Here is a 57,671-nt window from a genome sequence, read left to right on the forward strand (position 1 = left end):
CTCTTCGAAATCCTTAGAAAGGAGGTGATCCAGCCGCAGGTTCCCCTACGGCTACCTTGTTACGACTTCACCCCAGTCGCTGACCCTACCGTGGTCGGCTGCCTCCTTGCGGTTAGCGCACCGGCTTCGGGTAGAACCAACTCCCATGGTGTGACGGGCGGTGTGTACAAGGCCCGGGAACGTATTCACCGTAGCATGCTGATCTACGATTACTAGCGATTCCACCTTCATGCTCTCGAGTTGCAGAGAACAATCCGAACTGAGACAACTTTTGGAGATTAGCTCCGCCTCGCGACGTTGCTGCCCACTGTAGTTGCCATTGTAGCACGTGTGTAGCCCAGCCCATAAGGGCCATGAGGACTTGACGTCATCCCCGCCTTCCTCCGGCTTATCACCGGCAGTCCCTCTAGAGTGCCCAACTTAATGATGGCAACTAAAGGCAGGGGTTGCGCTCGTTGCGGGACTTAACCCAACATCTCACGACACGAGCTGACGACAGCCATGCAGCACCTGTATCCAATCCAGCCGAACTGAAGGAATCCATCTCTGGAAACCGCGATTGGTATGTCAAGGGCTGGTAAGGTTCTGCGCGTTGCTTCGAATTAAACCACATGCTCCACCGCTTGTGCGGGCCCCCGTCAATTCCTTTGAGTTTTAATCTTGCGACCGTACTCCCCAGGCGGTGAACTTAATACGTTAGCTCCGTCACCAAGATGCAAGCATCCTGACGACTAGTTCACATCGTTTACGGCGTGGACTACCAGGGTATCTAATCCTGTTTGCTCCCCACGCTTTCGCGCCTCAGCGTCAGTATCGAGCCAGATAGCCGCCTTCGCCACTGGTGTTCTTCCTAATATCTACGAATTTCACCTCTACACTAGGAATTCCGCTATCCTCTCTCGATCTCTAGACTGCAAGTTATAAAGGCAGTTCCCAGGTTGAGCCCAGGCCTTTCACCTCTATCTTTGCAATCCGCCTACACGCCCTTTACGCCCAGTAATTCCGAACAACGCTCGCACCCTTCGTATTACCGCGGCTGCTGGCACGAAGTTAGCCGGTGCTTCTTCTACTGCTACTGTCATCATCCTCACAGTTGAAAGAGTTTTACAACCCTAAGGCCTTCTTCACTCACGCGGCATGGCTGGATCAGGGTTGCCCCCATTGTCCAATATTCCCCACTGCTGCCTCCCGTAGGAGTCTGGGCCGTGTCTCAGTCCCAGTGTGGCTGATCATCCTCTCAGACCAGCTATAGATCGTAGGCTTGGTAGGCCATTACCCCACCAACTACCTAATCTAACGCGGGCTCATCATAGAGCAATAAATCTTTCCCCCGTAGGGCGTATGCGGTATTAGCAGTCGTTTCCAACTGTTATCCCCCACTCCATGGTAGATTCCCACGCGTTACTCACCCGTGCGCCACTGTCCAGTACCCGAAAGTACCTTCTCGTTCGACTTGCATGTGTTAAGCCTGCCGCCAGCGTTCGTTCTGAGCCAGGATCAAACTCTCAAGTTGACCTGACTTCTGTCAAAAAACAGAACTCAAATTTATTACTGACTAGGTTTTGTGTAACTTATTTCGAATAAGATACATGAAACTAGCTAGCTCGTTGCCACTAACAACAAACCGCCGTCCACGCATCCCTTCCAATTCATATCAACAATGTCAAACAACAAAGCTTCCAAACCAGGTCCGAAAGCACAACGATAGAGAGCTATAAGCTCTTTTTCGTTCTATATTTTCTTAAAATATACTGCCTGGAATTAAGCTGTGATGAAAATCACAAATCCAAGGCTGGCTATTATAAGTCGGTTAAAAATTAGATCAAGTTATTATTTGAACTTTTCTCTAACCGTCCAGCGCGTCTTTCAGTGTGTCACCGTTGTCTGCGCCGGTGAAGCTGGGTTATAAGGAGGTCGTTGGGTCTTGTCTATAGAAAAAAACAAAAAAAGGCGTTTTTTTTTACAGCTCTCACAAAAGTCCCAGTTTCTCTAGCTCTTCAAGCATTTCTTCCGGCATTTTTTCTGATTCGCCATCCCCAAACGATTCGTAATCAGAGGCATCTGACGGAGTATCCTCTGCCCTTAAATAGCGCCACCCTTGAAAAGGACGGTGTTTACGACTTCGTACCCGAACAAGCTTCGGATCAAGGATAAAGCGAGTCATGGATTTCCCCTCACTATCCTCAACCCGAATGATATCCTTAACAAGCTGCCTTGCTCTCACCTGGCCTTTAATCACCCAATAGATAGATCCGCCTGCGATGATTTCCTCACGTCTTTTTGGAAACATTCGCGTTTGGTGAAAAATTTCCCCGTACTGGGCCAAACGAAGCGCTTGAAATTCTTCCAGAGTATCCGGGCTTTCAGAACCAACAGATAATTTAATCAGGTGCAGAGGCATGGAAAACTTACTCGATCAACTATTTTACAACAAACAAGACCAACTCAGATGATCCCAAAAAGCAATAAGTCCCAAAAGTAATACCAAAAGTAATAAGTGACGCACTTACAATCTAAACACTAGCAGATACAAAAGTTACCTAGACTTACTCTGGATCTCTTTTTTCAGGCTTGCTTCTTGAATAAGACATAATTTCAGAAAATCCAAATAACAAGAGCATGACGCTAACAACAATTTGAATAGAGACAACAGCTTTAATTCCATCAGTCACTGGAATGATGTCGCCATAACCGACGGTACTGAGGGTAATGATAGAAAAGTACAAACTTTCTAGAAAAGATATTGCCCGGACTTCCCCCTGAATCGAAAAGTGAGTTACCGTGCTGTAGTGATCAATGATGCGGTAGAGAAAGCCGAAAACCATGACATTCATGGAATAGAAGGTCAGGAAAGCAAAGGCGGGCATTATGAGCATTTCAATACGGAGAAAAAATGCCTCGAACAAAAGTCCTGCCTCTAACAGAAAAGTCGCGACGTCTTTGCTCACGACGCTAACAACAAGTGTAATGCCCCCCATAGACGCAAAGAAAATAACGTCCCCCCAAAGAACCGGAATTGAGTTTTCTGGAATAAAGAAGGTCGCGATACCGATAAGACCTATGGGAAACAACCACTTAACAGATCTAACGGTTAACCCCTTGGCATTTTCGCGGTGCTCAACGACTACAGATTTTATGCTTTTCCGATTAATCCAGGTTCCGGCAAAGAAGCCCAGAATAGGCATAAAATAACCTATCCCCAACAGCTCCCCACTTACAAAGCTGAAGTTTGCCGTTACAAAGAAACTAAACAGGCATGTATAGAGAGCAATAAAGTTTGCAACTGATATAGAGAAGAAACGACTGCCCGGGAAAACGCTGTAGAGATAAACAACGTTAAAAACGACTGCAGAAAAATAGACGATAAACTGAACAAAATTTACAGAGCCTATGGCCAAGGCCACGAGGAGAAAAATAAATGCTGTAAAGCCTGCAGCCTTCCAGCTGCCGCTTTTGACAGTCGGCATTACCACCTCCCCCTTTTCACACTACGAATGAAAGCCCCAATCACCATCCCTTCTTTACAATCCATTCTTCGAGCAAAGGCATTCGGTCATAGCCCCAGAAAGGCTCATTATTAAAAATAAAATAAGGACTGCCAAAGACACCGACATCTTGAGCCTCATCAACAGCAGATCGCAGTTCATCTTTAATGCTTTGATCTTTTAACCCCACCTCAATTTCATCGACATTAAAGCCAAGCGCAGCGACAAGATCTGTAACGGTTCCGATATCTGAAATATCAAGCCCCATTTGATATCCGGCTTTAAAAACATTCTTGGCAAAGGTATGCGCCAAGGTTTTGTCTTGTTGCTTAAGCCAGTAAAACGCACGGCACGCAGCAAGAGACATAAAGGGTATTTTAGGCGGCATAATAAAGGGTAGCCTTTTTAACCGTGCCGTCCGTTCCAGATCATGTTGGGCATAGTCCTGTTTCAAAGGCACAGAAAGCAGCGGCCGTGCCCCGGTTTTCTTAAAAATAGCTCCAAGTAAAATAGGGTGCCACTGAAGCGTTAAATCGTGCCGTTCAGCAAGTTTATTGACATCCATTGCTGCGAAGTACGCATAGGGGCTGGAGAAATCAAAATAAAAATCCAGCGCCTTGTTCATGCGTCATCTTCCTGCAAAATTTGTCGACTGATAACCAGACGCTGTATATCTGATGTGCCTTCATAGATCTGACATACCCGAACATCACGGTAGATACGCTCGACCTCGTAATCACGAAGATACCCATATCCGCCGTGGATCTGGATCGCGTCTGAACACACACGCTCTGCCATTTCAGAGGCAAAGAGCTTGGCCATTGAAGCCTCTTTCAAACAGGGTTCACCATTATCGCGTAAGCGCGCAGCCTCTAACAACATTAACTCGGCGGCCTGTAAAGAAGTCGCCATATCAGCAAGGCGGAAAGCAACGGCCTGATGCTTGGCTATTTCCTTCCCAAAGGTTTTGCGCTCCTTAGCATAGCTTTTGGCTAACCTGTATGTACTACGTGCCATGCCAATGGATTGTGAAGCGATACCAAGTCGCCCTCCTTCCAAGTTGGAAAGTGCTATCTTATAGCCTTCCCCTTCAGCACCTAACAGGTTGTCTTTTGAAATTTTACAATCTTCAAAAACAAGATGTGCTGTGTCCGAAGCGTGCTGCCCCAGCTTGTCTTCGACATTCGCACAGGAGAACCCCGGTGTTTTTGTCGGCACAATAAAAGCAGAAATACCCTTTTTGCCCGCATCAGGATCAGTAACAGCAAAGACAATTGCAATATCGGCATTTTTACCCGTTGAGATAAATTGCTTTGATCCATTGAGGATATAGTGATCGCCGTCTCTTCTTGCTTTCATCTCCAAAGCAGATGCATCAGAACCAGCGCCCGGCTCTGTGAGACAAAAACACCCCAGTAACTCACCCGCAGCAAGAGGCTTTAGATAGGTCTCTTTTTGCGCTTCTGTGCCATAGTTCAGAATAGGGGAACAAACCAGTGAGTTCTGAACAGACATAATGGTCGAGCAAGAACCATCGCCAGCTGCAATTTCAATCAAGGCCAACACATAGGAAATATGATCGGTCCCTGCCCCGCCATATTCCGGCGGTACCAGCATCCCCATAAATCCGAGTTCCCCGAGTGCATCAATTGCATTCCGGGGGAAAATTGCTTCTTTGTCCCACTCTGCCGCAAAGGGTGCGAGCTGCTCACGCGCAAATGATTGAGCCGTCTCGCGAATTAAAGTTTGCTCTTCGCTAAAGCGTGATGACATAGAAACACCTCTCTACCAGGGAATTATCGTCCCGTCATAATTAAAAAATTGTCCGGTTTGCTCATGCGTTACCTTGCCAATGAGTTTACGTAATCCGGATACCGACTTTGAAATCGTTAGCGGCGCTTGTTCTCCGCCCATATCTGTTTGAACATGACCTGGGTGGACACAAATGACGGTGACCCCCTGTTCCTCGAGGTCCACAGCCAAACTCTTGGTCACAACATTCAAGGCTGACTTGGAAGAACGGTAAACATAAGCGCCACCGCTTGCGTTCTCTGCAACTGATCCCATTTTACTGGAAACATTAACAATCAGCTTCCGATCACTGCCAGCGACATGTTCAATAAAATTCTCAACCATGCGCAAGGGGGCCATCGTATTAACCGCAAAAGTATGCGCCCAGTCCTCATAATCGATTTCGCCAAAGCCAAGCCGTGGACCGTAATAGCCGGCGTTGTTGATCAGAATATCAATTTTCTCATCAAGCATGCCACGGGCAAGGCTTGCCACGCGAAGACCATCGGTTACATCCAGTTTATGGAGGTTAATATCCCCCTCAACACCATGAAGGCCTTTTGCTTTATCCGGTTGACGGCAGCAGGCATGAACCTTCCAGCCATCAACAGCAAATGATTGCGCAAAAGCAAGTCCGATACCCTTATTGGCACCTGTGATTAAGACACTTGGCACGTAGCCACCCCATAGTCAGTTATCCCGATGGACATATTTTGTCCTTCGCGCACCTTACGCCTTTCCTATTTCCAGTCAACACGCAGAAGCTTAATCAAACTGCGTAGTTAGTATGAATTTTGGAATTATCTATCATAACGCGACTTGTTGTTTCAAAGTAAATTTGAGAGGATTTCCCGGTAACCAGTTGTATTTAAATAAAACAAATGGTTATTTTTATACAAACATCAGATATAGAAAATCTGCACTTAAAGTCATCAGAGCAAGAATATTGCAGCTAACCCCAAAAAGGCAAAAAAGCCAATTACATCAGTAACTGTGGTCAAAAACACGCTGGAAGCAACAGCCGGATCGATTTCAAATTTTTCCAATCCCAAGGGGATAAGTGTCCCGCACAGCCCAGCAACAACCATGTTAATAATCATCGCCGCACCGATAACCAAAGCCAAAGCAGCCTGATCAAACCAGAGCCATGTAACAAAACCAGTCAGTACCGCAAAGAGAAACCCGTTGATAATCCCAATGATAAGCTCTTTCCCCACAAAACGGGCAGCATTCGCTTCGGAAAGATCTTTCATAGCCAATGATCGCACGGCAACAGTCAGAGTTTGCGTACCTGCATTCCCCCCCATAGAAGCCACAATTGGCATTAAAACAGCCAAGGCGACAACTTTTTCGATCGTGGCATCAAACAGACTAATGACAAGTGATGCCAGAACAGCCGTCAAGAGGTTGACCCCAAGCCAGGTAAAACGGGCTTTTGTTGTATCCGCCACATCTTCATAAAGATCGGGCTCGCTCACCCCACCCATTTTCATGAGGTCATCGCCGGCCTCTTCATCAATAACGTCAACAACGTCATCAACCGTAATGACACCAACCAAACGACCGCTTTCTTCGACAACGGGTGCCGAAATCAAGCCATATTGACGGAACATGTGCGCAACATCTTCTTGATCCCGCTCCAGAGGGATAATACGCATATCATCGTCCATCACTTCATCCAGACGGACATGACGACGCGATCTCATAACACGACTGGCTGGAATAAATCCCACAGGATGATGTCGGGGATCGACAACAAAGATATCATAGAAATCATCAGGCAAATTATCGCTGACACGCATGTAATCAATTGTCTCGCCAATGGTCCATACCGAAGGCACAGCAACGATTTCTCGTTGCATCAAACGCCCGGCTGAATCTTCTGGATAACTCAGACTTTCTTCTATAACACGGCGATAGGCTTGTGGTAGAGCAGCAAGGATATGCATCCGGTGATCTTCATCAAGATCCTGAACCAATTCGACCGCATCATCACTGTCCAGTTCCTGAACCAGTTTGGCGATGCCTTTCGGACCAAGCCATTCAACGATTTCTTCACGGATAGTTTCATCAAGATAGGGAAGAATTTCAGGGTCAAACCCGGCCCCAATCACCTCCATCAAGCGATAGCGCTCATCCCGGCCAAGGATCTCAAGCAGGTCGGCGGTATCAGCCTCGTGAAGACCTTCAACCAGATCTTCAACATCTGAGTCCCTGCTTTCTTCAAGCGCATCCTCAACCGCATGAATAAGGTCAGAAGAAAGGCCAAAGCTTTCATCTTCTGAGAGATTTTGAAGATCACTATTATTTTTTGTATCTTCCATCATCTCATCCCCTACCGCTTTTTGTTCTGATGCTGCTACTCTGGTGCTGCTTTTTACGTTTACTCTTCTGATTTCTAGTACAGGAGGAACGTTACCTTTTTATGCAACGCCCCCCTAAGTACTTATCAGACCCAATATTTTCAGGCGATTATTTTTGAATCCGCCTTTCTCTGTTCTGTGCATCAACTACAGCAATTGCGGTCATGTTAACAACCCCTCTTCCTGTGACAGAAGGTGTTAAAATATGCGCCGGTTGAGCAGCACCAACCAGGATCGGACCAACAGGTAAGCCATCTTCAACAGTTTTCATCAAATTGAAAGCAATGTTGGCTGCATCAAGATTGGGAAAAATCAAAAGGTTCGCGGGCCCGGTTAAATTCGAATTGGGGAATACCCGATCTCTCAGTTCTGTATCAAGTGCAGCATCAGCATGCATTTCACCGTCGACCTCCAGCTCAGGATCCATCTCTTCGATCAAACAAAGAGCTTTGCGCACACGGCAGGCTGATTCGCTATCCGAGCTACCAAAATTAGAGTGAGAAAGTAGTGCCACCCTAGGCTTAAGACCAAAACGGCTAACATGCTTTGCCGCAAGGATTGTGGTTTCAGCCAGCTGTTGAGACGTTGGTTCTTGCGTTACGTAAGTATCCGCCATGAAATAAGTGCCACTTGGCATTAACATCAGATTGATAGACGAGAAATCGGATACACCTTCTTGAAGCCCCAGAACACCACGTACGTGTTTAAGGTGACGATGATAACCGCCAGTCACCCCACAGATCATGGCATCCGCGTCTCCACGATAAACAGCAAGGGCAGCAATAACGGTATTACGTGTACGAACGATCACTTTCGCTGTTTCAGGAGAGATTCCCTTACGCTCCATCAGACTGTGATATGTCGTCCAGTAATCGTTATAGCGAGGATCATCCTGCGGGTTAATGATTTCAAAGTCTTTCCCAACTTTGAGTTTAATTCCCACCTTGTCCATGCGCATCTGTACAACATCCGGTCGCCCAACGACGATCGGCACGGCCATTTTCTCATCGATGGCCACCTGTACCGCTCGCAATACGCGCTCGTCCTCACCTTCGGCATAGATAACCCGTTTGGGATCTTTTTTAGCACGTTCAAAGAGAGGCTTCATCACCAAGCCAGAACGATAAACAAAGCGTTTCAGTTTTTCGCAATAGGCATCAAAATCTTCGATAGGGCGACTAGCCACACCCGTTTCCATTGCAGCCTTGGCAACGGCAGGTGCAATAATAGCAATAAGGCGCGGATCAAAGGGGCTGGGAATAATGTAATCCGGACCAAAGTTTTTGGCTTCGCCACCCATGGCCTTGATAACAATTTCATCCTGCTCTTCCATCGCAAGATCAGCAATCGCCTTCACACAGGCAACTTTCATCTCTTCGTTGATTGCAGTTGCCCCAACATCCAGAGCGCCGCGGAAGATATAAGGAAAACACAAAACGTTATTGACCTGGTTTGGATAGTCAGAGCGTCCGGTCGCCATGATGGCATCATCACGGATCGCTTTGACTTCTTCTGGCATGATTTCAGGTGTCGGATTTGCCAAGGCCATAATAATAGGATCTTTGGCCATTTGCTTGACGTACTCAGGCTTTAAAACCCCCGGCGCTGAAAGGCCCAAGAAAATATCAGCTCCCTCAATAACGTCAGACAGGGTTCTCGCATCAGTTTTCTGCGCAAAAACAGACTTCCAGCGGTCCATAAGTTTCTCGCGGCCTTCGTAGACGACGCCTTCAATATCTGTAACCCAGATATTTTTACGATCAATGCCCAAAGAAACCAAAAGATTGAGACAGGCGAGCGCCGCAGCACCAGCCCCGGAAGCCACCACTTTGACGTCTTTTTTCTTCTTTTTCACAAGGCGCAGCGCATTGTAGATAGCGGCAGCCACAATAATAGCCGTACCGTGCTGATCATCGTGAAAAACGGGAATGTTCATTTTTTCGCGAAGTGCGTCTTCAACAATAAAACATTCCGGCGCTTTGATATCTTCCAGGTTGATGCCGCCAAAAGTGGGCTCCAACGCTGAAATTACGTTAATCAGTTTATTCGGATCGGTCTCATCAATTTCGATGTCAAAAACATCAATACCTGCAAACTTTTTGAAAAGAACCGCTTTTCCTTCCATAACAGGCTTGGATGCAAGTGGGCCGATTGCCCCTAGCCCCAGAACAGCCGTACCATTGGATATCACCCCGACCAGATTACCGCGTGAGGTCACGGTAGAAGCTTCGGCGGGGTCATCGACAATGACTTCGCAAGCCGCAGCAACCCCTGGCGAATAGGCCAAGGCCAAATCGCGCTGGTTACCAAGTGGCTTGGTTGCGGAAATTTCAAGTTTTCCAGGTGTAGGATAGCGATGATAGAATAATGCAGCGTCGCGCAGGTCTTGCGTCATAAAGTTTATTGCTCCTTAGGGCAGTCGATGCCTTATATATAAGTTGGGAACGGCTCGTTCCTGCCAATGACGGTCTTGACAGTGTGACGCATAAGAGCGACACCCTGACGCGATTAAAACATAGCAATCCATGCGATGCCATAGATAGGATGAGTAAAACCGTGAAAAATTTCCCAACACTCCCAACGACACTCCCAAATGATGGGCCAGAGGGTAAAGTTGAGGATGGAACACAAGTCTCGCAAGGGGAGCTGGGAATCGAGTGGCGCATAACTGAAAATCACGTTACTTATCCGGATGCCCTGAACTTCATGGAAGACCGCGTTGGGAAGATTTTCAAGAAAGAATCTCCACAAACGATCTGGCTATTGGAACATCCTCCTCTCTATACCGCGGGAACATCGGCCGATAAGGAAGACCTGATCGATCCGGATCGCTTTCCGGTTTATGATGCTGGTCGTGGCGGTCAGTATACTTATCATGGTCCGGGACAGCGTGTTGCATATGTCATGTTAGACCTCAATCTATACAACAAAGACGTTCGCAAGTTTGTGTTTAATCTGGAAGAATGGATTATACGCACACTGGCAAAATTCAATCTAAAGGGCGAACGCCGCGAAGGTCGTGTCGGGATCTGGATTGATCGTGGAAATGGGCGTGAGGACAAGATCGCAGCGATTGGTGTTAGAGTTCGAAAATGGATTACCTTTCACGGCATTGCCATTAATCTTGATCCTGACCTGTCCCACTTTGAAGGCATTGTCCCCTGTGGAATAAATCAACACGGTGTGACGTCTCTCGTTGACCTTGGACTTTGCGTCTCAATGGAAGACCTGGATGTTGCCATGAAAGAATCTTTTTACGAGGTTTTCAAACCAAAAGATTTACCAAGCTAAGGAAGCTTGTAACTATCTGATCTGAATGAAGTCCAGTTCATTGACCAAAGCCGATGTATCATTAATTTCCTCCACCGAGATCACATTGGCATGCTCAGGCCCGTCATGGCATAACTTGGCAAGAATATCGACTTTTTCGGCCTCTCCTTTTACAACGGCTTCGACCTGTCCTGTCGACAAATTTCGAACCCATCCGACGAGCCCGAGATTTTTGGCCGTATCAACAGTCCATCCACGGTACCAGACACCCTGGACCCGTCCTGTTATAAGTAGGCGGACTTGTTTATCAGACATTTAATATTTCTCCGAAAATAAAAATTCCCATTTATCAGTCAAAACTATTACTTTAAAACTCATCACTCTTTATTGCTTTTCACCAAAAAATCTACAAAAGCTCGAACCCTCTGAGGTAAATGCTTTTTCACTGGTCTAACGATATAAAGTGGAAGTTCAGGCAGGATCAAATCAGTTTGTAAAACACAAAGCGCCCCCTCCTCAATCAGTGCCTCACACATCGTTTTAGGAAGAAAACCAACACCTTTTCCGTGGACGACAAGACTTTTAGCCAACTCGAAACTTTTGGTCCGAACAAAGGTTCCTTCTTTTGAAAGGCCGAGACTGGCAGCCATACCTGTTGGATCAAATAGATCCATCTTGTCCAAGGCTTTTGCCAAAGATTTCCCTGCCTTCTGCGGCAATAAATCAGACCTTGCAACAAAGACCATCTTCCCTGAGCCAAATTTCCTTGCGATGAGACCATCATTGCCCGGACTTTTGCCACGGAGAGCCAAATCAATATTTTCCGAAACCATGTCCAACAAGTCGTCATTAACATTAACATCGAATGACACCTCGGGGTGTTGTTTATGGAAATCACTCAATAATTCCACGAACCTGTCTTTGGGAAGATCTATAGGGATAGTCACACGAATAAGGCCTCTTAATACCTCTTGATCCTCAAATTCCTGCTCCAATGTCTTCAGGGTATCAATTGCCTCAAAGCACCGTTCATAATAACGCTGACCTTCGTGAGTTAATGATACTTGCCGCGTTGTTCGATTTAACAATGCAACGTTCAAGCTTTCTTCCAACGCTTGAATTCGGGCACTTATAGTCGAACGAGGTACTAAAAGCTGTTTACTGGCTTTGGTAAAGCTCTCGGTCCTTGCGACTTCGAGAAAAGTCTGAATTTGAATAAAAGAAACCATTGTCCATAAAAATTAGATAGTTTAAATAATATTATCCATCTAATTCAATCAAAATTGCTCCTGTATTGTCAATTCACAATTCTTGATAATTCTAACAGGTATAAAGACATGGATCGTCGCAAATTTTTGAGAACTAGCCTTCTTGCAATCCCCGCAACAGCTCTGCCGCTTTCACAAGCACAAACAAGCTCGCTTCCAAGTCAACAAAATAAAACAAACACTTATCCTGATTTAAAAGTTTCATGGTTGGGCAGCGCTATGCTTTTGATTCAATTCAACGGCTTTAATATTCTGACTGACCCCTGTTTAGGGGGCGGGGAAAATGCATTTATGATGGGGAACCCAAATGAAATGTTTGACCTTTCAAAAGGTCCAAATATCATACAACACAAAAGAATTAGTCCTGCACCTGAATTAGGGGAGACAGCGATCCACCAGATCATTTTGAGCCATGGTCACGAAGATCACTTTGATCAAAAAGCTCAAGAAGATTTAGATAAATCCATTCCCGTTATCCTACCACCTCATGATCTTAAAAAAGTAAAAAATGTGGGGTTCCGTGAACCTGAGACATTGGATTGGGGCGCCCATAAAACCATACAGTTACAAAATTCTTCAATTAAAATAACTGCTATGCCCGCCTATCATTCCGAAAATCCTGAGATTGCCAAGATCCTCGGAAAAGGAAATGGTTATTACTTCGAATTCTCTCAAGGAAACTGGCAACGTAATATATACTGGGCGGGTGATACCTTTGGCACAACAAAGGTAATAGAAGCCCTGAAAGCCTTCAAAAAGCCAGATCTCATGATTCCTCATATGGGTGGTGTCGGTACGACAGGACCTCTTGGAAAAATTAGTATGGAAGCAAAAGATCTCATTCCCTTTGTGGAGAAGATAGAGCCTAAAAAAATACTGCCAATTCACCATTCCACTTATGAGTTATATCTCGAAAAAATCAGCCAAGTCGCTCTTAAAAATGATGAGTATCTATTCAACCTCAATTTACTTTCAGAAGGAAGTGTTCTTTCAATTCCCTAGTTAGTCCCCTTATATAAAAACAAATACGTACTGATGCTACTTAAAAGAATAGATTAGTTCCATGAGGGGCGACTGTTGTAGTTAGCCCCCTTACTTCCTATCTTATGTAGCAGCTATGGGGAGTAGATTGATGTTAAACACAGGATTAGTTGAGAAACTGGAAACGCTGGGTTCGTTATCAAACTCATGGCGAACAGGAACGATTGAAATTAACGATATTGCACCTGGCGACTGTGTTCTTTCAACGAGTGAATTAACCCTGAATTATGCACTTGCACCCATTAGTAAAAGGTACAGATCAGGTAATCTCGCACATTATGGTACAGGAACAGGATGGATGGTACCCTCGGGCATTAACATTCAATGTGGTTATGAGACATCTTCACGGAGCTTACGTCTTATTCTCCCTCTGAAAACATTGCGTGATGTATTGCCAGAAAGTCAATCTATTCCTGATCTTCCTGTATGTTGTCTGGAAGATCCGACCATTCTCCAGTTGGTTTTAAATCTTTATGATTCCAGTCAAGAGGATGATGCCTATTCAGCCCTTTATCGAGATACCATGACACTCGCTTTGGCCTCTCACCTCTATTGAGCTTATGCTCGCATCGAAGATACAAAAACCCAACATCGCGATCCCCGCCTCAAGCGTGTTATTGAATATATCGAAGATAATTTAGACAAACAGATGACTCTTGATGAGCTTGCCAATGTTGCAACAATGAGCCGCTATCACTTTGCAAAAATGTTTAAAGACTTAACAGCTCTACCGCCACATCGTTTTCTTGCAGAGAGAAGAATTGAGAAGGCTAAATCTCTTTTAATGACATCAAAGGCCTCTACTGCAGAAATTGCATATCAAGTCGGGTATAACAGCCAGAGTAATTTCACTCAAACGTTTCGGCGTTTAACAGGTCTTACCCCTGCAAAATATAGGGGAGTTAAGGTCTAGATTAGACCTGAAACATCCAAATACCCCAAGATTTTGATAAACTATCCCAAGAACGGGTCTGTTATAATTTCCTGATCGTTTCTATTTTCATGTCATAGCCATACGTAAGAATAAGGCCATAAACATAGAACTTGTCAGGAAATCAACCATGATTACTTTCACATTAAATAATGAGAAAAGATCGGTGGACGCCGATCCGGATACGCCACTTCTGTGGGTTATTCGTGACGAAATCGGACTTACAGGAACAAAGTTTGGATGTGGTGCAGGACTGTGTGGCGCCTGTACAGTTCACCTGGATGGTGAGCCCGTAAGATCTTGCCAAACCTTGATTAGTGATGTTGCCGAACTCAATATTACGACGATTGAAGGCATTGACGGAAAAGCTGCCAAAGCCATTCAAACCGCTTGGGAGGAAATAGAAGTTCCTCAGTGCGGATATTGTCAATCAGGTCAAATTATGTCGGCAACTTCTTTACTCGCCCAAAACCCTAAACCAAGCGACGCAGAGATTGATGAAGCCATGGATGGCAATGTTTGTCGCTGCGCCACCTATGTACGCATTAGAAAAGCCATTCATCACGCTTCAGATTTGATGGAGGCTTAAGGATATGACGACAACAAAAGCATTAAATTCAAGCCGCCGTACATTCCTCAAAGGTGCAGGAGTAACCACCGGGTTGCTTGTTGGCTTTCATATTACAGGTAAAGGTGTTGTTGCGGCATCACCAAACCATGCATTTTCGCCAAACGCATTCGTGCGCATTGGTACAGATAATCTGGTTACCGTAATAGCAAAACACATCGAATTTGGACAAGGTAGCCATACAGGCCTCGCAACAATTCTGTCTGAAGAACTCGATGCCAGTTGGGAACAGATCCGCATTGAATCTGCCCCAGCGGATGCTCGTAAATATAACAACCTCTTTTGGGGTCCCTATCAGGGAACTGGTGGATCAACAGCCATCGCAAATTCATGGATGCAGCTTCGTGAAGCAGGCGCAAAAGCCCGTGCCTTACTGGTACAGGCCGCAAGCACAGAATGGGATGTTCCTGTAACAGAAATCACCGTTTCTGACGGCGTTGTAAGGCATGAGAGTTCATCAAAGGAACAAACTTTTGGTGAACTCTCAGAAAAAGCGTCTCAACAACAAGTCCCGGAAAAAGTTCAGCTAAAAACACCCGATCAATTCAAACTTATCGGGCGTAACGTCAATCGCAAAGATATTGCCCCTAAAACCAACGGTTCGGCTGTCTATACCTTGGATATAAGTCGCCCCGGGATGGTTGTCGCCGTTGTAAAACGTCCACCACGGTTTGGTGGCTTGGTTAAGTCCTTTGATGATAGTGACGCAAAAGACATCAAAGGTTATGTCGGGACTGTTACAACACCCCGTGGTGTTGCCGTAATGGCAAAAAACACGTGGGCGGCCATAAAAGCACGCGAAGCAATCACAGTTGATTGGGATGACAGCCAAGCTGAAATGCGGGGTTCAGAACAGATAATGGCTGAATACCGTGAGCTAGCCAAAACACCCGGATTACCTGCACGCAATGATGGGGATGCAACAACGGCTATTGCAGAGGCGAAACATACACTTGAAGTCAGTTATGATTTTCCTTATCTCGCTCATGCACCAATGGAAACGTTGGATTGTGTTATTGAGTTGACAGACCAAGGTGCTGAGGTTTGGACAGGGTCTCAAATCCCAACGGGTGATCAACAAACTGTTGCAACCATCCTTGGGTTAAAGCCCGAGCAAGTCATAATCCATACCCAACTTGCCGGCGGTAGCTTTGGACGCCGCGCGACGTCCGATGCCGATATGGTTTCAGAAGCCGCAATGATCGTCAAAGCAAGTAAAGGTAACGTACCTGTAAAGGTCGTGTGGACCCGCGAGGACGACATTCAAGGCGGCAGATATCGCCCAGCCTATCACCATAAACTCAAAGCCGGACTTGATGACCAAGGGAACATCACGGGATGGCAACATTCTATCGTCGGGCAATCCATCGTGGCTGGTACGGCTTTCGAAGCCTTTCTGGTTAAAGATGATATTGATGCAACATCTGTAGAAGGTGCTGCGAACCTCCCCTATGCCATACCAAATATATCTGTGGATCTGACCACAACGGATGTAAAGGTACCTGTTCTCTGGTGGCGTTCTGTAGGTTCTACACACACCGCCTATTCAACGGAAACCTTTATTGATCAACTGGCAAGCAAAGCAGGAAAAGATCCCGTTGATTTCCGCCGTTCCATGCTGAAGGACCACCCTCGCCATCTGGCAACACTTAATCTGGTGGCAGAAAAAGCAAATTGGGGCTCACCAATTACCGAGGGACGATATCGCGGTATTGCAGTTCACGAAAGTTTCAGTTCTGTGGTCGCACAAATCGCTGAAATCAGCTTTGACGAAGACGGCGTTTTAAAAGTTGAAAAGGTTTGGTGTGCTGTAGATTGCGGAACTGTTGTCAATCCGGATATTGTCAAAGCGCAGATGGAAGGCGGGATCGGCTTCGGTTTAGGTGCTGTTCTCCGCAATACTGTCACGCTGGATGAAGGTATCGTTGATCAATCAAATTTCCATGATTACGAGCCTCTTCGCCTGACAGACATGCCGGAAGTCGATGTTTACATCGTTCCAAGCGAAGCTGCACCAACTGGTGTTGGCGAACCCGGCGTCCCGTCAATTGGTCCCGCTGTAGCAAACGCAATCTTTGCCGCAAAAGGCCAAGTAGTCACCAAACTCCCGTTCAGCGAAGGTATGCCCGATTTGGTATAGTCCTTAAGCTAGACCGCAGAACCAAACAAGCCGGGGCAAGTAACATTGCCCCGGCTTGTTTTATTTGGATCAAATGGCCTGAAATGAAAGCAACCAATACCCAACCTGTGCGCTTTACGACGCTATTTCATAGGGCGTTTGCAGTGCGTTATTTGCAGACTTGGCAATTGATTCTGAATCCAAACCAAAGTGACGATAAAGATCGCCAATAGTCCCGGTTTGACCAAAGTGCTCAACACCAAGGGGAATTGTTCGATGTCCGCCAACAGCCCCAAGCCATGACAGTGTTGCCGGATGACCATCAATAACAGTCAAAATAACACAGTGCTTCGGCAAGCGAGAGAACAGCTGTTCAACATGACTTGTTGCCTGACGATTGCCCCGGCTGCGATCCCGTTGTGCCGCAGTCCATCCCGCGTTTAATCGGTCAGCTGACGTCACCGCAAGAACACCGACATCACGATTATGTTGAGAAAGCTTACCAGCGGCATCAATGGCTTCATTAGCAACGGCACCTTGATAAACAATCACCAGCTCACAGTTGGGGCCCGGTTTACGCATCCAGTAAGCCCCATCAATAACCCCCTGTTCAAAGTCAGCATTTGATCTTTGTCCTGGCTGTTCCAACGGGTTTGTCGTCAAACGAAGATAAACGGATCCCCCGGTTTCATCTCGAAGCCAGGTTCGTTCGTTCGGCTCACCTTCACCATCACGCTGCATATAGTCAAAAGCCCATCCCATGATAATTGCAAGCTCATCCACAAAAGCAGGTTCAAAAGCGGCCAAACCATCCTGAGACATGCCAATCAAAGGTGATCCAATAGATTGATGAGCTCCACCTTCCGGGGCCAGTGTGATACCAGATGGTGTGCCGACAATCATGAAACGCGCATCCTGATAACACGCATAGTTCAGGGCATCCAAACCTCTGGCAACGAACGGGTCATAAACAGTTCCGATTGGTAACAGACGCTTGCCATAAAGCGAATGTGACAAACCCGCAGCACCTAGAAGCAGAAACAAGTTCATTTCTGCTATACCAAGTTCGATATGCTGCCCTTCCGGGGTAAACTCCCACTTCGCTGTTGAAGGAATTTTCTCGTTAATAAAGGTATCGCTCTGTTCACTACGGGCAAAGAGTTTACGGCGATTCACCCAAGGCCCCAAATTGGTTGTTCCCGTCACGTCTGGTGATGTTGTTACGATACGCTGCGCAAGTTCTGAACTCCCCTTGGAAAGATCGTCAAGAATTTTACCAAAGCCCATCTGGGTCGATATTTCGCGGTCACTTGCTAACTCAATTTTGGGAACCTCGACAACCGCATCAGAATAGCGTCGCGTGCCTTTGGCAAAGAAAGGCGCTTGATCCAGAAAGCTCTGTAATCCCTTAACATCAGAAACCGCAGCGAATTTCTCCCACTCCTGTCCTTCGGGCACCCTCATATGAGTTTGCCACTCAGCCATTTGAGGCTTGTTCATCAATCCACCGTGATTGTCCTTATGCCCGGCAATCGGTGTCCCCCATCCTTTAATGGTATAGGCCAAGAAGCAAACGGGTCTGTCATGATCAATGGCATCGAATGTTTCTGCCATGGTCTGAACGCAGTTACCACCCAGATTTTCCATCAACTCGGCAAGCTCATCATCACTGCGCTTGTTAATCAGGGCAGTCACATCTCCTTGATCCCCCAAGGCATCCATCAGACGTTCGCGCCACACCTTACCGCCCATGTAGGTCAGGGCAGAATAAAGCTGGTTCGGACAGTTATCGATCCAGTCTTTTAGCTTCTCCCCGCCCGGTTCTTCAAATGCTGCACGTTGAATGTGGCCGTACTTTACCCGAACCACATCCCATCCAAAGGCATCGAAAATTTGCTCTATGCGTTGGAACAAGCCTTCGCGCACAATTCCGTCAAGGGACTGACGGTTATAATCAATAATCCACCAGGTATTACGCAGATCGTTTTTCCATCCCTCTTGCAGGGTTTCGTAAATATTGCCTTCATCCAATTCCGCATCCCCGACAAGGGCAACCATGCGCCCAAGCGCAAGATCCTGGCCCCATGATTTCGCCTGAATGTAATCCTGAACCAAAGACGCAAAGGATGTTATCGCAACACCCAAACCAACTGAGCCTGTTGAAAAATCAACATCATCGATGTCTTTTGTTCGGGAAGGATAAGACTGAACGCCCTTGTACCCTCTGAAATTTTGCATCTTTTCTAGGGTCTGGTTCCCCATCAGATATTGCATGGCATGAAAAATTGGCGACGCATGAGGTTTCACAGCAACACGATCTTCGGGTTTCAGAGCGGAGAAATAAAGCGCGGTCATGATAGACACCATTGATGCCGAAGAGGCCTGATGCCCGCCGACCTTGATACCATCTTCCTTGGCGCGCAGATGATTGGCATTGTGGATCATCCAATGCGAAAGCCACAGCAGTCTTTGCTCGATTGTTTTTAGATGATTAATTTTTATTTGGCTCTCTTTATTTGGCACAACGCTCTCCTCTCAAAACCCATATCTCAGGGAACAATAAAATACGCTCCTAAATGTTACTGACAGTAAAGTTATTAGGGGTAACTATTGTTCAATATTAGAAGATACCACCTAATAAAAAGCGATATCTTGCTATTTGTAGGTAATTTGATTTAGATGTTAGGTGAATTTAATATTTTTAAGGATTTTTTAGTGGCTTCACCTAATTTAGATGAGATAGATATTCGAATCTTACGCGAGCTGAGAAATGATGGGCGGATCACCGCAGCAGAACTCAGCCAACGTGTTGGCCTTAGCGTAACCCCGGTTATCAGGCGACTTAAACATCTTGAAAATACGGGTATCATCACGGGCTATGTCGCTTTAATCGACGAAGTTGCCCTTGGCTATGAAATGTCCGTGTTTGTCTCCGTCAAGCTAGACAAACAAATAGATGCAGCCATCGAAAACTTCGAAACAGAAATGTTAAAGTTTCCAGAGGTTGTCGATTGTTGGTTGATGACAGGGCACAGAGACTATCTATTACGTGTTGCCATCACTGGCTTGAAAGAGTTTGAAGCGTTAATGATTGAACGGCTCGTCAAAATCAACGGCGTCGCTTCCATCGAATCATCCATTCCGATACGTAGGGTAAAATCAGGTATTTCGAGAACGCCTTAATACCAGTTGTAATCGACTGTCCTAAAAAATTAATAGAGCTGATACTTTCCAGATATCAGCCCTATTAATCATTTTACTCAAGAATAAATAGGAAAACGAAGACAGATACTTGCGACCTGTTTTTTAGATTTTTGAATAACGGATTCTTCTTCCTCAGTACCAGCTGCTAAAATCATTTTGCTGATCATCTGACCCAATTCAGAAAACTCAGTTTCCTTCATGCCTCTTGTTGTTGCCGCACTCACACCGAGGCGTAAACCAACCCAATCAACCGGGCGCTTGCGATCAAAAGGGATCGGATTTTTGTTCGATGTAATATCTGCACGCTCCAAAAGTCTTTCAATCGCTTGCCCGGTCTTTTTCTGCGCACTGAGATCAAGAAGAACAATGTGCGTATCTGTTCCGCCAGAGACAAGATCAATCCCGTTTCCTAAAAGTGTCTCAGCCAAGGTATGGGCATTATTCTTTATCTGTCTCGTGTAGGCCTTGAACTCTGGCTGTAAAGCTTCACCGAGACAAACCGCTTTTGCTGCCAGAACCTGCGTATGAATAGATCCTTGCACGCCCGGAAAAACAGCAGCCTGCAGCTGCTTTTCATAGTCAACAGACTTGGAAAGGATAATTCCCCCGCGAGGACCACGCAGTGTTTTAGTGGTTGTGCAAGTTACAAGATCGGCATGGGGTATCGGGCTAGGATGAACACCCCCCGCAACCAAGCCAGCGAAATGCGCCATATCAACATGAAAAAGCGCCTCTACTTTTTGCGCAATCATCGCCATGCGCTCGAAATCAATCTCTCTTGGATAGGCAGACCCTCCGGTAATTAATAGTTGGGGGCGAATTTCCAACGCCAGATCTTCCAGCTTGTTATAGTCGATCTGCCCGGTTTCCCGCTCCACACCATAGTGATGCGCTTCGAACCATCGGCCTGACAGATTGGCACCCAGGCCATGACTTAAATGACCACCAGCAGCGAGATCAAGGCTCAAGACCCTGTCACCGGGCTTGAGAAGTGTGAAGAAAACAGCCAGATTGGCTTGGCTACCAGAATGAGGCTGAACATTTGCATAGGCACAGTTAAACAGCTCTTTAGCTCGATCAATTGCTGCTTGTTCAACAACATCGACATAACGCCCACCGCCATGAAAGCGCGCACCGGGATAACCTTCGAGTGTTTTGTTCGTCATCTCATGCCCCAAGGCATCAAGAACCGCGCGACTGACAATATTCTCAGATGCAATTAATTCTATCTGGTTTTGTTGACGGGCTTTTTCATTTTGCAAAGCCTCGGCAATTAACGAGTCAGTCGCTGAAACGGGGGCGTCAAAATATACTGACATCTGAAATATTCCTATAAAAGTATGCGCCAGCCCAAACAGAAAGGTTTAATCACTATATACAGATTTAAACGCGACCAACATTCAAGTTAGCTTTATTCAAGCTGGCGCAATTGAGTTGCTGTCTCTTGAGGACCCCGTAATGATCGCGCAAATTCTATAGACGTCGCAAATCAGTTTTGCTATATCTTAGGCCTAGAAAAACTGAGTCTTATTTTCATGACTATAGCTCCTCCTCGCCCACAAATCCCCCCCTTGAACTCTCTCCGCGCTTTTGAAGCTGCAGCGCGACTTGGTGGGTTTTCGTCGGCAGCAGAGGAACTTTGCGTAACGCCGGGTGCCGTGGCGCAACACGTTAAATCATTGGAAGCATGGGTCGGTGCCGATCTTTTCATTCGTCGATCTCAAGGCGTAGAACTCACTGAATTGGGGCAAAACGTTCTTGTGGATTTTAGCGCTGCTTTTGATCAGCTTGGTCTTGCTGTGCAAACCTTACGTTCACAAGCAACGCCCAAACACATCCGCATTGCTGCTCTTCCCAGTATTGCTCAACTCTGGCTTTCTCCCAAACTTCCTTTTATTCGGGAAGCGGCGCCAGAGCTTACAATCTCGGTCACTGCACTGGAAAAAGAGCCAAATCTTCAGCGTGAACCTTTTGATTTAAGTATTTTCTACCGAGAAAACGTGAACAGTGAACAAGATGCTTTTTCCACGACATACGAAGTCTGTAAGGATATCATCTTTCCAGTTTGCTCGCCGCAGGTTGCGAAACGACTGCAAAACCAAGAAGACTTGAATAAAGAACTGTGCCTTCACGACGCATCCTGGGCAAATGACTGGGCTAACTGGATTTCTTATGCCTTCACGGATAATTCTTTAAACACAGATGGCCCTGTTTTCTCCCTCTACGGCCTCGCCATAGAAGAAGCCCGTAATGGCGCAGGCATTATGATGGGGCATAAAGCACTTGTGGAAAATCACCTGAAAGATGGTAGTCTGGTCGCGCCTTACGACAAGGCATTAATGCTGGATCGTGCTCTGGTAATCGAGACGGCAAAATCAGCAAAAGACAATCCCCATCTTGATTTAATAATCAAAACATTGTTGGACCAATAAACCATCAATAGATAACAACAAGCCCCTGGTGACTTTGTTTTTAAAGATTCCAAGAAGTGTCACATTTATGCAATGGCACGTAAGTAATCGTAAAGCATTCAAAAATGATAAAGCCGACTCCCATCAAGGCTGTCGCGCGTTCAGGAGTGCAACATGATTGATAACAAAAACGAAGACCTTTCTTTTGATGAATTTGATGAAATCTCCAATCCCGGTCCAGAAGTGACCGAGTTTGAGCAGGTTGTAGAACGCGCCATGTCGCGCCGTAATTTTCTTGGCGGTGGTTTGGCCATCGGGGCATCTGCCTTTGTTTTGGGATCGACAGCTTTAACGCCTTTTAATGCAAAAGCTGCAAACAGTTTTGATTTTGAGCCCATCCCGGCAAACTCTTTGGATACCGTTACAGTTCCCAAAGGGTATTCATGGCAGGTTGTGACCCAATGGGGCGATGAACTATGGTCAAAATCGGTTCCATTCGATCATAAAACCCGTGGTACAGGGGAAAGTCAGGAGCTTGCCATTGGTGATAACAATGATGGCATGTCGCTCTTTACAGTTGGCGGGCACCATTTGCTGATCTCTAACAATGAATACACAAACCGCAGCATTATGTATGACAACCGTGAGAGCAAGTTACCGGAAACAGCCGATGACATTCGCAAAGGCAAAGCCGCTCATGGTGTTACTGTGGTAGAGGTAAAACAAGACGGCAAGAAATGGAATATTGTAAAAGATTCCAAATATAACCGCCGTATTACTGCTGATTCACCTATGGAAATTTCTGGCCCGGCACGTGGTCATGACCTGCTGAAAACATCTGCTGATCCTTCCGGTACGCAGTCGCTCGGCACATGGAATAACTGTGGAAATGGTCGTACTCCTTGGGGCACATATCTCGCTTGTGAAGAAAACTTCAATGGTTACTTCTCTAGCAGCGATGAAAACTACACGCCAAGTGATGAACTGAAACGCTATGGCGTCAAGAACGAAGACTGGGGTTATGCCTGGGCTACCGAAGACGAGCGTTTTGATATCAGCAAAAACCCGAATGAGCCAAACAGAGCTGGCTATGTAGTAGAAATAGATCCAAGTGATCCAACATCAACACCCAAAAAACGTACGGCACTGGGTCGTTTTAAACACGAAAATGCAGAAGTCGTCGTTAATAAAGACGGTCATGTTGTCGTGTACATGGGTGATGACGAGCGCGGTGAATTCATCTATCGCTTTGTATCCAAAGGCAAGTTTATTGAAGGTGGCAACAATGCAGATCTTCTGGATGAAGGTCAGCTTTACGTTGCCAAATTCAACGATGACCAAAGTGGTGAATGGCTGGAACTTTCCCCTGCCACAACGGACATGAAGTCTCAGGCTGAAGTTTGTATTCATGCCCGCATCGCTGCTTCAAAAGTTGGTGCTACGACGATGGATCGCCCAGAGTGGGTCGCATCACATCCGAAAAAGGCAGAGATTTACTGTGCTTTGACCAACAACAAAAATCGCGGAAAGAAACCAAATGCAGGCGGCGACGAAACACCTGTAACAGGCCCGAACCCGCGTGCAGCGAACCTCTATGGCCAGATTGTTCGATGGAGACCTGAGGGAGAAAACCATACTTCAGATGCTTTCTCTTGGGATCTATTTGTTATGGCTGGAAACCCCACCGTCCACAAAGATGCCTATGCAGGTTCCAAGAACATTGACGCACACAATATGTTCAACTCACCCGATGGTATCTCATTCGATAACAATGGTAAGCTCTGGATCCAGACCGATGGCAAATATTCCAACAAGGATGATTTTGCGGGTATGGGAAATAACCAGATGCTGATCGGAGATACCGAAACCGGTGAAATTCAACGCTTCCTTGTTGGTCCTAAAGAATGCGAAGTTACAGGCATTACCTGGAGCGAAGACCGCAAAACAGTTTTTGTGGGTATACAACACCCGGGAGAAAAAGGTGACAGCACATTCCCCGGTGGCGACGGGACGGCACCAAGATCTGCAATCATTGCAGTCACTAAAGATGACGGAGCGATTATCGGATAAACCCTTAAATAATCACTTATCGTCGTTAGCGGGGAAGATCTTCTTCCTCGCTAACTCTTTTTGGCAACACTAATCAACACTACTTTAGATTTTGTAAATAATTTATCGCTACCCTAGATTGCAATCAATAGGGATCAACGCGATGAGATTATTTATACCATCTGTTTCATTTGCCATATCTGTACTGTTGTCGTTCCATTCTCTGGCACAAAGTGAAACTTTGCTGATTGATGATATCCAAAACTCGCCCCCTCTTGCTGTCCAAGACATACTTCAAAACGAAATAAAACCGCTGGCGAGATCGTCTGACCTTATTAAGGCCATCAGACAACAAAATGTAGCAAATATTGGTCTAAACCAGAAACAAATCATAGCGTTAGATCAGAAGTGGCGTCAGGAAACTGAAAAACTGGACCATCCTTTCATAGACCAACTTCTCAACAACGCAGCGTCGAAACAGCTTCAACTTCTTAAGAATAATAAAAATGGCCTCATTACAGAAATTATTGTGACGGATAATAAAGGCCTGAACGTCGCTATTAGCGATATCACATCTGACTATTGGCAAGGTGATGAAGATAAATGGCAAAAAACGCTGCCTGTTGGTCCAGATGCCGTCTTCATAAGTGATCCCGATATCGATCAATCAACACAACAATTTCAAATACAGATCAGCGTAACAATTACTGACCCCGAAAATCATAAAGGTATCGGCAGCTTGACCGTCGGGATCGATCTGGATTTGCTTGAACTCTACCTTGAAGAAGGTGGAGAAGAAGCCCGGTTGAACAACATGGATATTCCCAATGAGTAAAGTTCAAACGAGTCTTCCTCCGGTGAGCAAAAGCGACATAACCCACCCCCAAACCTTTTGGAATGTAAGCCGTAAAGTTTGTTTTATAGCCATCGCCGGGACAACACTGTGTTTCGCCCTTCTCACCTTTATCAATTGGCAGGTTGAGAAAAAGCATATTTATCAAATTATTATAGATAACTCGGTCATCAAAACCGAATTACTCGCATCACAGATTGTTGGAGGTGTTAGATGGAAAAAACCAAACGCAATCTGGCGGCCTTTTAACCACTTGATACAAGGGAACAGTTCAGCAAAGTTCAACATTCACGTTTATGACGCCGAAGGGGAACTTTTGATCCAACATGACGAGCTTTCAAACCACACACAAATCATTGATATAAAATCATTTCTATCGAAAGATAAACTAGCAACCGAATACACTCACAACTTCGACAATACCTTAACCATCACGACCCCAATCAAAGATGGAAGAAACATCACCTATGGTGCCCTTGTAATGGTTTGGAGCCTTAAACAGGCAGAGAACTATCAACAGGAAAGTCTTCTTGTCGAACTTTATCTATTCCTTGCCTTTACTTTTATCGCAGTCCTTTTCCTATTCTTTATTATCAACAAAACAATCGGAAATATCTTAAACAAGCTTAGCCATGAAATGTTTCTGATAACCCAGAACAATCATAAACCGGGTAGTGATCTACTGGACCGGAAAGACGAATTTGGGTTAATGGCAAAGGCTTTGGAGATTTTTAAAAAAAACACTGACAATCTTAGGGAAATTGAAGAACGCCTCATCAAAAAAACACTTCAACTTGAAAGCACTTTGAAAAAAGAGCTGAAGCAAAACGCGCTTCAACGGGACTTCATATCCATGACATCCCATGAATTCAGAACACCACTGGCAATCATCGACAGTAGCATTCAACGCATAGAACGTCGCATTGATAATCTGGATAAAACCCACTTGGAAAAGCGTATCCACAAAATCAAAGTTGCGACCCAACGTATGCTTACGTTAATTGATAGCACTCTTAGTGCATCGAGAATTGAAGCTGGCGAAGTTGAGATTGAACTCGGTCCTGTTGATCTAGCCGGAATGGTTGCTCAATTGTGTATAAGCCACGAAGATATTTCTGACAAACACACGATTACCTATGATGTGGCGCAACTGCCCAGAAATATGATTGCTGACTACTCAAAGCTGGCACAGGTCTTCACAAACCTGTTGTCCAACGCTGTGAAATATTCACCTGATGCATCGGAAGTGATTGTGAATGGCTATCTGGAAAACAACCGGGCAACCATAACCATTCAAGACTTTGGGATCGGCATATCCCAAGATGATTGGGGCAACATATTTGAAAGATACTATAGATCCAGCAATACCACCGGGATTTCAGGAACAGGTATCGGACTCTGTTTGGTACTGACCTTACTTGAACTTCAAGGAGGGACTATTTCCGTAGAAAGCGAAGTTAATCTGGGGTCAACCTTTAAAGTTCAGTTACCCGTTAATTTGCCCGGTGATCAAGTGGCAGAAATTATCGATGCCCCCTTAAGCTCTCAGCAAGATGATCAGTCACTTGACGATATTATGAACGCACTTTGATTTAGGGAATTAAAGATGGCAACAATACTCTGCGTTGAAGATGAAGACGCCCTTCGCGAAGATCTTGTCGAAGAACTGGAAGACGAAGGTTATGATGTGTTATCCGCCAGAAATGGTGAAGAAGGCCTCAAAATAATATCAGAAAACAAGAACCTCGATTTGGTCCTTAGCGATATATCAATGCCGATCATGAACGGTTTTGAACTGTTGAAACAGGTCAGAGAAAACGAAGCAACCTTTGCCGATATCCCATTTGTCTTTCTAAGCGCCCTGTCTGACAGAGATCAAATTCTCGAAGGAAAAAAACTGGGCGTTGATGACTATGTTATTAAGCCCGTTGATTTTGATTTGTTATTCGCCACGCTCGCGACCCGTGTCAGGCAGATAAGCAAAATAAAGCAAAAACAAGAAAAAGAGATGGTTGCTCTTTATAAAGCTCTGTCGCCGGAAGAACAACGCGAACAAGCGGCCTCCCTCAAACCCTCGTCGCAACCTCAAGCACCACAACAAGAAAACAATAAACCCGTTAAGGCTCCATCGACCTCGTCGTCTCAACCACCTCAACTTCCTGAAACCGGAAAACTGGTTACAGGACGTTTTCAGCTACTCGGACTGGATAAGCTAAAAGAAAAGCTGAATAATAAGACAGATAAATACATGTCGTCGTTGCAAACTGTTATTCAGAAAGTCGTTTCAAAGAATTTATCCCCCGAAGATGTTTGCAAAATCGGCGACGACCACGAAATGATGATTTGTTTCGCCAAGTTATCAGAAGAAGAAGCTGCTTATAAAATTGAATCCATAAAAAGAGAAATCTGGATCAAGGTACTCGGCGAAGAAGATTATCAGGAAGAGTTAAGTATCAACTCTCAAGTATATGAAATTGAAGTGGAAGAAGAAGAGTATGCCAACGCCAAAGACCCTTGGGATTTAATTCAGGAACGGATAAACAAGGCCGCCGCCGCCGCAGCGGAGCGCGTGGATATTTTTATGAGCGAAATTTTAGAACGTGCGGAAGTTCGCTTTACAAAACTACAAAACACAGATGGAAAACCGTTACCAATATCAGTTGCTACTTTTGACCGTTTTGGTCAGGAAAAGCTAAATTCAATCAACCAGGTTATAAAAAAAGAAGATCCGCGTTGCCTTGTTATTGAAGGCAGCTATATCGGGCAAACAATCGCCTATATGATCGCCAATTTATCCGATATGGCAGCAGGCGTCGTTTTAAAGATAAGCTATCAACTCTGTATCAACAAAAAAGAGTTCGAGAACACGCTCGGGCTTTTGGAAAAACTGCCTACTGTTGCACGAGATCGCATGATCATAGCCATAACAGATATCCCGCCCAAATTGCACCTTTCCCAGTTAAGTGACTTAATGATGAGGGTCCGACCTTTTTGTAAAATGGGTATGACCGAGTTTCAATTAGAAATGCCATCAGACCAAAGCTTTGAAATGATTGGAGCCTCTATCTTGATGCTTGATTTCCATGAAGCAACGGCTTTCGTCAAATATTCAAAGCCTGCCTTCATAAAGGCCGTTAAAACATTAAGACTCAAAAAGAAAAAAATGCTCATTACCAATGTGCCTTCAAATCAAATAGAGATTTGCAAAAAGCTTGGTGCTAACTTCATTGATGTCAGGAGCGAGTAGCCTTGATGAATCGACCATGATTCTAAAAGTGGTTATTGCTTACGCTCCTGCGCAAACGCTCTTTCATTTTCAGTAAGATCAAATAAAACAATTAATTAGGCACTATTGCTTATTAAAATTTAATCAGGTTGCTCAACAGCACTTGACTAATTGTGTCATTTATTTTTAATAATAAGACGTCTGACGTCTGATAAATAAGAAATGATACAAAATGGTTGGAATAGATAAAAAGCGCCAAGTTCTTACGCAGGATGAAGCATTTGAATACGGTTCAATTGTTCCCCCTATTTATCAGACTTCAACATTCACCTTTGCAAATTATGATTCACTGGAAGACAGATATTCAGGCAAAAGCAATGCCGATATCTATTCCAGAACAGAAAACCCGACCTCGCGTATTCTGGAAGACAAACTTGCACAATTAGAGGGCGGAGAAGCTGCCGCAGTATTCGGCAGTGGTATGGCCGCCATTTCCAGTACAGTGCTCGCGTTGGTAAAATCAGGTGATAAAGTAATATCCGTACAACACGCCTATTCTGACGCCTACCGTCTTTTCGAAGTACTACTCAAACAGTTCAACATTTCTGTAGAATATGTTGATTGCTCTGATTTGGAAGCACTTGATATTGCCCTGTCTGGTGCCAAATTACTTTTTCTGGAAAGCCCTTCCAGCTTTACCTTTGAGACGCATGACATAAGGGCAGTTGCACAGCTAGCCAAGAAACATAAGACCATAACTCTTATCGACAACAGCTTTGCAACACCGCTTTACCAAAACCCGATCGAACACGGTATCGACCTCGTGGTTCATTCACTGTCAAAATACCTCTCGGGTCACAGTGATGTCGTTGCAGGTTGTACAATTGGTTCCGAGCAACTGATCAAAAAAATTCGAGATATAAGCCTATCCCTTCTGGGCGGCAAACTGTCCGCAATGGAATCATCCCTGATATTACGCGGGATGAGAACCTTAGAATTACGTCTTAAAGCTCATAGTGATGCAGCTGACTATATCTTAACGCACCTGGAAAAAGATCACCGCATCACACAGATCAACTTCCCCGGCTATTCTTCTACAATACATGACAGCCTGACAGGAACTGGTGGACTTTTTTCAATTCAGCTAGCTAAAGGTGCCAATATCAAAGCCTTTTGTGATGCAATGACCATATTCCGACTTGGGGTCAGTTGGGGCGGATATGAAAGCCTTATGCTCCCCGTAGAGGTCGCAGGGCGCATAGATTCAGGTCCCAATGCAATTAACGATTTCGGCGTACATAGAAATACCGTGCGCCTCTTTGTCGGGCTGGAAGGAAATGACCTGTTACTACAGGACATTCTTAGCGGCCTAGAGGCGGCTTTTTCTTCAGATCAACAGCAAATTTCTGATCTGGATAATGTGGCCGTAAACAACTAAAAAATAATCAAACTGGGAGGACATAATGAAGTTCAAACGATATCTATCAGGAAGTGTTGCAGCCTTGTGCCTGGCGGCAACATGTTTCGGAACCGCCGCTTCAGCAGAAGGAAAGAAAGCTGAAGTAATCCACTGGTGGACATCCGCAAGTGAAGCTGCTGCAATCAAGGTTTTTGCCGACCGCTTTAAAGATGCAGGTGGAGAATGGGTCGACAATGGTATCGCGGGCGATGCCGCCAAGCGTACCTTCACCAACAGATTGTTAGGAGGCAACCCACCACAGGTCGGGCAGTTCAACGTTACCCGTGAATTCGAAGAAATCGTCGACGCAGGTTTGCTCAATAACCTGAACGCCGAAGCCGAAGCTGGCAACTGGGCCGAAGTTCTTCCTGGCATTATCAACAACGTCATCAAACGTGACGGCAACTACTATGCTGTTCCCGTTAATATTCACGGGTCAAACTGGCTATGGTATAACAAAGCTGCTTTTGAAAAAGCTGGCGCAAAACCCCCTACTGACTGGGACAGCTTCTTTGCAGCCGTGGACAAGCTGAAAGCTGACGGTATTGTCCCTATAGCTGTGGGTGGTGAATCATGGCAGGAAAGACTGACTTTTAACGCCGTACTCTTGTCCGTTGCAGGTCGAGATTTTTACCTCAAACTCTTTAATAACCGTGATGCAGAGCTAATCAAGTCAGAAAAGATGGGCGAAGTCATCGACGTCTATACGCGCCTGCGTGACCTAGTAAGAGAAACCGACAAAGGATCTCCGGGACGTAGCTGGAACGAAACAACCAGCATGGTTATAACAGGCAAAGCTGCCATGCAAATCATGGGCGATTGGGCGAAAGGCGAGTTCATTTCAGCAGGTCAGAAAGCTGGTGTTGATTATGGCTGTATCCCCGCCGTTATCCCGCAGTCACCTTATATGATCTCTGGCGACGTATTTGTGTTCCCGAAAACGGGTGACGATGCAGATCGTGAAGCACAATCTTTGATGGTCAATGTCATGCTGGATAAAGAAACCCAGATTGCCTTCAATAATGTAAAAGGTTCAATCCCTGTTCGTTCAGATGTTGATCCTAGCAAGCTGGATCCCTGTGGAGCACAAGCGATCAAGTTGACATCAAGTGATGCAACACATGTTGGATCAACGGGTATGTATATCACGCCTGATCTCGCAGGCGCTATTCAAGATATTTATACTGAATACTGGAACGCTAGTGACATGACCAAAGAAGATATGGTTGCACGTCTTGTCGAAACTTTCGAAACAGTAAACTAACCGATAATCTGAACCCGGTATTATATGTGATTGAATAATAACAAGTTTGATTAACGAAATACCGGGTTCCTTTTATTCCCCCAACCAGGCGAGAAAATGAAATACCCTTTGATATCATCTCGGTTGGCTGCACGTTTGACGATTTTACCGTTTGTTGTCATTGCCTTGACAATTTTTGTCGGTTGCGTCCTCTGGTCTGTACAGCTTTCTTTTACCAGCTCAAAACTGCTCCCGAATTCTGATTTTGTTGGCTTGGATCAATATATCCGACTGTTCAATACAACGCGATGGATTGTTTCCCTGAAAAACATGGTGGTCTTTGGCGTTCTCTTTACGTCAGGTTCGCTAGTTTTAGGCTTTTTGCTCGCCGTTTTTATTGATCAGAAAGTAAGGGCTGAATCCTTTTTCAGGACAGTCTTTCTCTACCCCCATGCACTATCTTTTGTTGTAACAGGACTTGCCTGGCAATGGTTTTTAAATCCTGCACTGGGTTTACAGGAAATGGTGCGCGTTGCAGGTTGGGAAAGTTTTACCTTTGACTGGCTTGTTAATCGGGATTTTGCCATCTACACCGTGGTTTTTGCAGCTATTTGGCAGGCATCCGGTTTGGTAATGGCCTTAATGCTTGCTGGTCTACGAGGCGTTGACCCGGAAATCTGGAAAGCAACAAAAATAGACGGCGTTCCGACATGGCGCGTTTACTTGCACGTCATTGTCCCGATCCTCGGTCCCGTCATCTTTACCTCCGTCATTTTATTATCTCTGTCAGTTGTTAAGGGCTACGACATTGTTGTTGCTATGACAGGGGGCGGTCCCGGTATCGCAACAGAAGTACCGGCAAAATTCGTTCTAGATCACCTACTACAACGTGCCAATATTGGCCTCGCAATGGCTGGCGCAACAGTGATGTTGTTGACCGTTATTGCGGCCCTAGCCCCTTGGCTTTACCTGAAACACGTCAAAAAGGGAGCCAACGGGTAATTATGACAATGACACAAAGTTCTTCAACATCTTCGCTTAACAAGCCTAAAAAGATAATATCCAAAGAACGGATTGCGATTTACCTCTTTTTGATTATCTGTTCCCTTTTCTTTTTATTGCCGCTTTATATCGTACTGGTTACATCGCTGAAAACCATGCCCGAGATCCGTATGGGCAATATCATGAGCTGGCCGGAAACATGGAACACCGATGCCTGGGTCAAAGCCTGGTCCACAGCGTGTACTGGCCTGCAGTGCGAAGGGGTAAGTGTCGGCTTCTGGAATTCTATCAAAATTCTGATCCCCAGCCTCTTCGTCTCTATAATGTCCGGCGCGATCTGTGGGTACGTTCTGTCATACTGGCGCTTCAAAGGCGCAGAACTATTCTTTGGGATTATCCTGTTCGGGGCCTTTATCCCCTATCAGGCCCTCATCTATCCGATGATCAAGATATTTGCGACCTTTGGCCTCTATGGAACTTTACCGGGGATTATCCTCGTCCATACAATTTTTGGCCTGCCCATCATGACGTTGATATTCAGAAATTACTATTCGACATTGCCTTCAGAAATATTCAAGGCTGCCCGTGTTGATGGTGCTGGTTTCTTCGGTGTGTTCTTCCATGTCCTCTTGCCCATGTCCACACCGATACTGATTGTCGCCGTTATTCTGCAAGTAACAGGTATCTGGAATGACTTTCTCTTAGGTTTAATCTTTGGCGGACGCGAAAACATGCCCATGACCGTTCAACTGAACAATATTGTCAATTCGGCCCGCGGTGCCAAGGAATACAACGTCAACATGGCGGCAACATTCCTGACCGCGCTGGTTCCTCTGTTAGTGTACTTTTTTTCCGGTCGTTGGTTCGTTCGCGGAATTGCAGCTGGTGCTGTTAAAGGATAAGAGATGCAAAACAATACAAATACAGCACATGTAAGTGCAAAAGATCTCAGTGTCAGCTTTGGCAAGGTCGATGTTCTTAAAAAACTAAACCTGGAAATCAACAAGGGCGAATTCCTTGTTCTACTCGGTGCATCCGGTTGCGGAAAATCCACCTTGCTCAATATCTTTGCAGGTTTGCAGGAAGCCACTGATGGTGAAGTATGGATTGACGATCGAAACGTCACCTATATGGAACCAAAAGACCGTGGCATCGCTATGGTTTTTCAGTCTTACGCCCTCTACCCGAAGATGACTGTTCGCGGTAATTTATCTTTCGGTCTGAAAATGAACAAAACACCGAAAGATAAAATCAACGAACTTGTCGATTATGCCGCGAGAGTCCTGCAGATAGAAAACCTGTTGGACAGAAAACCCGGAGAACTTTCGGGTGGACAAAGACAAAGAGTTGCAATTGGCCGCGCACTGGTGCGAAAGGCCGATGTTTTTCTGTTTGATGAACCATTGTCAAATCTGGATGCAAAGCTGCGCTCAGAGCTTCGTGTAGAGCTAAAGCGCCTACACGAAGAACTTGGTGCAACCATGATCTATGTGACCCATGATCAGGTCGAAGCCTTAACCCTTGCGGATCGCATTGCCGTTATGAAGGCGGGCGTTATCCAGCAACTTGGAACGCCCGATGAAATCTACAAAGAGCCAGCAACACGCTATGTTGCCCAGTTTGTTGGAATGCCAAGCATGAACTTCGTTACGGGAAAAATAATAAACACTTCCGGTGGTACATATTTCGAAAATGGAGATATCAAAATTTCCATTGATGAGTATGTCTCCAAACAACCGCTGAGAGATGGTCAAACCGTTGAACTCGGGATTCGCCCGGAACATGTTGTGCTCGATGTAGAAGGGTTCAATACGTTTAATGTTGATATCATAGAAAAACTGGGATCAGAGCTCATTGTCTGGGGTAAAGTCGGATCGACGTCCTTAACTTTGCGCGCTGAACCGGAATCCTCTGTTGCCTCAAAAGAGATACGAAAGTTAAGCTTTAAGAGTTCCGGGTTGAACTTTTTCGATCCGGAAACAGGATTGCGTCTATAAAAATAGTTATAGTCTCGTATTATATCTGAATGAATAAGATAAAATTGGAATTTTTAATATGCTGGGTCTAGCCCCTATTTCCACAACAAATAAATCGGATGTGATTGCTGAGCAGTTGATAGATTTCATCAACCTCAACAAATACGAAGCAGGGGATCAACTACCCTCCGAGCGAGAGTTGATGGAAGCTTTAGGGGTTGGGCGCTCTTCTGTTCGTGAAGCGGTCAGAAAGCTCGAGGCCAAAAATATTATTCAGATCAAAAGAGGTGCCGGAACCTTTCTTTGCCGTCAGGTCAGTAAAGACGAAGTTCTGGTTCCTATTAACATCAAGCCAGATCGGGATAGTCTTATTTTTGCCCTTGATATACGTCGCGGACTAGAATCTGAAGCTGCAATGATTGCCGCAAGTAGAGGCACAGATGAAGCTATTGCCTATATTGAAGAATGCCTTGTAGCCATGGAACACGCTCATCAGATCCACGGTAGTGCAAGGGAAGAAGATGCTGTCTTTCACCGCTCTATTTATCTGGCAACTGGCAATCCGCTTTTTGAACAATTAATCTCAGGCATGCGCGGACCGTTTCAGAGCTTTTTCAGCAAGCCTTATGATCGACAGGACTTTGGACAACGGTCTTTTCCCCTACACCGGGAGCTTTATGAAGCTATTGCAAAACGCGATCCCGAGCTCAGTAGAATAACAACGCTAAAGCTCCTGGATTGTGTTGAAAGAGACATTCTCGAAATGGCCCCGGCATAGTTATATCGAAGTTCTATTGCCCCTCTTGTATGGTCAAAATCAAATATGCTTAAAGAATCACTAGCGACATGGGACACAAAATCTGCGGACGATATTCGGACGATCTATGCCCAGTATGCAGAAACACCAACTTTTGAAGAGGACCTGATGGATGCTCTACTGGACAAAGAACTTCAATGTGGCTCCACTTGGATTTTAAAAAACCATCTCGGTACAAAAGGAAATTTCTCTTCGCTTCATTCAAAAAGCTTACTTGACCACCTGGAACTATTTGATAAATGGGAAAGCCAGCTGCATATCCTGCAGTCCTTTGAGCATATTACCATTACTGCCGCGCAAAAATTCTCAGTTGAGAATTTCATTCGCCTCTGCCTCAAGAGTGAGCGAAAACTAATCCGCGCTTGGGGATATCACGGGTTTCACTTTTTAAGTAAACAGTTTCCAGAATACAAAATGGAAGCAAAGACTATCATGCAGCGCGCTCTATTAGATGAAGCTGCTTCAGTAAAGGCTCGTATTAGAAACTTGCTCAAGCAATAGTTTGGTAACTAGGCTTGAGGAAACTTCAATTGAAAGCAAGCGCCCCGCCCTTCTAAGGCAGCTTGATACTCGATAATACCGCCGTGTCGTTCCATAATTTCCCGGACGATTGGTAAGCCCAAACCACAACCTTCATCATCCCGTGTTTCTGAACGGTAAAAACGTTCGAAGATCTTATCGCGTTCTTCTTTGGAGACACCGGGACCATTATCTTCTACTTCAATAACAACATCTTCCGAAATCTGTTTCAACCGGACGGTGACTGTCGAATTTTCAGGACAATAATGCAGCGCGTTTTCAATTAGATTCTTCAAAGCTTCTTTGATCAACTCTTCATTCCCAACAACAGACACAATTTGCCCCTGTTGCTCAAAACCTAAATCAATCTGCTGAGAAACCGCTTCGGGAACATAAGCTCGCGTTACCTCTTCGCTTAATAACTTTAAATCCACCGCTTCAAACTGAAAACCCTCATCTTCCTGATGAGTTCTGGCTAAACTGAGAAGTTGGTTAATCAAACGCGATGTTTGTTTGGTACTTCGATTTAGGTGCTCCAGCCGTTTTGTAATATTAGCCGGATCTTTTTCATCTTGCGCCAACTCAGCTTGGGTTTGAATTGCCGCCAAGGGGGTTCTGAGTTGATGCGCCGCATTGGATGTAAAGCGTTGCATTGCTTCGATAGACGCGCCTAACCTTTTCATAAGGTCATTAATCGCATCAATCAGATGACGTACTTCTTGCGGAACTTCATGTTCAATTGGTCTCAGATCAGAAGGTGTTCGTCTGTTTAGTGCTGCTTCCAACCGGACAAGAGGCTTTAGCCCCCATCCAATACCAATCCACAAAACAATTCCTGCCACCAATATCAACACCAATTGCCGAACGATTGCTGCCGTCATCATCTCGTTGATTAGATTATTGCGCCCCTCCACAGTTTCAGCGACCATCACCGTAAAACGTGCCGACAAACGCCCTCCAGATATGTGACGGGAAATCACGCCAACCCGAATAGCATCACCGCGATAATCAGCATCAAAGAAAAGGGGCGCACCGTTTTTTGGAATCTCACTATCATCAACAACCGGCAGATCATCATAGCCTGTAATAAAGTCATTTCCCGGACCGACCACTTGATAGAAAACGCGATCCTGAGCAGCCGAAGTCAACATCTCAAGCGCGACATAAGGAACATCAACTTCTAACTGCTCTCCGACGACCACAACGCGCTCCGCAATTGCCAATGCAGAGCCCAGCAAGACACGATCATAGGCCTCATTGGCCGCTTTACTCGCACTGGATCGAACTTCAAAAAGCATCAGAGCAGAGATAATCGCAAGCGCGCCGAGCAACCATAATAATAGACGCCGACGAAGAGACTTACGCTGCCACCTCATTATTTTTCCAATAAATATCCAAGACCGCGAACAGTCTTGATACTTATGTTTGCTACTGCCAACCTCTTTCTCAAACGGCTAATATATAGCTCTACAGCGTTGGGGCTAATATCCTGATCAAAGTTAGCAAGACTGTCTGCGATTTGCTCCTTGCTGACAACCTGTCCTGCTCTACTGATCAAAAGCTCTAGGAGACAAAACTCACGACGCGGTAAATCCAATGGCTCCCCCATCAGCGAAACCCGTCGTGCTACACTGTCAAAGATCAATTCGCCAATAGCTATTTCGGGTGATTTCAACCCGCTTTGTCGTCGAAGAAGCGCACGTACTCTTGCCTCTAACTCAACCAAATCAAACGGTTTGGTCAGGTAATCATCAGCCCCGAGATCAAGGCCTTTCACTCTGTCATTTAAGGTATCGCGCGCGGTCAGGATCAAAACCTGAGCTTTGCCACCATTTTGCCGATAGCGTTTTAAAATCTCCAGTCCATCATAGCCTGGCAGGTTAAGGTCCATCACAACCAGATTAAATTCTTGCGTACGTAAAATGTTATCAGCTTCCGTGCCGTCACCGACGACATCCACAGCCATTTCCATACGGGTAAGCGCACTGGATATTCCATCAGCCAAAGCGGCATTATCTTCAACGACTAGTATTCTCATGAACAAAAGACTAACTTTGTTCCAAGGCTTTTGAAAAGCCCGAGAAGAAAGAAAATCAATTTTCCTTCAGGTGACAGGTTCCCGACAGCTTTGAACCATAATGTGAAGAAAAAACAAAAACAGTAAATGGCCCCAAAAAAACAATAACGGGCCAAAGAATAAAATCAGGGACTCGGATCATTAAGACACAATCGACAACACAGTCATTTCGGATTGGACTGTTACACAAACAGAGGCTTCAAGCGTTATATTTCATAAGCGTAGTTATAGCCTCACAGTTACTGGCAAATACAATCCAAGCCAAAGCTTTTGATTTTCCGGCAATTTCGGGCAAAGAAAACAACGTCATTACGATTTATAGCGTTACTGATGTTGATATCTTTCAGGGTACCATTGCTGACTTTCAGGAACTCTTTCCTGATATCTCTATCATCTATCATGATTTGCAATCGCTTGAGTTATATGAACGCATTCAGGAAGAAACACTGAACAATGATGTAACAGCAGATATCGCCATCAGCTCGGCCATGGATCTGCAGATGAAGCTCGCCAATGACGGTTTTGCACAGCGCGTGGAAATATCAACCGCGCAAGAAATGCCATCTTGGTCACAATGGCGAAACGAAGTTTTTGGCTTTACCTCTGAACCCGCAGTCACGATTTACAACAAGGAATATTTCAAAGACAAACAGTTACCCAAAACACGATTGGAACTGCAGCGCTTCCTCGCCGAAAGACCTTCTGACCTTTTTGGCCGTATTGCCACATATGACATCGAACGCAGTGGCGTTGGCTTTCTGTTTATGGGAGTTGATTCTGAAAGATACAAAGGTATTTGGAACCTGATAAAAAGCTTTGGTGCAAATGGTGTTAAACTATCTACCAGCTCTACGGCTATTATAAATAACGTCAACAGTGGCAAGTATGTTATCGGGTATAATGTTTTGGGATCATATGCCCTAGCAAGACTACAAAGTTCCCCGAACCTCGGCATACTATATCCGGAAGACTATACAACAGTCCTCTCGCGCCTTGCGATCATTCCCAAGGCTGCAAAATCAAAAGAAGCGGGTAAACTTTTTCTCGAGTATCTTCTCTCAGAACGAGGGCAACAATTACTCGCAACTAGCGCAAAGCTAAATGCTGTTCATCCCGCGATAAAAAGTAGTGGCCCAGAAGAAATTCTTGCGGCTCAAGCTCGTAGTAATTTGCAGCCAATTAAGGTTGGCCCCGGCTTGTTGGTTTACCTTGATCAGGTAAAGAGACGTAAAACCATAAACCAGTGGAACAAGTCCTTGCGGGGTGAATAATACACAACAAATAACATTAACAAAATTACTTAAGGTATTATTTTAATTTATAATTTAATTTTAAATAAATTATTTTTCTCAACGACAGGGTAGTGACAGCTTTTTCCCTTAGCCTACATATATTGAATGGTAGGCCGCAGCTAAAAAAATAATAAAAGCGGTTGGGGAGACAGTATATAAACAGCTCGGATAATTCTCTGATCTGATATTTTCTATAGGCCAGATGGTTTCTGTAGCAATGCCTCCCCTCGTCCGACTTTGTTCGGCGGTTTGTTATTCATCGAATTAACAATCATACTCGGAGGCCAATTCATGTTTGGCAAAACAACAAAACTATCTCGCCGTCTTGTGCTATCTATGGCAGCAGCCGCTGTTTCCGTGGGTATGGCCATGCCGCTTTCTTCAGCCTCAGCGGCGGATCTGGAAAAAATTCACTTCCTTATTCCCGGTGGTGCCGGTGGTGGCTGGGATGGCACTGCACGTGGTACAGGCGAAGCTTTGACAAAATCAGGTCTGCTTGGTTCCGCCTCTTTTGAGAACATGTCCGGTGGTGGTGGTGGTAAAGCCATTGCACACCTTATCGAAACGGCTGAACGTCAGGGCGATACCCTGATGGTAAACTCAACCCCGATCGTTATCCGTTCCCTAACAAAGGTTTTCCCACAGTCATTCCGTGACCTTGTCCCTGTCGCTGGCGTTATTGGTGACTACGCTGCTTTTGTCGTACCTGCTGATTCCAAATACAAATCCTTCTCCGAAGTTGTGGCTGATTTCAAAGCAGATCCAAAATCCGTGAAAATTGCAGGTGGCTCAGCACGGGGTAGCATGGATCACCTTGTCGCCGCACAAGCCTTTAAAGCGGCTGGTGGTGATCCGAAAGCTGTTAAATACATTCCATACGATGCAGGCGGTAAAGCCATGGCAGGCCTTTTGTCTGGCGAAACCGCATTGCTTTCAACCGGTCTTTCCGAAGCACTGGAACTGGAACGTAGTGGTCAGGTTCGTATTCTTGCTATGACTGGCGCAAACCGTATTGATGATGCGCCAAATATCCCAACCCTGACAGAACAGGGCATTGATGCGACGTTTGTAAATTGGCGCGGGTTCTTTGCGGCCCCGGGTACATCAAAAGAAAAAGTTGCAGCCTATAACGCAACCTTGGAAAAAATGTACGACACACCAGAATGGGAAACTGTTCGTTCACGTAATGGGTGGGTTGAAGTCTTCCAACCTGCTGACGTTTTCTACACTTTCCTTGAAGAACAGGAAGGCATTGTTGGAGACCTGATGAAAGAGCTTGGCTTCTTATAAGCCAAGTATCTTTCGATAGTATCTGCAATAGAATAAAGAAGGAATGGAGACAATGACCCTCAGCAAGGAAAAAGCGGGAGCCCTGTGTTTTCTTGTTCTCGCAATCGCTTATGGTATGGAAGCAAGGCATATTCCCTTGTTTCCGGGTGATGAATTAGAACCTTTTACTGCCCGAACCATGCCTATTGCCCTTTCCTGGCTCACAGGTATTGTCTCTTTCCTTCTTCTTGTTCTCCCTCAACGCGAAGAAACAGATGACATCCTCTCAGTCTTTCGGGGATTGAATTGGGGCAGAACCTCTATTCTGATCGGACTTATGGTTTTTTACGGCCTAACCCTTAGCCCGCTTGGCTTCTTGCTATCCACCGTCTTATTCCTAATCGGTGGAATCTATGCCTTGGGCGAAAGACGGTGGTCCGTTATTCTTCTTTCTTCAGTCCCCGCGACCGTTGGTTTCTGGTTCATTCTCGACAAGCTCCTGGGTATCTATCTCGCGCCCGGTGAGATCTTTGCTATGCTCGGAGCAAATTAATGCTTGATGGTATTCTTCAAGGGTTAAGCACGGCTGCTTCCCCCGTTAATCTTCTTATGGTTTTTGTCGGCTGTTTCGCAGGAACCTTTATCGGCATGTTACCCGGTCTTGGTCCCATTTCAGCCATTGCCCTTATGATCCCCATCACCTATGGCTTTGATCCCGCAACGGGCATGATCCTTATGGCTGGTGTTTATTACGGCGCCATTTTTGGCGGATCAACATCTGCCATTCTCATAAATGCACCGGGTGTTGCTGGTACTGTTGCAACTTCATTTGACGGTTATCCCCTCGCCAAACAAGGCCATGCTGGTAAAGCCTTGGCGATTGCTGCCTATAGTTCTTTCAGCGGTGGCACCATTGCCGCGATATTCCTTCTTTTTGCCGCCCCAGCGTTGGCTTCTGTATCCCTCAGTTTTCAATCAGCTGACTATTTTGCTCTTATGGTTCTTGGATTAACAGCAGTCTCCGCCTTTGCCGGAAAGGGAAAATTTCTGGTTGCCGTCTTGATGACCCTCTTTGGCTTAATGCTCTCAACCATTGGAACAGATCAAACAGCCGGACTTCAACGATTTACCTTTGGATCTCTGGATCTCATTGACGGCATCAGTTTCCTTCTGCTTGCCATGGCAACATTCGCGTTATCAGAAGCTCTGATGGTGGTGCTAAAACCAGAAAAAATATCTCAGGAAGCTGAAGAAGCCACTAAAGGCAAGCTCGGCAGCATGAAAGTAAGTAGAGAAGAAGTCAAAGACCTTGCACCTGTTGTCGGGCGTAGTTCTGTTCTCGGTTTCTTTATCGGTGTTCTTCCCGGTGCAGGGGCTACAATTGCCTCTTTCCTCGCCTATGGGATGGAACGTAGTTTCGCCAGTGCGAAAGAAAAACTTAAATTTGGTAAAGGTTCTTTGCGCGGTTTGGCTGCACCGGAAACAGCAAACAATGCTGCTTGCTCAGGATCTTTTGTTCCGCTTCTAACACTTGGAATTCCCGGTTCGGGCACAACAGCAGTGATGCTTGGTGCCCTTATCTCCTATGGAGTTCAGCCAGGTCCAAGGCTTTTTGTAGAACAACCAGCCGTATTCTGGTCGGTTATCATTTCCATGTATATAGGAAATATTATCCTGCTTGTTCTCAACCTGCCATTAATTCCCTACATTGCGCGGTTACTCGCTTTACCCAAACAAATTCTGACACCCTTGATACTGTTCTTCTCGTTGATCGGCGTGTATCTCGTCTCCTTTAATACCTTTGATATCCATATCATGGTTATCGTTGCTATTCTTGCGATTATCTTTCGGCTGATTAACTTCCCCCTCGCCCCCATGCTCCTTGGCTTTATTCTTGGCGGAATGATGGAAGATAATTTACGCCGCGCATTAGCAATCAGTGACGGGGAACTCTCCTTCTTATGGGAACGTCCAATTACCGCAAGTATCCTTGGTATTACAGTTGTCGTCTTACTTGCCCCACTGATACAGAACATCATCGATGTTCGCAGAAGAAAAGCCCTCAAAGTAAATGATGGTGAAGGATAGAATGTGTCTTCCCCAAAAACAGCACTTAAGCTGCTTCTGACTTTTCTATCCGGTTTGACGGGGGGCTGTGTGTTTTGGGCACTTGGTCTCCCGCTTCCCTGGATGCTGGGCTGTCTGACAGGCAGCCTTATCGCATCACTGTCTGGTGTCCCCGTCGGAGTTACCAAGCCTGTTCGCCTGATCATTATGGTTATTCTTGGGGTGATGCTGGGCGGGACTTTTTCTCCCGAAGTTCTCGCCCGTGCAGGCGAATGGATACCGACCCTGATTGCCGCGGTTCTCTATCTGGCCGTACTGACATTTATCGCACAGTTTTACTGTCGTAAATTTATGAAGATGGATCGCCTGACAGCAATCTTTGCGGGCTTCCCCGGCGGCTTGTCTGAAATGACACTACTCGGCGAAGAAGCTGGCGCTGACGTTCCTGCGCTTACTCTCGCCCACGCCTGCCGTGTGGCAACTATTCTCCTCGCAATCCCCCTATTCCTCACATATTGGTCCGGACTTGAAATAGTAGAAAGAGAAAGCACTGTCCCACTGTGGTCCCTTCTCGATATTATCATTTTGCTTATTATTGCTTCTGGCGGGTTGTTTTTAGGCAAGGTTGCCAAGTTCCCTGCCTATCAACTGACAGGTCCGCTTTTATTAAGTGCCATCGTTCATACAAGCGGATTGGTTCAGGGTGAACCACCTGAAATCGTTACCATCTTGTTGCAGTTGACACTTGGTTCCGCATTAGGCGCGCGCTTTGCTGGCTATTCTCTTGGGCAGGTCGGTAAATTAATGCTTTTGTCTGTCATCATGGCCTTCTTGATGCTCGCGGTTACCTTAGTTGTATCGGGGGCATTGTCCTACACCTTTGATCTTCAATTCGAAGCTCTGATCCTTGCCCTGTCACCCGGCGGATTTGCAGAAATGACATTAGCCGCCTTATCCATGGGGATAGATCCGGCCTTTGTCACAACGCATCACGCCTTACGCCTTTTGGTAATCGTCTTTATCGTCCCTGTCTTTTTAACCCGAATTATCAAGCGAAAAAACGAAAGCGAAAAAGGCTAATCAGACTACTAACGCCAACCAATTTTACACATGGTTGACGTCAATGCCTTTGCCATACTTCTTTTCAATTCTCGATTGAATGATTTCAAATCCCACAGACAGGAACCAGTAAATAAGAGCAGCAGAAATCAACATCTCCATGTATTTGAATTCTGCCCGACCATGGGTTCGGGATATATACATTAGCTCCCACGCGCCCAGAACAGAAACAAGAGAACTGTCTTTGAGCATCGCGATAAACTGATTACCAGTTGGGGGAATAATCAACCGGATAGCTTGGGGTAAAATCACAAGCCGCATTATCTGGTTGCCTTTAAGTCCCAATGCCCGAGCGGCTTCTGATTGCCCCGCCGGAATAGCCTGAATACCTGCGCGAAAGATCTCGGCCATATAGGCCCCATAACAAAGCGATAAGGCAATGATTGCTGATGGAATGGGATCAAGAATAACGCCGATTTGCGGCAGCCCCAAATAAACCAGAAGGATCTGTAATAGTAGCGGCGTTCCCCGGAAAAACGAGATGTAGAAAGTCGAAATCCCCAGTGCCATACCGTTTTTTGACAAGCGGGCCAAAGCGGCGATCAAAGCCAAAATGGTAGAGGCAAAAATGGCCACAGCACAGATAAATACAGTAAGCGCCGCCCCCATCAAGAAACCGCTTTTTAAACTTAAACCAAGTAAATGAGGTAATCGGGACCAGATAAACGCGTAAGACAGATCAAAGCTATAGAAGAAAAAGAGGAAAAGAGCGAACAACTCTCCCCATGTAACAAGAACCTGCGTCTTTTTAGGTAGCTTACTCACGAACAGAAAGTTAGCTAAAATTCCCACGGCAACTAACCCGCGGGTAACCTCAACATTTACTGAACTTATAAGGTCAGTAAGGTCGATGCTTAAAAGTGCAAGATAGATAACAACGAAATAGAGCGACCATCGTGCTAATGGCCGCTCTAAAAGATTCAAAGACATACTATTCACGAGGTCATACTCACTGCGTCAGATCACCACCATACCATTTTTCCGATATTTGAGAGAGCGTACCATTGGCACGTAAAGCATCAACAGCCTCTTTTATCTTGGCGTTTAATTCCGCATCCCCTTTATCCGTTGCAATCGCCAAAGGCTCCATAAACAAAGCTTCTGGTCCAACGATTTTAATAGGATAGCCTTTCTTTTTGGCCTCAAGAATGGTTGGCAAAGCAGTGAAAGCCGCATCGAGACGAACGCCATCTCCTAGACGAAGTTCGTCCAGCGCCAACAGATCAGTATCATAGGTACGAATATCTGCATCATCGATAACATAAGAAAATTCAGGCACATCCTCGGCATCAATAACCAAGCTTTTATTTAAATAGCTTTCGTAAGTTGTCGAAACGCCAACACCCACTTTTCGACCCGATGCATCTTTGGTACTTAAAATAGATGTATTTTTTTCATGAACAACCAGTGCAGCAGGCGTGAAGTAATAAATGGCTGGAAAGTCCAGAGCCTCTGCCCGTTTCTTTGTCGGGGTCATTGATCCCACGGACATATCCCAACGTCCAGCCCAGCGACCAGCAGTAATGACATCCCATCCCGGCGTAACAAACTCTGCTTTCACGCCCATGTATTCAGCAATTGCACGTCCAACATCGACGTCAAAGCCAACAAGTTCGTTATCTGCATTTAAAGAGGATTGAGGCGGGTACTCCGCATCGGTGGAAATTACCAGAGTCCCTTTATCCATGACCCGATCAAGCGTTTCACCAGCCAAAGCAGACGTTGCCGAAGCAAGTATAAGACCTGTAACTCCAGCAATCCCGGCAATACCAGACACTATTGTTTTTCTGAAAAATTTCATAATTTTCTCCCTGTTAGGAACGAGGGACTGCACAGGTTTTCCTGTTTCTTTTGCCCCGACACTCAGTTGCTTTTTCACAAACCGTTTTTTCAGTGAGTAAAACGATAACACAACTGAACACATGTTCAACTAGAAATTTTTCACACTAAAAATGCTCCCTTGAGAGAGCCATTTAAAACAAATTTAGTGATATATCAGGCGCTTTAGAGTTTGAAGGCCCCCGCCATCAAACCGTCAACCCACCCTTCGCATAACATCAACCCTTCTTCTGGGGCAAATATTTCAGGATTGAGACACCATTCAAGCCACAGGCCATCCAACATGCCCGAAAGACCAATTGCTGCCAGACGATAGTTAAAATCTGGCGCTTCGGGTAATTCACCCAGATTACGCAACATCAACTCAATTTGTCGGCGAAATCCGGCATTTGTCTTGTCATGAGAAAGGCGGACTTTTTCAGATTTGTCCGACATGTACCAAAATACAATCCAGATCCTCAGAAACTTTTGATCCAAAACAATCGAAGAAAAATAGGCTTTAAAAAAAGCACTCATTTTTTCACGGGGTGATCCGTCAGTCTCAGCAACGATATTGATAACATTCTGCAAAATATCCGTCGCAAGCTTTTCATAAGCATCCGCAATTAAATCATCCTTACTTGGATAGTGATGATTAATAAGGCCGACAGATATTCCTGCTTCTGCACTGATACTTCTCACAGACAAACCATCACTGCCCTTTTTCTCAAGGCAGCGTATCGTGGCATCAATCAAGTCTTTTTTCCGCGCATCAGGTGCCTGACGCCGAAATTTAGGTGTATCGTTCATATGATCCGCAGAAATTACGATAAAACAGCCCTTACCTAGATTTACTCCGTATAATTCCTTCTGACAACAAGTGCTTAACCAAGAGATATTTTTTCTTATTGAACGATCGTTCAATTGTGATATTCTTATACTATGTTGATGGTCATTCTTGGGTATCACAACATGCCATTTTAAGACTTCAGATCAGGTGATATCTATGCAACTCTCCCCCCTTACAGAACGCGTGACAGGCTCTGGTGCATCAGCTTGGGATTTACACAGCAAGGCTTTGCGAGAAAAATCAGAAGGTAAAGATGTCATCGTCATGAGTGTTGGTGATCCTGACTTTGCGACCCCTGAAAAAATCACCCGTGCGGCCAAAGATGCATTAGATGCTGGCGATACCCATTACACCGAACTAACTGGCAGGCAGAATTTAAGAGAAATCATTGCCAACCGACACGTCAATCAAACCAAACAAACAGTATCAGCAGATAATGTCATCGTATTGGCCGGGGCACAGTGTGCTCTGTTCACGTCATCACTTTGCATTGCAACTGCCGGGGACGAAGTTATTGCGCTGGAGCCTATGTATATTACCTATGAAGCCAGTATCCGGGTAACAGGCGCAACAATCGTCCCGGTCCCTCAATCGGCAGAAACAGGGTTCCGACCAGATATTAAGGCCATTGAAGCTGCAATTACGTCCAAAACAAAAGCAATATTCCTGACAACACCAAACAACCCCACTGGTGTTGTTCTGACATATGAAGAGCTGACACAAATTGCGCAACTCGCCAAGAAACATGATTTGTGGGTTATTTCAGACGAAGTTTATTCAGATCTAATCTTTTCCGGCGAACATATCTCTATCGCTTCCCTCCCCGGGATGTCAGAACGGACAGTTACGGTAAGCAGCCTGTCGAAGTCACACGCGATGACAGGCTGGCGATTGGGGTGGGCAATTGGTCCTGAACACCTTATTCGTGCAATGGAAAAAATTGCGCTGTGTATGCTATATGGCCTCCCCGGGTTTTCTCAAGAAGCAGCCAAGCTTGCTTTGACCGAACTTGCTGATGAACCCAGAAATATGAAAGCGATTTATCAGACACGCCGGGACTTAACTGTAAAATCATTGAGTACAGCATCAAATCTGATTATCCACAGCCCGCAAGCTGGTATGTTTTTACTGGTCGACGTCAGGCCAACAGGCCTGAGCAGTCATGATTTCGCAGAACAGCTCTACATGCAAACGGGTGTTTGTGTTCTGGACGCAGAACCTTTCGGTAGTAGTGCGAAGGGACATATCAGACTGTCCTTTACGCTGGACGAAGCACAAATCCAAGAAGGCTGTCGCAGAATTTGTACCTTCACAGAAACACTTCATCAGCAAAAAGCAATTGCATAATTATTTCTCTAACGAGAGCGAAATCAGATGACTACTCTTGGTGAATTTCTCATCGACCTTCTTGCAAGCTATGATGTAGATCGTGTTTTTGGTATCCCCGGCGTTCATACGATTGAACTTTACCGCGGGTTGGCTAACTCCTCTATCACACACTATACACCGCGCCACGAACAAGGTGCCGGTTTTATGGCAGACGGCTATGCACGGATCAGCGGTAAACCCGGGGTATGCTTTGTTATAACGGGTCCCGGGTTAACAAACATTGCAACTGCGATGGCACAGGCCTATGCTGATTCAATCCCAATGCTGGTCATTTCCGGTGTCAACAAGACGCAACATCTCGGACATGGTAATGGGAACCTTCATGAACTTCCCAATCAAAGTGCATTTGCGGAACAGGTATCTAGCTTTAGCTATTCCGTTACCCATCCTGATGATCTGCCGAAGGCAATGGCACGGGCATTTGCCGTCTTCTCCAGCAGTCGTCCAAGGCCTGTTCATATCGAGATTCCGATTGATTTGATGTCAGCATCTGCTGATCATTTAACCCTCCCCGCATCTCACCCAACTCCTTCACTCCCTTGTCCGGACGAAGCTACAATCAAACAAGTCGCTGCGCACTGCTCAAAAGCAACTTCGCCCCTTTTAATTATTGGTGGCGGCGTTAAAGGAGATGATCGCTCGACACAACAACTTGCAGAGCGTCTAGGTTGCCCTGTGATCATGACTGTAAATGCCCGCGGCCTTCTACCAGAAGATCATCCGTTGGCTATTCCTGCCAGCCCGTCTCTAAAATCAGTGCGTGCGCTTATTGAGGCATCCGACCTTGTCATAGCAATGGGAACAGAGCTGGGGCCAACTGACTTTGATATGTACGAAAATCAAGGTTTTGCCATTCCGGGTACTCTAGTTCGTGTTGATATCGATCCTCTTCAACTACAGCGAAATATAACACCAGACGTTTGCATGATCGGTGATGCAGACCTTACGATGCGAAAGCTTGTTAATGCGTTGCCAGAAGTCACCCCGGCAAGTTCCGTTAAAGAAGGCGCAAACCGAGCCAGAAAAACCAAAAAAGACGCGTTTGATGAGTTATCAACACCTATGCAACATCAAGTCCAGTTTCTTGACACCATAAAAGCTACCTTGCCCGGCGCAATCATCGTTGGAGACTCAACACAACCTGTCTATGCGGGCAACCTTTACTATTCGCCAGATAGCCCCAAAGGGTGGGTGAATTCAGCAACAGGTTTTGGAACATTAGGGTATGCACTTCCTGCTGCAATTGGCGCCCAGCTTGCCGCGCCCCAACGCCCTGTAATTTGCTTAACTGGCGATGGCGGGATTCAATTTACACTTGGTGAGCTTGGTTCGGCGATGGACGCAGGTGCAAACATTATCGTTATCGTCTGGAATAATGACGGTTATCAGGAAATTAAAAACTTCATGCTGGACAATAATATCACCCCAGAAGGTGTCACCCCCAGCTCTCCCGATTTTCCTTCAATAGCAAAGGCCTATGGTCTTTATACAGAACACTTGTCATCAAAAGAAGATTTGCCAAAGGTTCTAAAAAGAGTTCAAGCAGAGAAACGCCCTGCTCTTATCCAGATAGAAGAAGCTCTGTTTACTCCCGAATAGCAATGTTCCTCGTTATATCTTTGCTATTTTTACTCCAGAAAGGCCACAAATAAGGCCTTTCTTTTTTTACCCCCGTAAAACACTCACATTAAGATATAATTTTTTTACATCTTTCTTGACTTACATCAAAGGCAATTCCTCAGAATAGGCAGATGATTGTTTCCATTAGGATTTTTGTCAGTATGTAAGCAAAAGGAGATGCTTCGTGCCGAACCAAAAGGCATGGGCAAAGAGTATAACGGAAAAAAGCAGCAACAGGTCACAGGCACTTACTGTCACTTATGATGTTTCTGCTGTGTTTATTCACAAGCTCATTTTTATATCGCTTCTACTCGGGTTTTCTTTTCTGTTCGCTATGGCGACAGCAAAAGCAGCAACAAATAACTTTGAAAAATATATTTCAAAGGTACAACCTGCTGAAATTTTTAATGGCGCAACTGATTTCCGGCTTGTTACCGGGGATCCTTCCTATGCAGAAATTCTAAAAGGTAATGAAAAAGTCGGCTATGCCTATTTGAATACCGATTTTGTAAATGCCACGGGTTATTCCGGGAAACCCATCAATGTCATGGTTGGTCTGACACCGGAAGGCGTGGTCAGTGGGACAAAGCTAGTAAAGCACAGCGAACCCATCGTTCTTATTGGAATTCCTGAAGAAAAAATATCCAACTTCATGTCCAGCTATACAGGTATTGACGCCGTCAGTCGGACAGGACAAAGCAGGGATACGGGTGAAGTTGACATGATCAGTGGTGCGACTGTCACCATCATGGTCATCGAAGATTCTATCTTTAGATCAGCCATTAAATTTGCAAGATATCTTGGTATTGCTGGCGTAGAACAAAACCAAACATCTGGACCTACTGAAATAAGGCACGTCAACAAAGACATCACAGAGGTTACGGATTGGCAAACCCTTCTAGGGAATGGCGCTATCCGCCATCGTGTCATAACTCTTGCCGAAATCAACGAAGCCTTTGAAAATTCTGGTAACAAAAAAGCCGCTTCTCGTCCTGAAAAAGGGGCACCAGATGATATCTATATCGATCTTTATGTTGCACCGGTCAGTGTTCCTGCCATCGGCAAAACCCTTTTGGGTGATGCAGAATACGAACATTTACAGAAACAGCTAAAGCCTGATCAGGAAGCTATACTTATTTTCGCCAATGGCCGCTATTCCTTCAAAGGGTCCGGTTATGTACGTGGTGGCATCTTTGATCGCTTCCAACTCATTCAGGGGGAAAGCTCTGTTCGTTTCCGGGACAAATTTCACAAACGGATCGGCGACCTTGGGGCTGATGGAGCCCCCTACTTCAAGGAAATAGCTCTCTTCCGTATCCCCACGGATGTTGACTTCAATCCAGCAGATAATTTTCGCATTGAGCTACTTGCCAACCGTGAAATCGCAGCAATCAAAAAGATATTTCTGGCGTTCGAACTTAACTACGATCTGCCCGGCAAGTACGTTACTATAGAGAAATTAAAACCAACGCATACAGCAACAACAAAAGCATCAAATCTTTCTGTTAGCCAAGAAGCGTCAGAAGATATCCATCGCGTAGAGTTATGGAAACGCATGTGGAATCTCAAAAGACCTGATATTGCAGTTCTTAGTATTGCGATTGCTATACTAACGGTAATTTTCTTTTTTCAGGACTGGCTGGTTAAGCGCCCAAGGCTTTTAACATGGACCAGAAATCTGTTCCTTGTCTTTACCGTTCTCTTCATTGGTTTTTATGCTCAGGCACAGCTTTCTGTCGTCAATGTCCTCACCTTTGCAAATGCGTTGATGACCGATTTTAGCTGGAACTACTTCCTCATGGAACCCATGATCTTCCTGTTATGGCTGTCTGTTGCTGGCGCACTACTCTTTTGGGGCCGTGGAGCCTATTGTGGGTGGTTATGTCCCTTTGGTGCCTTACAAGAACTCCTGAACCAAGCTGCCAAATTCTGCAAAATTCCACAGTTTGAGCTTCCGTGGGGACTGCACGAACGCCTATGGCCTTTGAAATATATCATCTTCCTTGGTTTGTTTGGCCTCTCTCTTTACTCCCTGCAAGACGCTGAGCATTGGGCAGAAGTAGAACCCTTCAAAACCTCTATTATCCTGAAGTTTGTGCGCGATTGGCCCTGGGTTCTTTATGCCGTTGCTCTGTTAGCCGCCGGGCTGTTTGTTGAACGTTTTTATTGCCGATACATTTGCCCCTTAGGTGCCGCCTTGGCCATTCCAGGTCGCATGCGCATGTTTGAATGGCTCAAACGTCATCCCAAAGACTGTGGTAGCCCCTGCCAGACCTGTGCCAAGGAATGTATGGTTCAAGCGATCCATCCAACAGGTGAAATCAATCCAAACGAATGTCTCTACTGCCTGCATTGTCAGGTTGTTTACCATGACGAGCATCGCTGCCCACCCATGGTACAAAAGCGCAAGCGTAGAGAACGCCTACAGGATCTTCAAAGCAAAAGCGCTGCTGCCGTTAAAGCGAGCTGCTCTGCAACAGAAATTCCAGATTTCATAGGTGATGATAAAAACAATCCCGGACCTTCTGCAAAAGCCAGAGGGAAAGGTGCTAGCCCGGAGAAAGTAACCCCGAGCTAGCAAAACCGTCGCCCCAAGGGCGACAGCACGCCCAGCCTGTTGAATGGTGAGACACGCGACAGGTTGGGCACTTAAAGAGGAGCATATAAATGTCAAAAGATAAAGGTCTGTCCAGACGTGATCTGCTTGGGGGTTCAGCGAAACTAGCGACTATCGCCGGTGTCGGTGCTGCCTCTGGTATCGCCGGGTTAGGTGGTGTTTCAACAGCATCTGCTGCTGGTGCAAATAATCCGGCAGCCGTTGAACCCGGACAATTGGACGAATATTACGGTTTCTGGTCTTCAGGACAAGCAGGTGAACTGCGTATTCTAGGTCTTCCTTCTATGCGCGAACTTATGCGTGTACCCGTGTTTAACAGGTGTTCTGCAACAGGTTGGGGGCAAACCAACGAAAGTAAGAAAATTCTTACTGAAAATCTTCTGCCACAAACCAAAAAGTTTCTGGAAACACGCGGTGGAGATTATATGAACGGTGATTTGCATCACCCACATATGTCCTTTACCGACGGTGCCTATGACGGTCGTTATCTCTTCATGAATGACAAAGCGAACACGCGTGTCGCTCGTGTTCGCTGTGATATCATGAAAGTCGATAAAATTATCGAAATTCCGAACGCATCAGATATTCACGGTCTGCGCCCACAACGATATCCTCGTACGGGCTACATTTTTGCCAATGGCGAACACCGCGTTCCTTTACCAAACGATGGTTCTGTTCTTGATGATCCAAGTAAATATTACGCCGTGTTCTCTGCTATTGACGGCGATACGATGGAAGTTAAATGGCAAGTTAAAGTCAGTGGTAACCTGGATAATGTTGATGCAGATTATCAGGGTAAATACGCGATATCTTCCTCTTACAATTCAGAAGAAGGTGTCAACCTTGCCGAGATGACATCATCAGAGCAGGATCATGTCGTTGTTTTCAATATCAAGCGTATTGAAGAAGCTGTTGCAAAAGGTGAATACGAAGTATTTGACGGGGATGTTCCTGTCGTTGACGGAACCAAAGGCTCTCCACTTACCACATACATTCCAATTTCTAATAGCCCACATGGTGTCAATGCTGCACCGGATAAGCGTCACATTGTTGTAAATGGTAAGCTTTCCCCAACGGCTTCTGTTATTGACGTTGAACGGTTGGATGATGTGTTTGATGGTAAGATCAAGCCTCGCGATGCTATCGTCGCAGAACCACAACTTGGTCTCGGTCCTCTTCATACTGCTTTTGATGGGCGCGGCAATGCTTACACCACTCTCTTCCTGGATAGTCAGGTTGTTAAATGGGATATAGAAAAAGCCATTCGTGCCTACAAAGGCGAAGATATTGATCCGATTATTCAGAAAATCGATGTTCACTATCAACCTGGTCATAACCATACATCTATGGGAGAAACCTCTGAGGCTGATGGTAAATGGCTGATCTCTATGAACAAGTTCTCTAAAGATCGCTACATCAACGTAGGCCCTCTGAAACCAGAGAACGAACAGTTGATTGATATCTCTGGCGATGAAATGAAAATCGTTCATGACGGTCCAACTTTTGCCGAACCACATGATTGCATTATCGTTCATCGCTCAACCGTAAACCCTGTTCACATTTATGATCGTAATGACCCAACCTTTGCCGATACCGTTGAAATGGCAAAAGCCGATGGTATCGATCTGGAAGATTGTCAGGATGTAGTCAGAGATGGCAACAAGGTTCGGGTTTACATGAACTCTGTTGCACCAGAATTCAGTCTGGAAAAATTCACGGTCAAACAAGGGGATGAAGTCACGGTTGTGATTACAAACCTTGATGACGTTGAAGATCTAACCCATGGCTTCACTCTTGCGAACTACGGTGTTTGCTTCGAAGTCAGCCCCCAACAAACAGCTTCCGTAACTTTCATAGCGGACCGTCCGGGTGTTCACTGGTTCTACTGTCAGTGGTTCTGTCACGCACTTCATATGGAAATGCGTGGACGTATGTTGGTTGAACCAGCTTAGGGAAAGTTGAATAGATCGATGGCTTGGTTTTCAAAAAAACTAGTAATGAAACAATATGTTTTGGCGTTTCTGTTAAGCATCGTCGCTTTGATGACGGTCTTTGAGAGCCAAGCCGTCGTTTTACAGGTAACACCTGATACGCTAGCAACCTCACTAATCAAAGCACAGGACGGCGATGTCCTTGTAATGACCAAAGGTCTTTATACTGGCCCGATTGTACTTAAAAAGTCGCTGACACTAAAAGGCGAACAAGGTGCTGTCATTGATGGCAATCGTATAGGTAATACGATTGAAGTCCTCGCCCCTGACAGTGTTGTCTCTGGCTTGAAAATCATCAACTCCGGCCAAGATCTTTCCCAACAGAACAGTGGCGTTTTTGTCAATAAAACGGCTCATAATACCGTTATCGAAAATAACATTCTTCAAGACAATCTGATTGGGGTTTATCTCTGGGGTCCCAAGAATGCTGTTGTCAGAAACAATCACATTGAAGGATTACAAGTCCTGCAAGTCAATGATCGAGGCAACGGTGTTCAACTATGGAATACCCCGGGATCAATTGTTGAAAACAACACCATTCTTTTTGGCCGTGACGGTATCTTCACGACCACAAGCAAAAAGAACATCTTCAGAAACAATATTTTTGAAAAGACACGCTTTGCCATTCATTACATGTATACAAACAACAGCGAAGTCAGTGGCAATATTTCCCGCGGCAACGACGTTGGATACGCTTTGATGTTTTCAAAGAAGCTGAAAATAACCAACAACCAGTCAATCAATGACAAGGAGCACGGTTTTGCCCTCAACTACGCAAACTCATCCCTTTTCAAGGGGAACCGGGTCGAGAACGGCGGTGTGAAATGCGTTTTCATTTACAATTCTAACAAAAATCGTTTTGTGCAAAATCATTTTGAAGGATGCCAAATCGGTATTCATTTTACCGCAGGATCTGAAAAGAACACCGTTAGTGAAAATGCCTTTATCAGCAATCAACATCAAGTCAAATACGTGGGCACACGTCATCTGGATTGGTCGGAAAATAATCGAGGTAATTATTGGAGCGATAATCCAGCCTTCGATTTGAACGGTGATAATATTGCCGATAGTGTCTATCGCCCCAATGACGTTCTGGATCAGGTAATATGGGCTTACCCTTCAGCCAAACTGTTGATTAATTCACCCGCTATGGAAATTTTGCGCTGGTCACAATCCCAGTTCCCATCACTACAACCCGGTGGTGTCTTTGACAGTGCTCCTTTGATGACGCCTCCCCTGATTGACCAGATCTCATTAAATTCTGATCCGTTAAATTTTGACCCATTGAATTCTGGCCCATTGAATTCTGACATGGAGACAAATCCATGATTAAAAATAGTATTATTTTAGAAAACGTAAGTAAACACTACCCGTCCCACAAAGCAGTGACAGACGTGAATTTCTCAGTGCCCGAAGGTTGCCTGATGGCACTGGTTGGGCATAACGGCGCAGGCAAAACAACGCTGATGAAACTAATCCTCGGGTTGGTACAACCGACAACCGGGTCTCTCTCAATACTGGGGCATGACCCCAAAGATAAGGCTTCTTTCCATTACCGTAATGCCATTGGTTTTTTACCCGAGAATGTTGCATTTGATGCAAACATGACGGGTAAAGAATTAATCGCGTTTTATGCAAGCCTGAAAAGAGAAACAAAATCCCGCAGCCTAGAACTCATGGATATGGTTGGCCTCTCTGCTGCTCTTGATCGACGTTATAAAACCTATTCAAAAGGCATGAAGCAGCGTTTGGGGTTGGCACAGGCACTTCTTGGCAAACCACGCCTGCTATTGCTTGATGAGCCAACATCCGGGCTTGATCCTGCTGCACGACAACACTTTTACGATATCATACGCGATCTCAGAAAAGACGGCGTCACCATTTTACTCTGTTCGCATGTATTGACCGAACTCGAAGCCCAGACGGATGCCGTGACCGTGATGAATTCCGGCAGGGTTGTTGCTTCCGGTTCCTTGGAAGATTTGCGCGCACAGGCAGGATTACCTCTTAGCCTTCGCATTACTGTCCAAGAGGGTATGACCGAAAAAATCGCCCAGCCCCTGCAAAATCAAAATGCAACCATAACCTATATGAACGGCAGACATCTCGAGATTGAATGCGCCCCAAGCTCAAAAATGACAATGCTTCGACATCTGGGAGAGCTTGGTTCTCTTGTTGAGGACATCGAGCTCCAAAATACTTCACTAGATCAACTCTACGCTGTCTTTAGTGACCAGAGAGGACAATAATATGAAGACAATCTGGATCATTGCCCTAAAAGAACTAAAAGATGCCCTGCGTAATCGTTGGATCATCGCGGCATCTTGCTTACTCGCGGTTCTCGCTCTCAGTTTAGCGTTTGTGGGAACTGCTCCTGTAGGCGGCGCAAAGATCAGCACGATGCAAGTAACTGTCGTAAGCCTTTCCAGTCTCTCTGTCTTTCTTGTCCCACTAATATCATTAATGCTTTCTTATGACAGTATCGTTGGCGAGGTCGAGCGTGGCTCTATGTTGTTGCTCCTCACCTACCCGATTAACAGATGGCAGATCATCTTGGGAAAATTCCTTGGCCACACCCTCATTCTGTCTATCGCCACACTTCTCGGCTATGGCGCTGCAGGTTTTTTAATTGGATTTAGTTCCAATGGTGCGGACCTTCAGGACTGGATGGTATTTGGTAGCTTGATAGCATCAACAGTATTACTAGGCAGTGCCTTTTTATCTATCGGATATCTCTTGAGTGTTTGCGTCAAGGAACGGGCAACAGCCATTGGTCTGGCCGTCGCAGTCTGGCTACTGTTCGTCTTGTTGTTTGATATGGCTGTATTAGGGGCTTTAGTCGTTGATCAAGGCGAGAACCTGAAATCTGATTTTGTCAATTTCCTGTTGCTTTTTAACCCAGCTGATTCTTTTAGGCTTCTAAATTTGACTGGTTTTGACAGTACAGCCGCACTTTCAGGCATGTCATCCATTGCCGGACGAGCCGTACTTCCTGCCCAATATGCCATCATTGCTCTACTTGGCTGGATCACTCTACCTCTTCTACTTTCCGGATGCCTCTTTTCAAGGAGAGAGATATGAAAAAGCTCTGTGCTTCACTCTTCTTATCTAGCACCATCCTCTTAAACGGTTGCTTTGGCTCAGATGACACCCCAAAACCAGATCCGGCAACGCTGACATCAGAGGATCAAAGTTATTTTTGCGGTATGACTGCCGCAGGGCACCCCGGCCCAAAAGCACAAATCCATATCCTCGGACAAACAGTCCCCATCTGGTTTGCCGCCACAAGAGACGCCGTTGGCTACATGAAGCTTCCGGATGAAAACAATGAAATTACAGCCGTTTACGTTACCGATATGGGAAAAGCCAACTGGCAATCACCAGAAGCAGGTCCCTGGATCGATATAAATGAAGCAACACTGGTGATTGAAAGTAAACGACGTGGTGGTATGGGAGCACCGGCAGTGGTGCCTTTCCGAGAACAAGCTTCCGCCGAAAGCTTTATTGCTCAATATGGCGGCACAGTAGTGTCTCTTGATGATATCCCCATTGATTACGTACTGGGAATGGTAGAAATCCCGGATAATCCAGCGTTATCTATAGTCGAATAAAGAACGGTAAAGAGCCATGGCCATGAATAAAACCAGACGACGCTTTCTACAAATTATAGGAACAGCTTCTCTTTTAACACCGACATTATTAAAACAATCCTTTGCGCAGGGTAATGCAAAAGAAATACCTCTTCATAAATGGCAGGGTATTGCCCTTGGTGGGCATACTGAAATTCTTCTGCCCAAAGAAAATGGGTCAGCAGAACTCGCGAACAAAATACGTAAGGAAATAAAGCGTTTAGAAAATATCTTTAGCCTCTATATCCCCGGTTCTGAAATTAACCGCTTAAACACAC

At 45.5% G+C, this 57,671-nt stretch carries 50 protein-coding genes and 1 rRNA gene (1 of these 51 running past the window's edge); 33 read left to right on the plus strand and 18 right to left on the minus strand.

What is annotated here, in order from left to right; all coding sequences use genetic code 11:
• Window positions 1–17 precede the first annotated feature (17 nt).
• The 8 genes from BKB51_RS00005 to BKB51_RS00040 form a co-directional block, all read right to left on the minus strand.
• Window positions 18–1,513 (minus strand): 16S ribosomal RNA (locus tag BKB51_RS00005).
• Between the two features lie 456 nt (window positions 1,514–1,969).
• A complete protein-coding gene (locus BKB51_RS00010; RefSeq protein WP_085899059.1) occupies window positions 1,970–2,401 on the minus strand; it encodes a DUF1489 family protein in 432 nt (143 codons plus the stop codon).
• 145 nt (window positions 2,402–2,546) lie between these two features.
• Window positions 2,547–3,467 carry an ion channel gene (locus BKB51_RS00015; RefSeq protein WP_085899060.1) on the minus strand — a complete coding sequence of 307 codons (921 nt, stop codon included), beginning with the start codon at window positions 3,465–3,467 and terminating at the stop codon, window positions 2,547–2,549.
• Window positions 3,468–3,507: 40 nt separating this feature from the next.
• Window positions 3,508–4,110: a 2-hydroxychromene-2-carboxylate isomerase gene (locus BKB51_RS00020; protein WP_085899061.1), complete on the minus strand. Its 603-nt coding sequence runs from the start codon at window positions 4,108–4,110 to the stop codon at window positions 3,508–3,510.
• Window positions 4,107–5,258: an acyl-CoA dehydrogenase gene (locus BKB51_RS00025; protein ID WP_085899062.1), complete on the minus strand. Its 1,152-nt coding sequence runs from the start codon at window positions 5,256–5,258 to the stop codon at window positions 4,107–4,109. The genes BKB51_RS00020 and BKB51_RS00025 overlap by 4 nt, the downstream gene beginning before the upstream one ends.
• Window positions 5,259–5,270: 12 nt before the next feature.
• On the minus strand, window positions 5,271–5,951 hold the full coding sequence (locus BKB51_RS00030) for an SDR family oxidoreductase (protein WP_085899063.1): 681 nt from the start codon (window positions 5,949–5,951) through the stop codon (window positions 5,271–5,273).
• A 257-nt stretch (window positions 5,952–6,208) separates the two neighbouring features.
• The gene (gene mgtE, locus BKB51_RS00035; RefSeq protein WP_085899064.1) at window positions 6,209–7,603 is read right to left on the minus strand and encodes a magnesium transporter; all 1,395 of its coding nucleotides are present in this window, start codon (window positions 7,601–7,603) and stop codon (window positions 6,209–6,211) included.
• 145 nt (window positions 7,604–7,748) lie between these two features.
• A complete protein-coding gene (locus tag BKB51_RS00040) occupies window positions 7,749–10,034 on the minus strand; it encodes an NADP-dependent malic enzyme (protein WP_085899065.1) in 2,286 nt (761 codons plus the stop codon).
• Between the two features lie 251 nt (window positions 10,035–10,285).
• Between BKB51_RS00040 and lipB the strand changes: the two genes are divergently transcribed.
• Window positions 10,286–10,930, plus strand: coding sequence for a lipoyl(octanoyl) transferase LipB (gene lipB / locus BKB51_RS00045; RefSeq protein WP_276327703.1), 645 nt, complete (start codon window positions 10,286–10,288; stop codon window positions 10,928–10,930).
• Between the two features lie 12 nt (window positions 10,931–10,942).
• Here the strand turns inward: lipB and BKB51_RS00050 are convergent, their stop codons facing one another.
• Both BKB51_RS00050 and BKB51_RS00055 read right to left on the minus strand, forming a co-directional pair.
• Window positions 10,943–11,224: an acylphosphatase gene (locus BKB51_RS00050; protein WP_085899067.1), complete on the minus strand. Its 282-nt coding sequence runs from the start codon at window positions 11,222–11,224 to the stop codon at window positions 10,943–10,945.
• A 62-nt stretch (window positions 11,225–11,286) separates the two neighbouring features.
• Window positions 11,287–12,138: a LysR family transcriptional regulator gene (locus tag BKB51_RS00055; RefSeq protein WP_085899068.1), complete on the minus strand. Its 852-nt coding sequence runs from the start codon at window positions 12,136–12,138 to the stop codon at window positions 11,287–11,289.
• A 108-nt stretch (window positions 12,139–12,246) separates the two neighbouring features.
• Here BKB51_RS00055 and BKB51_RS00060 point away from each other — a divergent pair, with 108 nt between their 5' ends.
• The 5 genes from BKB51_RS00060 (at window position 12,247) to BKB51_RS00080 (ending at window position 16,917) form a co-directional block, all read left to right on the plus strand.
• Entirely contained in the window at window positions 12,247–13,179 is a 933-nt protein-coding gene (locus BKB51_RS00060; protein WP_085899069.1) for an MBL fold metallo-hydrolase, read from the plus strand.
• Window positions 13,180–13,309: 130 nt separating this feature from the next.
• Window positions 13,310–13,774: a hypothetical protein gene (locus tag BKB51_RS00065; protein WP_085899070.1), complete on the plus strand. Its 465-nt coding sequence runs from the start codon at window positions 13,310–13,312 to the stop codon at window positions 13,772–13,774.
• A gap of 93 nt (window positions 13,775–13,867) precedes the next feature.
• Window positions 13,868–14,131, plus strand: coding sequence for a helix-turn-helix domain-containing protein (locus BKB51_RS00070; protein WP_085899071.1), 264 nt, complete (start codon window positions 13,868–13,870; stop codon window positions 14,129–14,131).
• Between the two features lie 148 nt (window positions 14,132–14,279).
• Entirely contained in the window at window positions 14,280–14,738 is a 459-nt protein-coding gene (locus tag BKB51_RS00075) for a (2Fe-2S)-binding protein (protein WP_085899072.1), read from the plus strand.
• 4 nt (window positions 14,739–14,742) lie between these two features.
• On the plus strand, window positions 14,743–16,917 hold the full coding sequence (locus tag BKB51_RS00080; RefSeq protein ID WP_085899073.1) for a xanthine dehydrogenase family protein molybdopterin-binding subunit: 2,175 nt from the start codon (window positions 14,743–14,745) through the stop codon (window positions 16,915–16,917).
• 114 nt (window positions 16,918–17,031) lie between these two features.
• On the opposite strand, the gene BKB51_RS00085 is transcribed toward BKB51_RS00080, so the two are convergent.
• Entirely contained in the window at window positions 17,032–19,419 is a 2,388-nt protein-coding gene (locus BKB51_RS00085; protein ID WP_198946576.1) for a transketolase-like TK C-terminal-containing protein, read from the minus strand.
• Between the two features lie 192 nt (window positions 19,420–19,611).
• Between BKB51_RS00085 and BKB51_RS00090 the strand changes: the two genes are divergently transcribed.
• The gene (locus BKB51_RS00090; RefSeq protein WP_198946577.1) at window positions 19,612–20,079 is read left to right on the plus strand and encodes an Lrp/AsnC family transcriptional regulator; all 468 of its coding nucleotides are present in this window, start codon (window positions 19,612–19,614) and stop codon (window positions 20,077–20,079) included.
• A gap of 77 nt (window positions 20,080–20,156) precedes the next feature.
• On the opposite strand, the gene BKB51_RS00095 is transcribed toward BKB51_RS00090, so the two are convergent.
• Window positions 20,157–21,419, minus strand: coding sequence for a serine hydroxymethyltransferase (locus BKB51_RS00095; protein WP_085899075.1), 1,263 nt, complete (start codon window positions 21,417–21,419; stop codon window positions 20,157–20,159).
• Between the two features lie 216 nt (window positions 21,420–21,635).
• Here BKB51_RS00095 and BKB51_RS00100 point away from each other — a divergent pair, with 216 nt between their 5' ends.
• From BKB51_RS00100 to BKB51_RS00155, 12 genes are all read left to right on the plus strand, one after another.
• Entirely contained in the window at window positions 21,636–22,532 is an 897-nt protein-coding gene (locus BKB51_RS00100) for a LysR family transcriptional regulator (RefSeq protein ID WP_085899076.1), read from the plus strand.
• Between the two features lie 153 nt (window positions 22,533–22,685).
• Entirely contained in the window at window positions 22,686–24,581 is a 1,896-nt protein-coding gene (locus BKB51_RS00105) for a PhoX family protein (protein ID WP_085899077.1), read from the plus strand.
• A 142-nt stretch (window positions 24,582–24,723) separates the two neighbouring features.
• Window positions 24,724–25,395, plus strand: a complete 672-nt coding sequence (locus BKB51_RS00110; protein WP_085899078.1) for a hypothetical protein — start codon at window positions 24,724–24,726, stop codon at window positions 25,393–25,395.
• Entirely contained in the window at window positions 25,388–27,004 is a 1,617-nt protein-coding gene (locus BKB51_RS00115) for a sensor histidine kinase (RefSeq protein ID WP_085899079.1), read from the plus strand. Before BKB51_RS00110 ends, BKB51_RS00115 begins: the two co-directional genes overlap by 8 nt.
• A gap of 15 nt (window positions 27,005–27,019) precedes the next feature.
• The gene (locus BKB51_RS00120; protein ID WP_085899080.1) at window positions 27,020–28,660 is read left to right on the plus strand and encodes a response regulator; all 1,641 of its coding nucleotides are present in this window, start codon (window positions 27,020–27,022) and stop codon (window positions 28,658–28,660) included.
• A gap of 211 nt (window positions 28,661–28,871) precedes the next feature.
• The gene (locus BKB51_RS00125) at window positions 28,872–30,077 is read left to right on the plus strand and encodes an aminotransferase class I/II-fold pyridoxal phosphate-dependent enzyme (RefSeq protein ID WP_085899081.1); all 1,206 of its coding nucleotides are present in this window, start codon (window positions 28,872–28,874) and stop codon (window positions 30,075–30,077) included.
• Window positions 30,078–30,102: 25 nt separating this feature from the next.
• Window positions 30,103–31,362, plus strand: a complete 1,260-nt coding sequence (locus BKB51_RS00130; RefSeq protein WP_085899082.1) for an ABC transporter substrate-binding protein — start codon at window positions 30,103–30,105, stop codon at window positions 31,360–31,362.
• A 96-nt stretch (window positions 31,363–31,458) separates the two neighbouring features.
• Window positions 31,459–32,343 carry a carbohydrate ABC transporter permease gene (locus tag BKB51_RS00135; protein WP_085899083.1) on the plus strand — a complete coding sequence of 295 codons (885 nt, stop codon included), beginning with the start codon at window positions 31,459–31,461 and terminating at the stop codon, window positions 32,341–32,343.
• An 8-nt stretch (window positions 32,344–32,351) separates the two neighbouring features.
• The gene (locus BKB51_RS00140) at window positions 32,352–33,245 is read left to right on the plus strand and encodes a carbohydrate ABC transporter permease (RefSeq protein WP_085900145.1); all 894 of its coding nucleotides are present in this window, start codon (window positions 32,352–32,354) and stop codon (window positions 33,243–33,245) included.
• A gap of 3 nt (window positions 33,246–33,248) precedes the next feature.
• Window positions 33,249–34,340, plus strand: a complete 1,092-nt coding sequence (locus BKB51_RS00145) for an ABC transporter ATP-binding protein (protein ID WP_085899084.1) — start codon at window positions 33,249–33,251, stop codon at window positions 34,338–34,340.
• A gap of 58 nt (window positions 34,341–34,398) precedes the next feature.
• Window positions 34,399–35,097 (plus strand): FadR/GntR family transcriptional regulator, encoded by a 699-nt coding sequence (locus BKB51_RS00150; protein WP_085899085.1) that lies wholly within the window; start codon window positions 34,399–34,401, stop codon window positions 35,095–35,097.
• 45 nt (window positions 35,098–35,142) lie between these two features.
• Complete coding sequence (locus tag BKB51_RS00155) at window positions 35,143–35,637, plus strand: hypothetical protein (RefSeq protein ID WP_085899086.1); 495 nt, start codon at window positions 35,143–35,145, stop codon at window positions 35,635–35,637.
• An 8-nt stretch (window positions 35,638–35,645) separates the two neighbouring features.
• Here BKB51_RS00155 and BKB51_RS00160 read toward each other — a convergent pair whose 3' ends face one another.
• From BKB51_RS00160 to BKB51_RS21050, 3 genes are all read right to left on the minus strand, one after another.
• Window positions 35,646–37,031, minus strand: coding sequence for a sensor histidine kinase (locus tag BKB51_RS00160; RefSeq protein ID WP_085899087.1), 1,386 nt, complete (start codon window positions 37,029–37,031; stop codon window positions 35,646–35,648).
• Window positions 37,031–37,693 (minus strand): response regulator, encoded by a 663-nt coding sequence (locus BKB51_RS00165; protein ID WP_085899088.1) that lies wholly within the window; start codon window positions 37,691–37,693, stop codon window positions 37,031–37,033. Before BKB51_RS00165 ends, BKB51_RS00160 begins: the two co-directional genes overlap by 1 nt.
• A gap of 278 nt (window positions 37,694–37,971) precedes the next feature.
• Window positions 37,972–38,133, minus strand: coding sequence for a hypothetical protein (locus BKB51_RS21050; RefSeq protein ID WP_245813183.1), 162 nt, complete (start codon window positions 38,131–38,133; stop codon window positions 37,972–37,974).
• On the opposite strand from BKB51_RS21050, the gene BKB51_RS00170 reads away from it, so the two are divergent.
• The 5 genes from BKB51_RS00170 to BKB51_RS00190 all read left to right on the plus strand — a co-directional run bounded on the left by BKB51_RS00170 (window position 38,125) and on the right by BKB51_RS00190 (window position 43,440).
• Window positions 38,125–39,003, plus strand: a complete 879-nt coding sequence (locus BKB51_RS00170) for an ABC transporter substrate-binding protein (protein WP_245813227.1) — start codon at window positions 38,125–38,127, stop codon at window positions 39,001–39,003. The genes BKB51_RS21050 and BKB51_RS00170 overlap by 9 nt on opposite strands.
• Window positions 39,004–39,315: 312 nt before the next feature.
• The gene (locus BKB51_RS00175; RefSeq protein WP_085899090.1) at window positions 39,316–40,314 is read left to right on the plus strand and encodes a tripartite tricarboxylate transporter substrate binding protein; all 999 of its coding nucleotides are present in this window, start codon (window positions 39,316–39,318) and stop codon (window positions 40,312–40,314) included.
• Window positions 40,315–40,366: 52 nt separating this feature from the next.
• Window positions 40,367–40,846: a tripartite tricarboxylate transporter TctB family protein gene (locus BKB51_RS00180; RefSeq protein ID WP_085899091.1), complete on the plus strand. Its 480-nt coding sequence runs from the start codon at window positions 40,367–40,369 to the stop codon at window positions 40,844–40,846.
• A complete protein-coding gene (locus tag BKB51_RS00185) occupies window positions 40,846–42,381 on the plus strand; it encodes a tripartite tricarboxylate transporter permease (protein ID WP_085899092.1) in 1,536 nt (511 codons plus the stop codon). Before BKB51_RS00180 ends, BKB51_RS00185 begins: the two co-directional genes overlap by 1 nt.
• Before the next feature lie 3 nt (window positions 42,382–42,384).
• Window positions 42,385–43,440, plus strand: a complete 1,056-nt coding sequence (locus BKB51_RS00190; RefSeq protein WP_085899093.1) for an AbrB family transcriptional regulator — start codon at window positions 42,385–42,387, stop codon at window positions 43,438–43,440.
• A 24-nt stretch (window positions 43,441–43,464) separates the two neighbouring features.
• On the opposite strand, the gene BKB51_RS00195 is transcribed toward BKB51_RS00190, so the two are convergent.
• The 3 genes from BKB51_RS00195 to BKB51_RS00205 all read right to left on the minus strand — a co-directional run bounded on the left by BKB51_RS00195 (window position 43,465) and on the right by BKB51_RS00205 (window position 46,107).
• Window positions 43,465–44,409, minus strand: a complete 945-nt coding sequence (locus BKB51_RS00195; RefSeq protein ID WP_085899094.1) for an amino acid ABC transporter permease — start codon at window positions 44,407–44,409, stop codon at window positions 43,465–43,467.
• Window positions 44,410–44,428: 19 nt separating this feature from the next.
• Window positions 44,429–45,280 carry a transporter substrate-binding domain-containing protein gene (locus BKB51_RS00200; protein ID WP_085900146.1) on the minus strand — a complete coding sequence of 284 codons (852 nt, stop codon included), beginning with the start codon at window positions 45,278–45,280 and terminating at the stop codon, window positions 44,429–44,431.
• Between the two features lie 203 nt (window positions 45,281–45,483).
• Window positions 45,484–46,107 (minus strand): TetR/AcrR family transcriptional regulator, encoded by a 624-nt coding sequence (locus BKB51_RS00205; RefSeq protein WP_085899095.1) that lies wholly within the window; start codon window positions 46,105–46,107, stop codon window positions 45,484–45,486.
• Between the two features lie 196 nt (window positions 46,108–46,303).
• Here BKB51_RS00205 and BKB51_RS00210 point away from each other — a divergent pair, with 196 nt between their 5' ends.
• From BKB51_RS00210 to BKB51_RS00250, 9 genes are all read left to right on the plus strand, one after another.
• On the plus strand, window positions 46,304–47,494 hold the full coding sequence (locus tag BKB51_RS00210; RefSeq protein WP_085899096.1) for a pyridoxal phosphate-dependent aminotransferase: 1,191 nt from the start codon (window positions 46,304–46,306) through the stop codon (window positions 47,492–47,494).
• Window positions 47,495–47,521: 27 nt separating this feature from the next.
• Window positions 47,522–49,135: a 5-guanidino-2-oxopentanoate decarboxylase gene (locus tag BKB51_RS00215; RefSeq protein ID WP_085899097.1), complete on the plus strand. Its 1,614-nt coding sequence runs from the start codon at window positions 47,522–47,524 to the stop codon at window positions 49,133–49,135.
• A 205-nt stretch (window positions 49,136–49,340) separates the two neighbouring features.
• Window positions 49,341–51,734 carry a NosR/NirI family protein gene (locus BKB51_RS00220; protein ID WP_085899098.1) on the plus strand — a complete coding sequence of 798 codons (2,394 nt, stop codon included), beginning with the start codon at window positions 49,341–49,343 and terminating at the stop codon, window positions 51,732–51,734.
• 89 nt (window positions 51,735–51,823) lie between these two features.
• The gene (nosZ, locus tag BKB51_RS00225) at window positions 51,824–53,725 is read left to right on the plus strand and encodes a TAT-dependent nitrous-oxide reductase (protein ID WP_085899099.1); all 1,902 of its coding nucleotides are present in this window, start codon (window positions 51,824–51,826) and stop codon (window positions 53,723–53,725) included.
• A gap of 45 nt (window positions 53,726–53,770) precedes the next feature.
• A complete protein-coding gene (locus tag BKB51_RS00230) occupies window positions 53,771–55,093 on the plus strand; it encodes a nitrous oxide reductase family maturation protein NosD (protein ID WP_085900147.1) in 1,323 nt (440 codons plus the stop codon).
• Window positions 55,090–56,013, plus strand: coding sequence for an ABC transporter ATP-binding protein (locus tag BKB51_RS00235; protein WP_198946579.1), 924 nt, complete (start codon window positions 55,090–55,092; stop codon window positions 56,011–56,013). Before BKB51_RS00230 ends, BKB51_RS00235 begins: the two co-directional genes overlap by 4 nt.
• 1 nt (window position 56,014) lies before the next feature.
• A complete protein-coding gene (locus tag BKB51_RS00240; RefSeq protein WP_085899100.1) occupies window positions 56,015–56,845 on the plus strand; it encodes an ABC transporter permease subunit in 831 nt (276 codons plus the stop codon).
• Complete coding sequence (locus BKB51_RS00245; protein ID WP_085906058.1) at window positions 56,842–57,375, plus strand: nitrous oxide reductase accessory protein NosL; 534 nt, start codon at window positions 56,842–56,844, stop codon at window positions 57,373–57,375. The genes BKB51_RS00240 and BKB51_RS00245 overlap by 4 nt, the downstream gene beginning before the upstream one ends.
• Before the next feature lie 22 nt (window positions 57,376–57,397).
• Window positions 57,398–57,671, plus strand: partial view of an FAD:protein FMN transferase gene (locus tag BKB51_RS00250; RefSeq protein ID WP_158090097.1) — the 5' portion only. Its footprint extends 701 nt past the window's final position; only the first 274 of its 975 coding nucleotides appear in the window; the start codon lies at window positions 57,398–57,400; its stop codon lies off the right edge, out of view.

It is taken from the genome of Kiloniella majae, from assembly GCF_002118315.1.
Lineage (GTDB): Bacteria > Pseudomonadota > Alphaproteobacteria > Kiloniellales > Kiloniellaceae > Kiloniella > Kiloniella majae.

Coding starts and splice junctions, on each gene's coding strand:
- BKB51_RS00055 (WP_085899068.1), bottom strand. CDS start 12,138: ATGGTTTCTTTTATTCAAATTCAGACTTTTCTCGAAGTCGCAAGGACC.
- BKB51_RS00050 (WP_085899067.1), bottom strand. CDS start 11,224: ATGTCTGATAAACAAGTCCGCCTACTTATAACAGGACGGGTCCAGGGT.
- BKB51_RS00125 (WP_085899081.1), top strand. CDS start 28,872: ATGGTTGGAATAGATAAAAAGCGCCAAGTTCTTACGCAGGATGAAGCA.
- BKB51_RS00080 (WP_085899073.1), top strand. CDS start 14,743: ATGACGACAACAAAAGCATTAAATTCAAGCCGCCGTACATTCCTCAAA.
- BKB51_RS00180 (WP_085899091.1), top strand. CDS start 40,367: ATGACCCTCAGCAAGGAAAAAGCGGGAGCCCTGTGTTTTCTTGTTCTC.
- BKB51_RS00070 (WP_085899071.1), top strand. CDS start 13,868: ATGACTCTTGATGAGCTTGCCAATGTTGCAACAATGAGCCGCTATCAC.
- BKB51_RS00185 (WP_085899092.1), top strand. CDS start 40,846: ATGCTTGATGGTATTCTTCAAGGGTTAAGCACGGCTGCTTCCCCCGTT.
- BKB51_RS00095 (WP_085899075.1), bottom strand. CDS start 21,419: ATGTCAGTATATTTTGACGCCCCCGTTTCAGCGACTGACTCGTTAATT.
- BKB51_RS00130 (WP_085899082.1), top strand. CDS start 30,103: ATGAAGTTCAAACGATATCTATCAGGAAGTGTTGCAGCCTTGTGCCTG.
- BKB51_RS00230 (WP_085900147.1), top strand. CDS start 53,771: ATGAAACAATATGTTTTGGCGTTTCTGTTAAGCATCGTCGCTTTGATG.
- nosZ (WP_085899099.1), top strand. CDS start 51,824: ATGTCAAAAGATAAAGGTCTGTCCAGACGTGATCTGCTTGGGGGTTCA.
- BKB51_RS00115 (WP_085899079.1), top strand. CDS start 25,388: ATGAGTAAAGTTCAAACGAGTCTTCCTCCGGTGAGCAAAAGCGACATA.
- mgtE (WP_085899064.1), bottom strand. CDS start 7,603: ATGATGGAAGATACAAAAAATAATAGTGATCTTCAAAATCTCTCAGAA.
- BKB51_RS00025 (WP_085899062.1), bottom strand. CDS start 5,258: ATGTCATCACGCTTTAGCGAAGAGCAAACTTTAATTCGCGAGACGGCT.
- BKB51_RS00200 (WP_085900146.1), bottom strand. CDS start 45,280: ATGAAATTTTTCAGAAAAACAATAGTGTCTGGTATTGCCGGGATTGCT.
- BKB51_RS00245 (WP_085906058.1), top strand. CDS start 56,842: ATGAAAAAGCTCTGTGCTTCACTCTTCTTATCTAGCACCATCCTCTTA.
- BKB51_RS00215 (WP_085899097.1), top strand. CDS start 47,522: ATGACTACTCTTGGTGAATTTCTCATCGACCTTCTTGCAAGCTATGAT.
- BKB51_RS00210 (WP_085899096.1), top strand. CDS start 46,304: ATGCAACTCTCCCCCCTTACAGAACGCGTGACAGGCTCTGGTGCATCA.
- BKB51_RS00040 (WP_085899065.1), bottom strand. CDS start 10,034: ATGACGCAAGACCTGCGCGACGCTGCATTATTCTATCATCGCTATCCT.
- BKB51_RS00195 (WP_085899094.1), bottom strand. CDS start 44,409: ATGTCTTTGAATCTTTTAGAGCGGCCATTAGCACGATGGTCGCTCTAT.
- BKB51_RS00240 (WP_085899100.1), top strand. CDS start 56,015: ATGAAGACAATCTGGATCATTGCCCTAAAAGAACTAAAAGATGCCCTG.
- BKB51_RS00235 (WP_198946579.1), top strand. CDS start 55,090: ATGATTAAAAATAGTATTATTTTAGAAAACGTAAGTAAACACTACCCG.
- BKB51_RS00155 (WP_085899086.1), top strand. CDS start 35,143: ATGCTTAAAGAATCACTAGCGACATGGGACACAAAATCTGCGGACGAT.
- BKB51_RS00110 (WP_085899078.1), top strand. CDS start 24,724: ATGAGATTATTTATACCATCTGTTTCATTTGCCATATCTGTACTGTTG.
- BKB51_RS00175 (WP_085899090.1), top strand. CDS start 39,316: ATGTTTGGCAAAACAACAAAACTATCTCGCCGTCTTGTGCTATCTATG.
- BKB51_RS00160 (WP_085899087.1), bottom strand. CDS start 37,031: ATGAGGTGGCAGCGTAAGTCTCTTCGTCGGCGTCTATTATTATGGTTG.
- BKB51_RS00145 (WP_085899084.1), top strand. CDS start 33,249: ATGCAAAACAATACAAATACAGCACATGTAAGTGCAAAAGATCTCAGT.
- BKB51_RS00150 (WP_085899085.1), top strand. CDS start 34,399: ATGCTGGGTCTAGCCCCTATTTCCACAACAAATAAATCGGATGTGATT.
- BKB51_RS00140 (WP_085900145.1), top strand. CDS start 32,352: ATGACACAAAGTTCTTCAACATCTTCGCTTAACAAGCCTAAAAAGATA.
- BKB51_RS00015 (WP_085899060.1), bottom strand. CDS start 3,467: ATGCCGACTGTCAAAAGCGGCAGCTGGAAGGCTGCAGGCTTTACAGCA.
- BKB51_RS00075 (WP_085899072.1), top strand. CDS start 14,280: ATGATTACTTTCACATTAAATAATGAGAAAAGATCGGTGGACGCCGAT.
- BKB51_RS00010 (WP_085899059.1), bottom strand. CDS start 2,401: ATGCCTCTGCACCTGATTAAATTATCTGTTGGTTCTGAAAGCCCGGAT.
- BKB51_RS00100 (WP_085899076.1), top strand. CDS start 21,636: ATGACTATAGCTCCTCCTCGCCCACAAATCCCCCCCTTGAACTCTCTC.
- BKB51_RS00020 (WP_085899061.1), bottom strand. CDS start 4,110: ATGAACAAGGCGCTGGATTTTTATTTTGATTTCTCCAGCCCCTATGCG.
- BKB51_RS00135 (WP_085899083.1), top strand. CDS start 31,459: ATGAAATACCCTTTGATATCATCTCGGTTGGCTGCACGTTTGACGATT.
- BKB51_RS21050 (WP_245813183.1), bottom strand. CDS start 38,133: ATGATAGATGATAGAGATATCAGGAAAGAGTTCCTGAAAGTCAGCAAT.
- BKB51_RS00120 (WP_085899080.1), top strand. CDS start 27,020: ATGGCAACAATACTCTGCGTTGAAGATGAAGACGCCCTTCGCGAAGAT.
- BKB51_RS00205 (WP_085899095.1), bottom strand. CDS start 46,107: ATGAACGATACACCTAAATTTCGGCGTCAGGCACCTGATGCGCGGAAA.
- BKB51_RS00105 (WP_085899077.1), top strand. CDS start 22,686: ATGATTGATAACAAAAACGAAGACCTTTCTTTTGATGAATTTGATGAA.
- BKB51_RS00060 (WP_085899069.1), top strand. CDS start 12,247: ATGGATCGTCGCAAATTTTTGAGAACTAGCCTTCTTGCAATCCCCGCA.
- BKB51_RS00065 (WP_085899070.1), top strand. CDS start 13,310: ATGTTAAACACAGGATTAGTTGAGAAACTGGAAACGCTGGGTTCGTTA.
- BKB51_RS00165 (WP_085899088.1), bottom strand. CDS start 37,693: ATGAGAATACTAGTCGTTGAAGATAATGCCGCTTTGGCTGATGGAATA.